Annotated in this window: 53 protein-coding genes (2 of these 53 only partly in view); 28 read left to right on the top strand and 25 right to left on the bottom strand. The window is 28.2% G+C overall.

Annotated features, from left to right (window positions below; translation table 11 throughout):
• The 4 genes from fabV to BTO18_RS02045 all read right to left on the bottom strand — a co-directional run.
• Positions 1–646, bottom strand: partial view of an enoyl-ACP reductase FabV gene (fabV, locus tag BTO18_RS02060; protein ID WP_105014630.1) — the 5' portion only. The gene continues 542 nt to the left of window position 1, outside the view; 646 of the gene's 1,188 nt are visible here — the first part of the coding sequence; the start codon lies at positions 644–646; its stop codon lies beyond the left edge, outside the window.
• Between the two features lie 155 nt (positions 647–801).
• Positions 802–1,749: a phosphoribosylaminoimidazolesuccinocarboxamide synthase gene (locus BTO18_RS02055; RefSeq protein ID WP_105014629.1), complete on the bottom strand. Its 948-nt coding sequence runs from the start codon at positions 1,747–1,749 to the stop codon at positions 802–804.
• Positions 1,750–1,790: 41 nt separating this feature from the next.
• The gene (locus tag BTO18_RS02050; RefSeq protein WP_105014628.1) at positions 1,791–2,411 is read right to left on the bottom strand and encodes a hypothetical protein; all 621 of its coding nucleotides are present in this window, start codon (positions 2,409–2,411) and stop codon (positions 1,791–1,793) included.
• Entirely contained in the window at positions 2,408–3,361 is a 954-nt protein-coding gene (locus tag BTO18_RS02045; protein ID WP_105014627.1) for a PhoH family protein, read from the bottom strand. Before BTO18_RS02045 ends, BTO18_RS02050 begins: the two co-directional genes overlap by 4 nt.
• A gap of 127 nt (positions 3,362–3,488) precedes the next feature.
• Between BTO18_RS02045 and BTO18_RS02040 the strand changes: the two genes are divergently transcribed.
• The 6 genes from BTO18_RS02040 to gldG are packed head-to-tail and all read left to right on the top strand — an operon-like array spanning position 3,489 to position 8,215.
• On the top strand, positions 3,489–4,349 hold the full coding sequence (locus tag BTO18_RS02040) for an SAM hydrolase/SAM-dependent halogenase family protein (protein ID WP_105014626.1): 861 nt from the start codon (positions 3,489–3,491) through the stop codon (positions 4,347–4,349).
• Positions 4,350–4,355: 6 nt separating this feature from the next.
• Positions 4,356–4,652, top strand: coding sequence for a putative quinol monooxygenase (locus BTO18_RS02035; RefSeq protein ID WP_105014625.1), 297 nt, complete (start codon positions 4,356–4,358; stop codon positions 4,650–4,652).
• Positions 4,653–4,665: 13 nt separating this feature from the next.
• Positions 4,666–5,274 (top strand): outer membrane protein, encoded by a 609-nt coding sequence (locus BTO18_RS02030; protein ID WP_105014624.1) that lies wholly within the window; start codon positions 4,666–4,668, stop codon positions 5,272–5,274.
• A 4-nt stretch (positions 5,275–5,278) separates the two neighbouring features.
• Complete coding sequence (locus BTO18_RS02025; RefSeq protein ID WP_105014623.1) at positions 5,279–5,806, top strand: GNAT family N-acetyltransferase; 528 nt, start codon at positions 5,279–5,281, stop codon at positions 5,804–5,806.
• A 53-nt stretch (positions 5,807–5,859) separates the two neighbouring features.
• A complete protein-coding gene (gene gldF / locus BTO18_RS02020) occupies positions 5,860–6,579 on the top strand; it encodes a gliding motility-associated ABC transporter permease subunit GldF (protein ID WP_105014622.1) in 720 nt (239 codons plus the stop codon).
• Complete coding sequence (gene gldG, locus BTO18_RS02015) at positions 6,572–8,215, top strand: gliding motility-associated ABC transporter substrate-binding protein GldG (protein ID WP_105014621.1); 1,644 nt, start codon at positions 6,572–6,574, stop codon at positions 8,213–8,215. The genes gldF and gldG overlap by 8 nt, the downstream gene beginning before the upstream one ends.
• 69 nt (positions 8,216–8,284) lie before the next feature.
• On the opposite strand, the gene BTO18_RS02010 is transcribed toward gldG, so the two are convergent.
• Positions 8,285–9,049 carry an NAD(P)-binding domain-containing protein gene (locus tag BTO18_RS02010; RefSeq protein WP_105014620.1) on the bottom strand — a complete coding sequence of 255 codons (765 nt, stop codon included), beginning with the start codon at positions 9,047–9,049 and terminating at the stop codon, positions 8,285–8,287.
• Positions 9,036–9,698: an MIP/aquaporin family protein gene (locus tag BTO18_RS02005; RefSeq protein WP_105014619.1), complete on the bottom strand. Its 663-nt coding sequence runs from the start codon at positions 9,696–9,698 to the stop codon at positions 9,036–9,038. The genes BTO18_RS02010 and BTO18_RS02005 overlap by 14 nt, the downstream gene beginning before the upstream one ends.
• A gap of 104 nt (positions 9,699–9,802) precedes the next feature.
• On the opposite strand from BTO18_RS02005, the gene BTO18_RS02000 reads away from it, so the two are divergent.
• Complete coding sequence (locus tag BTO18_RS02000) at positions 9,803–10,651, top strand: DUF2911 domain-containing protein (RefSeq protein ID WP_105014618.1); 849 nt, start codon at positions 9,803–9,805, stop codon at positions 10,649–10,651.
• Between the two features lie 48 nt (positions 10,652–10,699).
• Here the strand turns inward: BTO18_RS02000 and lon are convergent, their stop codons facing one another.
• Entirely contained in the window at positions 10,700–13,153 is a 2,454-nt protein-coding gene (lon, locus tag BTO18_RS01995) for an endopeptidase La (protein WP_105014617.1), read from the bottom strand.
• Positions 13,154–13,393: 240 nt separating this feature from the next.
• Between lon and BTO18_RS01990 the strand changes: the two genes are divergently transcribed.
• The 5 genes from BTO18_RS01990 to BTO18_RS01970 all read left to right on the top strand — a co-directional run bounded on the left by BTO18_RS01990 (position 13,394) and on the right by BTO18_RS01970 (position 17,070).
• Positions 13,394–14,098: a hypothetical protein gene (locus BTO18_RS01990; protein ID WP_105014616.1), complete on the top strand. Its 705-nt coding sequence runs from the start codon at positions 13,394–13,396 to the stop codon at positions 14,096–14,098.
• Between the two features lie 61 nt (positions 14,099–14,159).
• Positions 14,160–14,726, top strand: coding sequence for an RNA polymerase sigma factor (locus tag BTO18_RS01985; protein ID WP_105014615.1), 567 nt, complete (start codon positions 14,160–14,162; stop codon positions 14,724–14,726).
• Complete coding sequence (locus BTO18_RS01980; RefSeq protein ID WP_105014614.1) at positions 14,716–15,243, top strand: hypothetical protein; 528 nt, start codon at positions 14,716–14,718, stop codon at positions 15,241–15,243. The genes BTO18_RS01985 and BTO18_RS01980 overlap by 11 nt, the downstream gene beginning before the upstream one ends.
• The gene (locus BTO18_RS01975) at positions 15,227–16,309 is read left to right on the top strand and encodes a DUF4097 family beta strand repeat-containing protein (protein WP_105014613.1); all 1,083 of its coding nucleotides are present in this window, start codon (positions 15,227–15,229) and stop codon (positions 16,307–16,309) included. Before BTO18_RS01980 ends, BTO18_RS01975 begins: the two co-directional genes overlap by 17 nt.
• Before the next feature lie 26 nt (positions 16,310–16,335).
• On the top strand, positions 16,336–17,070 hold the full coding sequence (locus BTO18_RS01970; protein WP_105014612.1) for a head GIN domain-containing protein: 735 nt from the start codon (positions 16,336–16,338) through the stop codon (positions 17,068–17,070).
• 151 nt (positions 17,071–17,221) lie between these two features.
• Here BTO18_RS01970 and BTO18_RS01965 read toward each other — a convergent pair whose 3' ends face one another.
• Together BTO18_RS01965 and BTO18_RS01960 are read right to left on the bottom strand one after the other, a co-directional pair.
• The gene (locus BTO18_RS01965; RefSeq protein ID WP_105014611.1) at positions 17,222–18,397 is read right to left on the bottom strand and encodes a GlmU family protein; all 1,176 of its coding nucleotides are present in this window, start codon (positions 18,395–18,397) and stop codon (positions 17,222–17,224) included.
• 98 nt (positions 18,398–18,495) lie between these two features.
• Positions 18,496–19,278: a choice-of-anchor V domain-containing protein gene (locus tag BTO18_RS01960; RefSeq protein WP_105014610.1), complete on the bottom strand. Its 783-nt coding sequence runs from the start codon at positions 19,276–19,278 to the stop codon at positions 18,496–18,498.
• A gap of 232 nt (positions 19,279–19,510) precedes the next feature.
• Here BTO18_RS01960 and BTO18_RS01955 point away from each other — a divergent pair, with 232 nt between their 5' ends.
• Complete coding sequence (locus BTO18_RS01955) at positions 19,511–20,068, top strand: acyl-CoA thioesterase (protein ID WP_105014609.1); 558 nt, start codon at positions 19,511–19,513, stop codon at positions 20,066–20,068.
• Positions 20,069–20,077: 9 nt separating this feature from the next.
• On the opposite strand, the gene BTO18_RS01950 is transcribed toward BTO18_RS01955, so the two are convergent.
• From BTO18_RS01950 to BTO18_RS01930, 5 genes are all read right to left on the bottom strand, one after another.
• Entirely contained in the window at positions 20,078–21,358 is a 1,281-nt protein-coding gene (locus BTO18_RS01950; RefSeq protein WP_105014608.1) for a YaiO family outer membrane beta-barrel protein, read from the bottom strand.
• Entirely contained in the window at positions 21,355–23,703 is a 2,349-nt protein-coding gene (locus BTO18_RS01945) for an LTA synthase family protein (RefSeq protein WP_226789137.1), read from the bottom strand. Before BTO18_RS01945 ends, BTO18_RS01950 begins: the two co-directional genes overlap by 4 nt.
• Before the next feature lie 100 nt (positions 23,704–23,803).
• Entirely contained in the window at positions 23,804–25,237 is a 1,434-nt protein-coding gene (locus tag BTO18_RS01940; RefSeq protein WP_105014606.1) for a glycosyltransferase family 2 protein, read from the bottom strand.
• Entirely contained in the window at positions 25,227–26,216 is a 990-nt protein-coding gene (locus BTO18_RS01935) for a hypothetical protein (protein ID WP_105014605.1), read from the bottom strand. The genes BTO18_RS01940 and BTO18_RS01935 overlap by 11 nt, the downstream gene beginning before the upstream one ends.
• Before the next feature lie 125 nt (positions 26,217–26,341).
• On the bottom strand, positions 26,342–26,710 hold the full coding sequence (locus BTO18_RS01930; RefSeq protein WP_105014604.1) for a response regulator transcription factor: 369 nt from the start codon (positions 26,708–26,710) through the stop codon (positions 26,342–26,344).
• Between the two features lie 120 nt (positions 26,711–26,830).
• Here BTO18_RS01930 and BTO18_RS01925 point away from each other — a divergent pair, with 120 nt between their 5' ends.
• From BTO18_RS01925 to BTO18_RS01870, 12 genes are all read left to right on the top strand, one after another.
• Positions 26,831–27,205 (top strand): Hpt domain-containing protein, encoded by a 375-nt coding sequence (locus tag BTO18_RS01925; RefSeq protein WP_105014603.1) that lies wholly within the window; start codon positions 26,831–26,833, stop codon positions 27,203–27,205.
• Between the two features lie 383 nt (positions 27,206–27,588).
• On the top strand, positions 27,589–28,269 hold the full coding sequence (gene trmD / locus BTO18_RS01920; RefSeq protein WP_105014602.1) for a tRNA (guanosine(37)-N1)-methyltransferase TrmD: 681 nt from the start codon (positions 27,589–27,591) through the stop codon (positions 28,267–28,269).
• 153 nt (positions 28,270–28,422) lie between these two features.
• Positions 28,423–28,773 (top strand): 50S ribosomal protein L19, encoded by a 351-nt coding sequence (gene rplS / locus BTO18_RS01915; RefSeq protein WP_105014601.1) that lies wholly within the window; start codon positions 28,423–28,425, stop codon positions 28,771–28,773.
• Between the two features lie 705 nt (positions 28,774–29,478).
• Positions 29,479–31,689: an NADP-dependent isocitrate dehydrogenase gene (locus BTO18_RS01910; protein WP_105014600.1), complete on the top strand. Its 2,211-nt coding sequence runs from the start codon at positions 29,479–29,481 to the stop codon at positions 31,687–31,689.
• 101 nt (positions 31,690–31,790) lie between these two features.
• Positions 31,791–33,038, top strand: a complete 1,248-nt coding sequence (locus tag BTO18_RS01905) for an efflux RND transporter periplasmic adaptor subunit (protein ID WP_105014599.1) — start codon at positions 31,791–31,793, stop codon at positions 33,036–33,038.
• A gap of 7 nt (positions 33,039–33,045) precedes the next feature.
• Positions 33,046–34,416, top strand: a complete 1,371-nt coding sequence (locus BTO18_RS01900; protein WP_105014598.1) for an ABC transporter permease — start codon at positions 33,046–33,048, stop codon at positions 34,414–34,416.
• A 3-nt stretch (positions 34,417–34,419) separates the two neighbouring features.
• Positions 34,420–35,877 (top strand): TolC family protein, encoded by a 1,458-nt coding sequence (locus tag BTO18_RS01895; RefSeq protein ID WP_105014597.1) that lies wholly within the window; start codon positions 34,420–34,422, stop codon positions 35,875–35,877.
• 76 nt (positions 35,878–35,953) lie between these two features.
• Positions 35,954–38,332, top strand: a complete 2,379-nt coding sequence (locus tag BTO18_RS01890; RefSeq protein ID WP_105014596.1) for a TonB-dependent receptor — start codon at positions 35,954–35,956, stop codon at positions 38,330–38,332.
• 4 nt (positions 38,333–38,336) lie between these two features.
• A complete protein-coding gene (locus BTO18_RS01885) occupies positions 38,337–39,167 on the top strand; it encodes a DUF4249 family protein (RefSeq protein WP_105014595.1) in 831 nt (276 codons plus the stop codon).
• 54 nt (positions 39,168–39,221) lie between these two features.
• The gene (gene murQ, locus BTO18_RS01880) at positions 39,222–40,031 is read left to right on the top strand and encodes an N-acetylmuramic acid 6-phosphate etherase (protein WP_105014594.1); all 810 of its coding nucleotides are present in this window, start codon (positions 39,222–39,224) and stop codon (positions 40,029–40,031) included.
• On the top strand, positions 40,031–40,276 hold the full coding sequence (locus tag BTO18_RS01875) for a DUF6095 family protein (RefSeq protein ID WP_105014593.1): 246 nt from the start codon (positions 40,031–40,033) through the stop codon (positions 40,274–40,276). Before murQ ends, BTO18_RS01875 begins: the two co-directional genes overlap by 1 nt.
• Positions 40,277–40,282: 6 nt before the next feature.
• Entirely contained in the window at positions 40,283–41,296 is a 1,014-nt protein-coding gene (locus BTO18_RS01870; RefSeq protein ID WP_105014592.1) for a DUF6695 family protein, read from the top strand.
• On the opposite strand, the gene BTO18_RS01865 is transcribed toward BTO18_RS01870, so the two are convergent.
• From BTO18_RS01865 to BTO18_RS01850, 4 genes are all read right to left on the bottom strand, one after another.
• Positions 41,293–42,957 carry a serine hydrolase domain-containing protein gene (locus tag BTO18_RS01865; RefSeq protein WP_105014591.1) on the bottom strand — a complete coding sequence of 555 codons (1,665 nt, stop codon included), beginning with the start codon at positions 42,955–42,957 and terminating at the stop codon, positions 41,293–41,295. The two genes, BTO18_RS01870 and BTO18_RS01865, sit on opposite strands and share 4 nt — an antisense overlap.
• Positions 42,954–43,370, bottom strand: coding sequence for a nuclear transport factor 2 family protein (locus BTO18_RS01860; RefSeq protein WP_105014590.1), 417 nt, complete (start codon positions 43,368–43,370; stop codon positions 42,954–42,956). The genes BTO18_RS01865 and BTO18_RS01860 overlap by 4 nt, the downstream gene beginning before the upstream one ends.
• 7 nt (positions 43,371–43,377) lie before the next feature.
• Positions 43,378–44,133, bottom strand: a complete 756-nt coding sequence (locus BTO18_RS01855) for a type 1 glutamine amidotransferase domain-containing protein (RefSeq protein WP_105014589.1) — start codon at positions 44,131–44,133, stop codon at positions 43,378–43,380.
• Between the two features lie 76 nt (positions 44,134–44,209).
• A complete protein-coding gene (locus BTO18_RS01850) occupies positions 44,210–45,253 on the bottom strand; it encodes an AraC family transcriptional regulator (protein WP_105014588.1) in 1,044 nt (347 codons plus the stop codon).
• Positions 45,254–45,509: 256 nt separating this feature from the next.
• On the opposite strand from BTO18_RS01850, the gene BTO18_RS01845 reads away from it, so the two are divergent.
• Both BTO18_RS01845 and BTO18_RS01840 read left to right on the top strand, forming a co-directional pair.
• Positions 45,510–48,419: a PEP/pyruvate-binding domain-containing protein gene (locus BTO18_RS01845; RefSeq protein ID WP_170063220.1), complete on the top strand. Its 2,910-nt coding sequence runs from the start codon at positions 45,510–45,512 to the stop codon at positions 48,417–48,419.
• Between the two features lie 2 nt (positions 48,420–48,421).
• On the top strand, positions 48,422–49,735 hold the full coding sequence (locus BTO18_RS01840) for a serine hydrolase (RefSeq protein WP_105014587.1): 1,314 nt from the start codon (positions 48,422–48,424) through the stop codon (positions 49,733–49,735).
• Here BTO18_RS01840 and BTO18_RS01835 read toward each other — a convergent pair.
• From BTO18_RS01835 to BTO18_RS01825, 3 genes are all read right to left on the bottom strand, one after another.
• The gene (locus tag BTO18_RS01835; protein ID WP_105014586.1) at positions 49,732–52,560 is read right to left on the bottom strand and encodes an NTP/NDP exchange transporter; all 2,829 of its coding nucleotides are present in this window, start codon (positions 52,558–52,560) and stop codon (positions 49,732–49,734) included. The genes BTO18_RS01840 and BTO18_RS01835 overlap by 4 nt on opposite strands.
• 20 nt (positions 52,561–52,580) lie before the next feature.
• Positions 52,581–53,513, bottom strand: coding sequence for a serine hydrolase (locus tag BTO18_RS01830; protein WP_105014585.1), 933 nt, complete (start codon positions 53,511–53,513; stop codon positions 52,581–52,583).
• An 89-nt stretch (positions 53,514–53,602) separates the two neighbouring features.
• Positions 53,603–54,097, bottom strand: a complete 495-nt coding sequence (locus BTO18_RS01825; protein WP_105014584.1) for a DinB family protein — start codon at positions 54,095–54,097, stop codon at positions 53,603–53,605.
• Positions 54,098–54,331: 234 nt separating this feature from the next.
• Here BTO18_RS01825 and BTO18_RS01820 point away from each other — a divergent pair, with 234 nt between their 5' ends.
• Positions 54,332–55,186, top strand: a complete 855-nt coding sequence (locus tag BTO18_RS01820; protein ID WP_105014583.1) for a hypothetical protein — start codon at positions 54,332–54,334, stop codon at positions 55,184–55,186.
• Positions 55,187–55,327: 141 nt separating this feature from the next.
• Here BTO18_RS01820 and BTO18_RS01815 read toward each other — a convergent pair whose 3' ends face one another.
• The 4 genes from BTO18_RS01815 to BTO18_RS01800 form a co-directional block, all read right to left on the bottom strand.
• Positions 55,328–55,561 carry a hypothetical protein gene (locus BTO18_RS01815; protein ID WP_105014582.1) on the bottom strand — a complete coding sequence of 78 codons (234 nt, stop codon included), beginning with the start codon at positions 55,559–55,561 and terminating at the stop codon, positions 55,328–55,330.
• A 21-nt stretch (positions 55,562–55,582) separates the two neighbouring features.
• The gene (locus BTO18_RS01810; RefSeq protein ID WP_211295557.1) at positions 55,583–56,044 is read right to left on the bottom strand and encodes a hypothetical protein; all 462 of its coding nucleotides are present in this window, start codon (positions 56,042–56,044) and stop codon (positions 55,583–55,585) included.
• A 97-nt stretch (positions 56,045–56,141) separates the two neighbouring features.
• Positions 56,142–57,200 carry a type I restriction endonuclease gene (locus BTO18_RS01805; RefSeq protein WP_105014580.1) on the bottom strand — a complete coding sequence of 353 codons (1,059 nt, stop codon included), beginning with the start codon at positions 57,198–57,200 and terminating at the stop codon, positions 56,142–56,144.
• 44 nt (positions 57,201–57,244) lie between these two features.
• Positions 57,245–57,671, bottom strand: the 3' end of a protein-coding gene (locus BTO18_RS01800) for a hypothetical protein (protein ID WP_146106872.1). It continues 485 nt past the right edge of the window; only the last 427 of its 912 coding nucleotides appear in the window; its start codon lies beyond the right edge, outside the window; its stop codon occupies positions 57,245–57,247.

Genomic DNA, 57,671 nt, shown 5'->3' with positions numbered 1-57,671 from the left:
CTTCAGAAAGTAGGTTTTCAGCTTGTAAAGCATCCATCCACATTTTCCAATCTTCACCACCCATTACTGTTACAGTATTTGCAATATCGTCTCCTTCTGCAGGATTTATAGATATTTCTGATACATTTCCTGTATGAAAATCAACAGTTTTATTGCTAAAAACTTCTCCAATCGGTTTTAAAACGGATTTGTAACGTTTTCCAGTTTCTGGATGTTTTCTTACTGGTGATGCCAAACTGTAGATTACTAAATCAATTTGCCCTAAATCTTCTTTGATCAAATTGACAACTTGTTCTTTAATTTCATTTGAAAATGCATCTCCATTAATACTTTTTGCATACAAACCTGCTTGATGAGCGTGTTTTTCAAAAGCGGCTGTGTTGTAATAACCTGGAGAACCTGGTCTGCCTTCAGTTGCTGGCTTGTCGAAGAAAACTCCAATGGTTGCAGCATCAGAACCAAAAGCGCTTGTAATTCTTGATGCCAAGCCAAAACCTGTTGATGCACCAATTACTAATACTTTTTTTGCACCGTCAATTTTTCCTTTCAATTTTACATATTCTATTTGATCTATTACATTTTGCTCACAACCTGTTGGATGTGATGTTAAGCAAATAAAGCCTCTTGTTCTTGGTTCTATAATCATTTTTAGTTGTTTGTTAATTGATTGTTTTGATTAAAAATAAAAACTTCAAAAAAATTCGTCATTACTAGGAAGAATGTCGAAGTAATCTGTTAGATGATTGCTATTTATTATTGAGATTGTCACGTCGTTCCTCCTTGCAATGACAAAATCGTGTTTTAGTTTATTAAAAAAGAATTCACATTTTCTTCAATTCTTTCTAGTACATTTTCTGTAGATGCTTTTACAAAATTTTCTCCAGTAATTTGTTCGTATAACTCTATATATCTATTCGAAATCTCGATGATTTTTTCATCTGACATTTCTGGTATTTGTTGCCCTTCTTTTCCTTGAAAACCGTTTTCTATCAACCATTGTCTTACAAATTCTTTAGACAATTGTTTTTGTGCTTCGTTATTATCTTGTCTTTCTTCATAACCATCAGCATAAAAATAACGAGAAGAATCTGGAGTGTGAATCTCATCAATCAAAACAATTTTGCCATCTTTAGTTTTTCCAAATTCGTATTTGGTATCTACTAAAATTAAACCTCTTTTAACAGCTATTTCTGTTCCTCTGTTAAATAAAGCTCTTGTATATTTTTCTAAAATGATATAATCTTCTTCGGAAACAATTCCTTTTGCTAAAATGTCTTCTCGAGAAATATCTTCATCATGTTCGCCATTATCAGCTTTTGTTGATGGTGTTATTATTGGAGTAGGAAATTTATCATTTTCTTTTAAACCTTCTGCCATTTCAACTCCACACAACATTCTTTTACCTAATTTATATTCACGAGCTGCATGACCAGAAAGATAACCTCTTATGACCATTTCTACTTTAAAAGGCTCACATAGATGACCAATAGCAACATTTTCATCAGGATTTGCTAGTAACCAATTAGGAACAACATCTGCTGTATCATTCATCATTTTTGTAGCAATCTGATTTAAAATTTGACCTTTAAATGGAATTTGACGTGGTAAAATCACATCAAAAGCAGATAATCTATCTGTGGCAATCATTACTAAAAGTTCATCATTAATATTGTAAACTTCTCTTACCTTACCTTTATAAACAGATTTTTGATTTGGAAACTGGAAATTCGTTTCATTAATTGTATTCATTATTATAATTATGTTGTGGCTGCAAAAATAAACTATCCAGTTTATTTCTTTTTCTTTTCTAAAACTTTTATTTGCTTTAAATTATCTGTAATTGGTGTGGCAGTAATTACTTTTTCACCAGGGATAAAATAAAAGAAATAAGCAGAATTTTGTCCTATTTTACGTACATCAAGTTGGGTATTATCTTTAAAAACTAAAGTGTAATTGGGTATAATTTCTTTTTTAGCATATTTCTGTTTCATACCAATTCCCATTCCTGTTCTCATAGAAATAAATAGTAAGAAGAAAATAGACATCATTCCAGGAATAATATTCTTCTTTTTGCCTAACTCTTCATATTTCTTATCCCACTTTTCAATATTATATATTTTTCGATACCATTTTTTCTCTCTCAAATACGCATATAATTTGAACATCCATTTTGTAAAATACAAATACATCAACCAAAACATTAACGCTAAAAAAAGAGAAATTTTCCAATTATTGGTTAACAAACTTATTGGGGAAATTAGAGCATCTAAAATTGTAGTGTAATTGAGGTAAGAAACTCCGAAAATTCCATAGAAAATGGCATCACTCACAATTCCTAAAATAATTAAGTACAAATACCCAATGTAAAAATAATCTTGCAAGCCTAATTTACTATCCTCAATATTTATCATTCTGATTCTATACTTTTATATGCTGTAATAATTTTCTTAACTAATCTGTGTCTTACTACATCTTTATCATCCAGATGCACTTGTGCTATGCCATCGATATCTTTTAATGCTAATAAAGATTCTTTTAAACCTGAAACTTGTTTTCTTGGCAAATCTATTTGACCTGGATCACCTGTAATAATAAATTTAGCATTTTTACCCATTCTCGTTAAAAACATTTTCATCTGGTTATGTGTCGTGTTTTGGGCTTCATCTAAAATTACAAATGCATTATCTAAAGTTCTACCACGCATAAATGCCAAAGGTGCAATTTGTATCACTCCTTTTTCGATATTAGATTCTAATCTTTCGTGTGGAATCATATCTCGTAAAGCATCATATAGAGGTTGCATGTAAGGATCTAATTTTTCTTTTAAATCGCCAGGTAAAAACCCTAAATTTTCTCCTGATTCTACAGCAGGCCTTGTTAAAATAATTCTACGAACTTCTTTTTCTTTTAAGGCTTTAACTGCCAAAGCTACAGCTGTGTAGGTTTTTCCTGTTCCTGCTGGTCCTACAGCAAACAACATATCGTTCTTTGCCATTAAAGTAACCATTTTACGTTGATTTTCTGTTTGGGCTTTGATTAACTTTCCACTTACTCCATGTACTAAAACATCTTTTGTATTTCTTGCGGAAGTTGTTTTTTCCTCCTTTCCTGTAGATGTTAAAATACGCTCAATGCTATTTTCATCCAATTTATTATATCGATTAAAATACTTTATTAAGCGTTCTAAACGAATTTCAAATTCATCCAGAAGATCTGATTCTCCGTAAATTTTTAATTTAGATCCTCGAGCGACAATTTTTATTTTCGGGAAATATCTTTTTAACTGCTCAATAGTACTGTTGTGAGCTCCAAAAAAATCTTTAGGACTGATTTCTGTAAGCTCTATAATGCGTTCGTTCAAATGATAATATTTTGTATAAAATTAGCGTTAATTAATCAACTAAAAATAGTAATTTAAAAACCTAAAATGTTTAGATTTGCGTAAAATAGTTAACAACTTTTACACAACTAATCAACAATAAAACTACATGTCTTTTATAACACTAACTACAGATTTTGGAACAAAAGACCATTTTGTTGGGGCTGTAAAAGGTGCTATTTTTTCTGAATTGGCTGATGCTAAAATTGTTGATATTACTCACGAAATTTCTCCATTTAGCATTACAGAAACTGCATATATTCTTAAAAACTCTTATAAAAGTTTCCCAAAAGGCACAACACATATAGTAGGTGTTGATTCAGAATTAAGTATTGACAATAAGCATATTGCTCTAGAGCTAGATGGTCATTTTTTTGTGTGTCCAGACAATGGAATTATTTCTATGATAGCTTCTGAAATTGTACCTACAAAAATTGTAGAAATTAATATTCATGATAGAATTGAAAGTAGTTTCCCTGTATTAGATGTGTTTGTAAAAGTAGCTTGTTTTATTGCTAGAGGAGGAAACTTAACTGTAATTGGTAGAGAAATTAAAGAGTTTAAAAAACTTGTTGAAATTCAGCCAAAAGTAAATCAGAGTCAAAATCAAATTATTGGTGGCGTTTTATATATTGACAATTATGGAAATATTATTACTAACATAAGTAAAAAGATGTTTAATGATGTTGGAAAAGGACGTGCTTTTAAAGTAACTGCTTCTCGTTATTCTTTTACCAAAATATTTAATAAATACAATGAAATTAAAGGCACATCTTCTAGCGATTACAATCAATTTGATGGTAATAAACTAGCATTATTCAATTCTGCTGGTTATTTAGAAATTGCCATTTACAGAAGTAATTTAAAAACTGTTGGTGGTGCATCAACTTTATTAGGTTTAGAATATAGAGACCCAATTATTATTGATTTTTTTACAGAATCAAAACCAGAATACACACCTTTAACTTAATGTTTTATGTTTGTTAGAATTGTAAAAATGAGTTTTCATTCAAATCATATTCAAGAATTTGAGCAAATGTTTGATGAGAAAAAGGAGCAAATTAGAAATACTGAAGGTTGCCAATTATTAGAACTATATCAAGATAAAATTAATCCTGAAATCTTTTTCACGTATTCTTTTTGGAATACTGAACAAGATTTAGAAAACTATCGAAATTCTGATTTCTTTAAAACAACTTGGCAACAAACAAAAGGTTATTTTAATAATAAACCTGAAGCTTGGAGTGTGGATAAAAAAGAATCTTTAACTTAAACAAATATAAATTATGAAATTAAAAAAAATTGCCTTATTTCTTGTTACACTTTTTGCAATAAACACTTATAGCCAAACTGAAAAAGGGAAAATATACCTTGGTGCAAGTAGTAATTTAAATGCTAATTTTATTAATAATAGTATTAAAGATGACAATAATGGTAGCCAAAATACAGGAAAAAATAGTGGATTTTCAATATCTCCAGAAATTGGTTTTCTAGTTATTGATAATTTAGTTTTGGGCGCAAACATAACACTTGCTTTTAATAAATCTGAAAATAATGGTGGTAGCGAATTTAAATCAAGTAGTATATCTGCTGCACCATTTATCAAATACTATTTTTCTGAAAATAAATTTAAACCCTTTGTTTCAGGAAGATTTGCTTTTGGAAGTTTTAAAAGTGAATCTACATTTAATAACAATTCAAATGAAAGTAAAGGCTCTTTTACCAATTTACAAGTTGGTGGTGGAATTGCATACTTTATCAATGATATGATTAGTTTAGAGTTGGGCATTAATTATGTAAGAAGTTCAAATAAACAAAGCGATAATAATCCAAATAATTTAAAATCAATTTCTTCAGGTGTTAGTTCATCAGTTGGTTTCGCTATATTTTTATAAATTAATGAACTTCAATTTTACAAATTTTCCAATTCTAAAAACAGAAAGATTACTTTTAAGAGAAGCTACTTTAAAAGATACAAATGCTGTTTTTGATTTACGCTCAAGCAAAGAAATAAATAAATTTGTAGGTACAAAATTGATTGAAAGTTTTGAAGAGGCAAAAGATTTTATTACAGTTTGTAAATCATTGTATAATGATAAAAAATGTGTTTTTTGGTTAATTGAATTTCAACAAGAAATTATTGGAAGCATCATTTTACATAAAGTTAACATTCATAAAAAATACGCAGAAATCGGCTATAAACTAAAACCTGAATTTCAAAATAAAGGTTTTATGTCTGAAGCTTTACAAACCGTATTAGAATTCGGAAAAAAAGAACTCAATCTAAAAACAATTGAAGCATTTACTCATAAAAATAATATGTCTTCAATTGCGTTGTTAGAGAAACATAATTTTATTTTTCAACCTCAAAGAAAGTGTAAAGTGTATGATTTTAATAGAATCTGGAAGTTAGAAGTTAGAAGTTAGAAGTTAGAAGTTAGAAGTTAGAAGTTAGAAGTTAGAAGTTAGAAGAAAATTAAATGTTATCCATTTTAAAAAAAGAATTTAACTCGTTTTTTGCAAGCCCAATTGCATATCTGGTCATTGGAGTTTTCTTGTTGATTACTAGTTTATTCTTATTTGTTTTTAATGACGATTTTAACATCTTAAATGCTGGTTTTGCAGATGTTACTCCATTCTTCTATTTAGTTCCCTGGGTTTTTCTCTTTTTGATTCCTGCAATTACTATGAAAAGTTTTGCTGATGAATTTAACACGGGAACCATTGAACTTTTAAAAACAAAACCTATTTCTGATTGGCAAATTGTCTTAGGCAAATTTTGGGCTGCACTCCTATTGGTTTGTATTGCTATCATTCCTACTTTTATTTATGTTTATACAATTTATCAATTGGGAAATCCAGTTGGGAATATCGATTTTGGAAGTACTATTGGTTCTTATTTAGGTTTACTGTTTTTAGCATCAACCTATACTGCTATTGGTTTATTTACTTCAACACTATCTAAAAATCAAATTATTGCGTTTATTTTAGGAGTATTTATTACCTTCTTTTTATTCTATGGTTTTGATGCAATTGCATCTTCTTTTGGCAGTAATAGTTTTACGATCAAACAATTAGGCATTAACGAACACTTTAAAAGTATTTCTAGAGGTGTTATTGACACAAGAGATATAATCTATTTTTTAAGTGTTACTTTTTTCTTTTTATTCATCACTAAAACTCGTTTAGAAAATGAATAAAAGCTTAAAAAACATATCGATTTTAGTCGTAATCTTGATTGCATTAAATTTTATAAATCAATCATTTTATAAACGTTTCGATTTAACTGCGGATAAAAGGTACACACTTTCAGAAACTACAAATACGATTCTTTCTAAAGTTGATAAACCACTTTTTATTACGGTTTATTTAGAAGGTGATTTTCCATCAGAATTTAAACGTTTACAGGTTGAAACTCTTCAATATTTAGAGGAATTAGTTGCAGAAAATAGCAACATTAAAATTCATTTTGAAAACCCAGATGATCAACGTGAAGAACTGATTACAAAAGGAATGATGCCTAGTCAATTGACAGTTGAAGAAGATGGAAAACTATCTGAAGCGATAATTTTTCCTTGGGCAGAAATTAATTTTGAAGAAAAAACTGAAGTTGTTTCTTTACTTCCTACAGCGATTGTATCAAGCCAAGAAGAGCAACTACAAAAAGCGGTTGAAAATATAGAATATAGTTTTAGCAATGCCATTAATTCTATCACTCAAAAAAATAAAAAAAGAGTTGCTGTTTTATACGGAAATGGAGAATTAGCTGACATATATCAGTATAGTTTTTTAAATGAAGTCGCAAAAAAATACAAACTAGCAAAATTTACGTTAGATTCAGTAGCTAAAAAGTCACAACAAACGTTGCAAGATTTAACAAGTTTAGATTTAGCAATCATCACAAAACCTACCCAACAATTTACTGAAAAAGAAAAATTTACGCTCGATCAATTCATTACAAATGGAGGTAAAACGCTTTGGATACTTGATAATGTACAAGCAGACCAAGATAGTTTATTGGCTTCTGGAAAAATGTTAGCTTATCCTAGAGATTTAAAATTGACAGATTTGTTATTTTCTTATGGAATAAGAATCAATACAACTTTAGTAAAAGATTTATACGCTGCTAAAATTGCTTTGGCAACTGGAAAAATTGGTAATCAAACGCAGTTTCAAAATTTAGATTGGTTTTATCATCCTTTGGTTGGTGGTAACCCAAATCATCCTATTACTAAAAATGTGGCTCCAATTCGTTTGCAGTTTGTAAATCAGATTGATACGTTACAAAATAATATAAAAAAAACACCGCTATTAATGAGTTCTCCATTAACTCAAAAAGTGGGGACTCCTACCATTATTGAATTACAATCTATTGCTGAAGAACCTCAAGAAAATCAATATAAAAGTGGCAACCAATTGTTTGGTATTTTATTAGAAGGTGATTTTAAATCTGCCTATAAAAATCGAGTAAAACCATTTGAAACATCATTATTTAAAGAAAATGCAACCAATAATAAAATGATTGTTATCGCTGATGGTGATGTTGGGAAAAATCAAATTTTAAAAGGAAAACCTACAGATTTAAATCGCGACAAATGGACAAATCAAACCTTTGGAAATAAAGATTTTTTAATAAATGCTGTAGATTATTTGTTGGATGATTCTGGCTTAATCAATTTAAGAAACAAGACTTTAGAAATTAATATTTTAGATAAACAAAAAGCCTACAAAGAACGTACTTTTTGGCAGTTCGTAAATGTGGTTTTACCACTTGTTTTACTGTTTGGGTTTGGGTTTATTTTTAATTATTTAAGGAAAAAGAAGTACTCCAAATAAAATGGACACAAATTTCATAGATTTCCACTAATAACTTGTTAGAGCCTATGATTTTATGATCAAAAGAAATTAAAGAGCTTTTAACAAATCATTATAAATAAATTTATAATTCAGTTTTTTTTGAATTTTTTCAGAAGAAATTATTTTCCAAACTAACTCTTCTTCTTTTTTAAAAACAGGTAACTCAAAACCTTTACTTTGCCTAGCTTTAATATAGAAATCTTTTCTCTTTGGATGATGATTTGCAGATGCATTAAACGTTTCTCCAAAATAATCTTGTTGTAGAATAGCTTCTATAATCGCAATACAATCCTCTCTGTGAATCATATTTACAAAACCATTGGGTTGTGGAATTTCTTTTCCGTTTTTAAACCAGTTTGCTGGGTGCCTTTTTCCACCAAATAAACCAGCAAAACGAATGACTGTTGTTTTAAAATTAATGTTATTTCGAAATAATTCTTCAATTTTAAAATGAGGAGTTTCTTTCGTTTCACTATCTTCTGTCATCACTTTATTTAAAGAAGGATACACAGAAGTTGTACTAATAAAAATAACTTTTTTTACAGGCGATTTTTCAATTTTAGCAATCAATTGTTTAAAATCATCTGTGCTTTTATTTGTAATAGCTATAATTAAAACATCCGTTTTCAAAAATTCTACGATATTAATATCCATTGAAATATCAACCAAAAAAGGTGAAATTCCAAGCTCTTTTAAATCATTGAGTTTATCTGTAGAAGTAGTAGAACCTTTTACCTGAAATCCTTTTTTAAATAAAGTAGTTGCTAACGGTTTTCCTAACCAACCACAACCTAAAATACTAACAACTTTCATCACAACAATTATCCTCTTTAATTAATTTACATGAAATAACTGCAAGTAAAGCACCTAAAACTGGTGCTACCATATACAACCAAAGTCCGTTTAAATTTCCAGAAATTATATTTGGAGCTAGAGAACGTGCTGGGTTCATACTTGCATTTGTTATTGGCCCTGCAAATAACGCTTCTAACAATACTACAGAACCCACTGCAATCCCTGCAATAATGCCCATTTCTTTGCTACCAGTTGAAACATTAATAATAACTACCATTAAGAAAAAAGTTAGTAAGATCTCTAATACAAAAGCTCGCCAAACATCTATTTTAGGAATTGTGGAACCTAAAAACTCACTATCAGGAAATAGAAATAATAAAATAAAACTAGCTACAAAAGCTCCTATTATTTGAGCTGTAATATATTTTGGTACTTCTTTCCAAGCAAATTTTTTGGCATAAGCAAAAGCAATAGTCACTGCTGGGTTAAAATGTGCTCCAGAAGTTTCACCAAATGCATAAATCATAGCCATAACGATTAAACCCCAAGTAATACCAATTCCTACATGAGTTACTTCACCTCCTGTCACTTCATTAATAGTCATAGCTCCTGTACCACAAAAAACCATCGAAAATGTGCCAATAAGTTCTGATATATATCTTTTCATTATTTAAATAAGCACAAAGATACAAACCCTTATTTTAAGGTTTTGTTAACATTTGTCGTTTTTTGAAATTGTAATTTTGAAAGAATTCAAAACAATATTTAATAATGAAAAAAATTATATTAAGTTTATTTGTAGTAGCTATCGCTTACACTACAAATGCTCAAATCGAGACTCCTAAACCTAGTCCATTTCAAAAAATACAACAAACTGTAGGTCTAACAAATGTAACTTTAGAATATTCTAGACCTAGTATGAAAGGAAGAAAAATCTTTGGTGGTTTAGAAGATTATGGTAAAGTATGGAGAACAGGAGCAAATGAAAATACGAAAATCACTTTCTCTACTGATTTTATGATTGATGGAAAAAAATTAAAAAAAGGTACGTATGCATTATATACCATTCCTGGAGAAAAAACTTGGGATATTATGTTATATTCTGATGCAACCAATTGGGGTAATCCAAGAAAATGGGATGATGCAAAAGTGGCTGCAAAAGTTACTGTACCTGTTTATCAACTACCAATGGCTATAGAAACGTTTACTATTTCTTTTGATGATCTTACAAATAATTCTGCAGTTATTGGATTAATGTGGGAAAAAATATACGTTGGTTTAAAGTTTGAAACTCCAACAGATGCAATGGTTTCAAAAAATATTGCAAAAGTAATGAATGGACCAACTGCTAATGATATGTATGGAGCTGCTGTATATTATTTACAAGCTGGCAAAGACATTAAAAAAGCACAAACTTGGATTGATAAGGCTGTTGAAATGACTTCAGATAAACCACGTTTTTGGTACTTACGTCAGCAATCTTTAATTCATGCAAAAGCAGGAAATAAAAAAGGTGCAATAGCAGCTGCAAAAAAATCATTAAAATATGCTACAGAAGCTAAAAATACTGGTTATATAAAGATGAATAAAGCTTCTTTAAAAGAATGGGGAGCAATGTAACAAAATTTAATTTATAATAAAAAAGCCACCTTTTTGGTGGCTTTTTTATTAAGCTAACTTTTTAGCATTTTTTACTTTTTGTTTTGTTAATGCAATGTCTACAACCTGCTTCATGTCAGATACGTAATGAAAAGTAAGCCCTTTTAGATAGCTTTCTTTTATTTCTAAAATATCTTTTCTATTCTGTTCACACAAAATAATTTCTTTGATATTCGCTCTTTTAGCAGCTAATATTTTCTCTTTAATTCCGCCAACAGGTAGCACTTTTCCACGCAGAGTTATTTCGCCTGTCATCGCTAATTTATTTTTTACTTTACGTTGTGTAAATGATGAAATCAAAGAAGTCAACATCGTAATCCCTGCACTTGGCCCATCTTTTGGAGTAGCACCTTCTGGCACGTGAATGTGAACATTGTATTTTTCTAAAACTTCAGGTTTTATATCAAATTCCTCTGCATTTGCCTTTATATATTCTAGTGCAATTGTAGCAGATTCTTTCATGACTTTACCTAAATTACCAGTAATAGAAAGTACTCCTTTTCCTTTAGATAAAATAGATTCAATAAATAAAATATCACCTCCAACACTTGTCCACGCTAAACCTGTTACAACACCTGCAACATCATTTGTTTCGTATTTATCTCTATTTCTAGGAGTTCCTAAAATTTCTTCTATTTTTTCTGAAGATAAAGTAATCTCATACTCTTCTTCTAAAGCAATAGATTTAGCTGCAAAACGCACTACTTTTGCCACTTGTTTTTCTAAACCACGCACACCAGATTCTCGAGTATAACCTTCTACAATCTGCTCTATTTGCTTTTTACCTAGCTTTAAGTTTTTGTTTGTTAAACCATGTTCTTCTAGTTGTTTAGGTAATAAATGTCTTTTAGCAATTTCTACTTTTTCTTCTATGGTATAACCTGTAACATTTATTATTTCCATTCTATCACGTAAAGCCCAAGGAATCTGCCCTAAATTATTTGCGGTAGCAATAAATAACACTTTAGATAAATCATAACCTACTTCTAAATAATTATCATAAAAAGCTGTATTCTGTTCTGGATCTAGTACTTCTAACATTGCAGATGATGGATCTCCTTGATGACTTTGACCAAGTTTATCTATTTCATCCAAAACAAAAACTGGGTTTGAAGTACCAGCTTTTTTAAGATTTTGAATTAATCTACCTGGCATTGCACCAATATAGGTTTTTCTGTGCCCTCTAATTTCTGCTTCATCACGTAAACCTCCTAAAGACATTCTCACATATTTACGTCCAAGAGATTCTGCAACTGATTTTCCTAAAGAAGTTTTACCTACTCCTGGAGGGCCATATAGACAGATGATTGGCGATTTCATATCATTTCTCAACTTTAAAACAGCCAAATGTTCTATAATTCTTTCTTTTACTTTTTCTAGCCCAAAATGATCTCTATCTAAAATTTTTGTAGCCCTTTTTAAATCAAATTTATCTTCAGAAAATTCTCCCCAAGGTAATTCTAGTAAGAGCTCTAAATAACTTCTTTGCACTCCATATTCAGCCATTTGTGGATTCATTCTACGTAAACGCCCCAACTCCTTATCAAAAGTTTCACTAACTTCTTTTGTCCATTTTTTAGTTTTGGCTTTTTTACGCATTTCTTCTAACTCTTGGTCATTAGAAACACCACCTAATTCTTCTTGAATGGTTTTAAGTTGTTGATTTAAATAATATTCTCGCTGTTGCTGATCTAAATCTTCGCGAGTTTTAGATTGTATATCATTACGTAATTGTAATTTTTGTAGCTCCTTGTTAAGGTTTTTAAGCGTTAATAATGCACGTTCTTTTAGACTATCTTTTTCTAAAATTACTTGTTTTTGCATCACACTTAAATCCATATTTGAGGCAATAAAATTGACTAAAAATGAATTCGATTGAATATTTTTGATAGCAAATGAAGCTTCTGATGGCAAAACAGGGTTTTCTTTAATAATCTCTAAAGCCAATTCTTTTATAGAATCGATTATGGCTTCAAATTCTTTTTTATCATCTATATTTCTATCTTCTTCTGCCTCTTTTACAGTTGCTTTTAAATAAGGTTTTTCTTGAATAATGGTATCAATTTCAAACCTTTTTTTTCCTTGAATGATGACAGTGGTATTACCATCTGGCATTTTTAATACTCGTAAAATTTGAGCAACAACACCAGTTGTATGAATATCCTTTAAATTTGGCTCTTCTACCTCTTCATTTCGTTGTGCAACAACTCCAATTATTTTATCACCTTTATTGGCGTCTTTAATTAACTGAATAGATTTATCTCTACCTGCTGTAATCGGAATTACAACGCCTGGAAATAATACTGTATTTCTTAAAGGTAAAATTGGTAAGGTTTCTGGAACGCTTTCTTTATTGATGATCTCTTCATCTTCGGGCGTCATTAAAGGGATTAATTCAGAATCTTCATTCATCATATTTTGAAAAGACAAACTGTCTAATTTTATTATTTTTGATTTGCTCATTTGCTATATATCTGTCATTCTGACATTGATTTTTGTTTGACGTATAAACCAATATCGTTCTTATCATTATAAAATACTGATAATCAAAAAAATAAAAAACACTTTTAATTATCTTATGTATTTAAGACAATTGTTGTGCCAAAGGAAAATTTAGTTTAATCATTCATAAATTATGTATAAAAATAAACTTCTATATATTTAGTACTATATTAATATATTTGAGAAAATCAATATTATACTATGAAAAAAATTGAATATATTCTTAAAATGATACCTTTATTCTCATTTTTCCTAATAATAGCTAGCTCTATTAAATTAGCTGTGTATTATAAGGTCTTTAAAATTAATATTGTTGATTATTTAAGTATAAGTGAATATGTACCTCTTTTTTTAGATGACCTTCACAACTTATTATATTTCTCTATTATTTCTTTAAGTGGATTCTTTTTTGGTAGAAGTCACAAAAAAAAGAAAAATGAAAAAGAATATGAAAAGAAAACTATAAAAGTCTTATCCATTATTGGTATAGTTTCTTCTGTTGTAATTTATCCAACAATAGTATACTACACCAATGATTCAATTTACAATAGATTAGAACATTTTGGTTCAATTTTTCTTATTTTTATGTGTTCAACTGCTATGCTATATTTATCGATAAATAAAAAAATATCTTTAAACCATTTTTTAGGTTGGTTATTATTCCTTTTACTTTTACCTGTTATTATTAGTGGATACAGAGACGCTCATCAAATTATTGAAAATAAAAGAGAAGTCAAATATGAAGTTTCAATAAAAGAAAAAAAATTAGATAAAGGCAACTTGTTTTTAGGAAAATCTGATAAATATGTATTTTTCTTCAATACTGATAAAAAAAAATCAATAATATATCCTATGAGTGATGTAGATAAAATTGACATTATAATATTAAATAAAACTGAAAATTGATTTTTTTCCCAAAACTGTCACAACTCAAAAACAATATTGTCTTTAGTATAGAAACGTTTCATTGGAAGCTAATCAACCACATATAACCAACCTTTTAGAACGCTGTAAAAAGTCAGATAAAAATGCACAGCTTCAACTATACAAAGCTTATTACAAAGCAATGTATAATGCTGCTGTCCGTATTTTAAAAGACTCTTTTGAAGCAGAAGATATTATGCAAGAAGCGTTTTTAACAGCATTTACAAAAATGCATACGTATAAAGGTGAAGTTACTTTTGGAGCATGGTTAAAGCGGATTGTAATTAATAAAAGTTTAACACAGTTAAAAAAGAACAATCGTTATGAAACAATAAAACTAGAATTAGTTACCAATAATGAAGTTGAAGATGACACTATTAGTTATTCAGATTTACAACCAAATAAAGTGTTACAAACCTTACAAGTTTTAAAAGATAATTACAGAATTGTACTCACTTTAAACTTGATAGAAGGTTATGATTATGAAGAAATTGCACAAATATTAAATTATACAAATGAGAATGTGAGAACCACAGTTTCTAGAGCAAAGAAAAAATTAAAACAAGTTTTACTTGCAAATACTATAAAAAAACAAGCGTATGGAAGATAAATTACATCAATTTTTTTCTGAAAATGATTTCGATTTTCAAGAACCCAATCTTAAACACGAAAAACGATTTGAACAAAAACTTAATAAAACCAAAACAAGACAGCGTAAAGATTCATGGAAATTACTTTCAGTTGCAGCTTCTATCTTATTAATTTTTGGTTTTTATTTGGGTAAAAACAGCCAAAATCAGCAATTAGATTTAGCAGATGTTTCACCTAAAATGGAAGAAGTACAAAACTACTTTGTTACAGCCATTAGTCAAGAAATAAAATCTTTAGAAACAAATAGAAGTTTAGATACAGAAACTGTTATTGAAGAAGCGCTTCATCAAATAGAAGAGTTAGAAGATAATTATAGACTTTTTGTATTAGAACTCAATAATACTGGTAGTAAAACAAAAATCATAAACTCAATGATAAAAAACTATCAACAGCGTTTAGAAATTTTAGAAAACGTACTCGAGCAAATAGAACAAATTAAAAATCCTAATTTATTAAATAATGAAATCTATATATAAAATTACATTCCTATTTCTTTGTATTCCTTTTTTAACAAATGCAAATATTGATAAAAAAAAGCATGAAAAGAGCAAAAAAATCAATAAAGAATTTACTGTAAATAGTGATGCCAAAGTTGCCATTAACAACAGGTATGGTGATCTTAAAATTACTACTTGGGATAAAAATAAAGTAGAAATTGAAGTAATCATAACTGTAAAAAGTGATGATTTAGATAGAGTAGAAAATATGCTAGAAAATATTGATGTAGAATTTGAATCGTCTAGTAACTATGTTTCTGCAAAAACAATTTTAGAAAAAGAACAACGTGGATGGTCTTTTTGGAAAAGAAACAAAAATGTTAGTTATAAAATCAACTATACTATAAAAATGCCAAAAAGTAATAGTGTGGATTTAGATAATGATTATGGTAGCATCTTTTTAGATAATATAAACGGCCAAGCCTCTATAAATTGTGATTATGGAAAAATTTCTGTTGGGCAATTAAACGCTAAAAATAATGACATCAATTTAGATTATTGTTCATCTTCTAATATAGGTTTTATGAAATCTGGGAATCTAAATGCAGATTATTCTAAAATAACTATTGAAGAAGCTGAATACATAAAATCTAATACAGATTACTCAACTGCTAAATTTGAAAAAATAGGCTCATTAGATTTTAATGCTGATTATGGTTCTATTTCTGTGGATGAAGCTACAAATGTTACTGGAAATTCAGATTATGCAAGTATGCGTTTTGGCACCATCTTCAAAAACTTAAAAATAGATACAGATTATGGAGGTATTTCTGTAAAAAGATTAGTAGCAGGTTTTGAATCTGTAGATATTGATGGTCAATATGCAGGTATAAAAATTGGGGTAGATGAAGATGCGGTTTTTGAATTCGAAATGGACTTACAATATGCAGGTTTACGAAGTTCTAGCGACAAAATGGAATTCTTTAAGAAAATTTCTAAAACTACTAAAAAACATTATGAAGGTAAATTTGGTAATGGTAACTCAAACTCAAAACTAAAGATTAGGTCTCAATATGGAGGCGTATCTATCAAGGAAATTAACTAATAAAATCAACTTAAAAAATAAAAATCATGTTTAAAAAAATTACATTTACGCTACTTATTTTAACAATAAGTATATCAGCAAATGCCCAAAATTGGTGGGGAAATGGTAAAAAAATTAAAGGAAATGGTAATGTTGTTACTGTTAATAGAACAACATCAGATTATGATGGAATAGGAATTGGTGGTTCTTTTGACGTAATTCTTGTAAAAGGAAAAGAGGGTAAAATTACTATTGAGGGTGAAGAAAACATTATCCCTTACATAGAAACCGAAGTAAAAGGTGGTACTTTAAAAATTAAATATGAAAAAAATGTTAATATAAGAACCACAAAAAGGTTAACTGTTACAGTAACTTATAACGATATTGATAAAGTTTCTTTAGGAGGTTCTGGTAATGTAAAAAACGAGGGCACCATTAAAAGTGAAAATTTTTCAGTTTCTTTAGGGGGTTCAGGTAATATTACATTAAATGTAGATGCAGATGAAATCAATTCTAATATTGGTGGTTCTGGAAACATAAAATTATCTGGAAACTCAACTGAATTTACTTGTTCTATTGCTGGTTCTGGAAGTATTAAAGCCTACGATTTAACTACTGATAGTTTAAAAGCTACTATTGCTGGTTCTGGAAATATAAAAACAACAGTAAATAAAAAGATAAAAGCAAAAGTTGTAGGCTCTGGTAGCATTTATTATAAAGGAGATCCAAAGCATGTTGATACTAAATCAGTTGGTTCTGGTGATGTGATTAATAGAAGTTAAAAGAGTATTATCTAAATTTTCTCAAAAAAACTTGAGTTAGTAACTTACAACAAACAAATACTAAAAAGCCTGAAAGTGAAGATTCATTTTCAGGCTTTTTTGTGTTATTTTATTGGCTTTTTAATCTCTTGAGCCTGTAAAACATAAAAGATTAATAGTTACGATACTGTTTTGTTTCTTCGTAAACACTTTCTAAAATACGTTGCTCAACTTCATCAAAAATAATATTTCTACGTTTCATTACTATTTCTGCAACCTCAAAAACTTTATTTGTTTTATACTCTGTAAAACCAGATGCACCTCCCCAACTAAAAGAAGGTACAAAATTTCTTGGAAATCCGCTACCAAAAATATTGGCTGAAACCCCAATTACAGTTCCTGTATTAAACATTGTATTTATTCCACATTTTGAGTGATCTCCCATCATTAAACCACAAAACTGCAAACCTGTTTTGGCAAAACGACCTGTGTTATAATTCCATAATTTTACTTCTGCATAATTATTTTTAAGGTTAGAATTATTTGTGTCTGCTCCTAAATTACACCATTCACCTAAAACTGAATTCCCTAAATACCCATCATGACCTTTACTTGAATATCCCATTAAAACTGAATTACTCACTTCTCCCCCAACTTTACAATAAGGCCCTAAAGTTGTACCATCAGATATTCTTGCAGCCATTTTTACCTCTGCATTGTTACACATTCCAAAGGGTCCTTTTATCACACTACTTTCCATTACTTTAGCATCTTTACCAATGTAAATTGGCCCAGTTTTTGCGTTCAAAATAGAAAAAGTAATTGTTGCTCCTTCTTCAATAAAAATATTTTCTTTGTTGATGTACCTTGTTCCTTCTGGAATAGGTTGCGATTTTCTACCTTCTGTTAATAAATTAAAATCTTGTTGAATTGCTTTACTATTTAAAGAAAAAATATCCCACGTATTTTTAATTTGAATGATATCTTCATCAAACTCAATTTGAGTATAGTTATCAAAATTTACCTCTTCTTGAGTATTAGTTGTAAAAAAAGCGATTACATCTTCTCCTTTAAAAATAGCTTCATTTTCAGATAAGTTTTTCACTTTATCAACCAAGTTTTTTGTTGGGCAAAAAGATGCATTTATTAGAATATTTTTATCAAGCTCAACCATTGGATATTTTTCTTCTAAATATTCTTCTGTAATGGTTGTTGTGGTTAAGCTCAAGTATTTTTCCCATTTTTCTCTAATGGTTAAAATACCAACTCGTATATCTGCAACAGGTTTTGTATAGGTAAATGGTAATAAAGATTTTCTTACATCACCATCAAATAAAATATAGTTCATTTTCAGATTTTTTGATACACAAATTTACTTTAAATACTGCATATAAAAAACCGATTGTAAATATACAATCGGTTTTAAACATCAAAAACTAAAATTAACTATCTTTTTATAAACTTTTGAGTTCCTATTTTGTTGTCAGAAATTACTTTCAAAATATAAATTCCTGAAGATAAGTTATTTACATCAACTTTATTATTGGTAGATGTAATTTTTTGTGCAAGTGCTAATTTGCCTAAATTATCGTAAAACTCAACCCTAGTCTCATCACTTTCAGATGATAACTGTATGGTAATTCTATCACGTGCAGGATTTGGAAATGATTTAAAATCTAAACGATTTGCTTCTGCAATGCTTAAAGATGGTGTTGATGTAGATTTACCTAAATATACTTGATCGCCAGAACTACCAGAACCGTTACCAGAAACTGAAGCTCCATAAAATGTAATTTTACCAACATCAGACGAAGGAGATGTCCATTTAAAACTCCAAGAACTTTGCCCATTTCCATTGCTAGTATGAGTTATTCTTTGACTGCTATTTACTGCTTGTGTTTCATTAGTTGTAGCTATAAATGTACCAACCCTACTATTATCACTATCTTTTTCTGCAGTTACTTGAAAACCGTTTCTAACTCTACCATCAGAATTGGTAATGGTAACGTCATATTGTTTATTAAAGGCATACCCAGTAACTGGTATATTGGTTGTTATTGTCATATTACTATTACTAGCTGTTCCTGTATGACAAGCTGTACAGTTATTTCCTCCATCTCCTGGTGATCCTGAAAAACCATTATTTCTTCCTGATGAAAAAGATAATAATATAAATGCTGATGCTGGAATTAAAAATAAGGCAAATTTAAAAATGTAGTTTTTTTTCATTATGATGTATGTATTAAGTATTAAATTAGATTTATCTGTTTTGTATTAGTTTAATTATAGTCGTTAATTCTTTTTTATAATTTCTATACAAATGACATAAAAACTATAAGTTTTAGCAATAAAATACTAGTAAAAGGGAAAAATAAAACTTAAAAAGGAAAAAAAATCGTTGAAAAATTTAGTTTTTTGATGAAACCAATCATTGAGAAAAAAAGATTTGTACTTTTGAGTTATGAAAAATCATCAAAAAAAATTCAAACTTGTTAAAGATTCTCAATTAACAATAACAGAGTTAATGTTACCTTCTCACTCTAATTTTAGCGGCAAAATTCATGGTGGACATATTTTAAATTTGATGGATCAAATTGCATTTGCTTGTGCTTCTAAACATTCTGAAAATTACTGTGTAACTGCTTCTGTGAATAAAGTTGATTTTTTAAACCCAATTGAGGTTGGTGAATTAGTTACACTTAAAGCATCTATTAATTATACTGGTAGAACTTCTATGGTTGTAGGTTTACGAGTAGTTTCTGAAAACATAAGAACTGGAGAAACTAAACATTGTAACTCCTCTTACTTTACTATGGTAGCTAAAGATGAAAATGGAGAAAGTACACCTATACCTGGTATCATTTTAACAACAGAAGAAGAAATAAGACGTTTTACAAGGAGTATTGTAAGACAAAAAGAAGGTAGAAATAGGTCTTCTAGATTTAATTCTGAAACCTTTAAAGTTGATGATTATGTAGATTTACTTAAAAATAGTAATTCAAAAATTGAGTTAAAATAATCACCAAACTTACTTAAATCGTATTGAATATGAAACTCCTAAAGAGGTATATAAAAAATAATCTCCTTTAGAAAATGGTTTTTCTTCTCTAAACATACTTGCTGTAAAACCCCATAGATTTTTCTTATTTTTAGTAGAAAAGAAATAGCCTAAAACTAGTGCTTGAGAATCTAATTGAAAGATTTCATTACCAGTAAAACCTGGGGCAAAACGATCCAAAGCTGGTGAGGCTCCAAAACCTACTTCAATATTAAAATAATTATCAGCATCCTCTCTAAATTTTCTATAAATTACCCTTCCTGAACCACTTGTTCCTGGATCACCAGGAGTCATATAACCCCTTAAACCCAAATAACTATTTCCTGTATACCATCCTAAAGAGCCTGTATAAATAGTAGTTTCAGTTGAAAATTTCAACCATCTAAATCCTAAAGAAACTTCTAAACTTTTGGGTAAAGATTTATACAGCTCAAATCCATAACGTTGAGTAGGATTTAATGGACTGTTGGAATACCCAGCATTAAGGTATGCATACAAACCATTTATTATTCTTGGATACATATCTATTTCAAACTGGTAATTATCTGTTTCAAAACGATTTGTATAGTTAAATCTCGAAATAATACTTCCATATTTTGTTTGCCTAGAATATGTTACTGAAGTGTAATACATATTTGCTCTTCCATTGTCTTTATCTAAATCATAATAATCAGTAGAAACACTAACACCTATTGTATTAAATCTTAATTCTGCTTCTAACGAGTTTTTATAGTTAAGTAATTCTTGATTTTTAGGGTGAATTTTAACTGCTTTTTGAACAATTCCATAAGCTTCTTCTCTATTTCTTCTATTAAATTCTGATTTTGCTTTAAGTAATAATAAGTCAGCATCGTTAGGAAAAAGCTTTAGTGCCTTTTCAACTAATAGTAAAGATTTATAATACTTTTCTGCATATTGTTCATTTTTAATATATGCAATCCAGTCTGTTTTTCGTTTATCATCTTTATTTAATACGTATTTAAATTCATTTCTAGCTTTGTTATAATTACCATCCCAAGAATAGGTACTAGCTAAAAAAGCACGGATATCTAAATAATCTGGATATTTAGTTAATATGAATTTTAATGAATCTTGAGCTTGTTTACGTTTACCATTAAAAGCCAAGTCTCTTGCTATTTTAAATGCTGTATCTGGATTGCCATTAAATACTTTTTTTTGTGCAGATGCTATATTTACTGAAATAACCATTAATATAAATAGCAAAAACGGAATTAATTCTTTTTTTATCATTGTAATGATTTTTTAAATTTTATATATACCTTATTTTTTGGTTGTTTCTTTAAAATGCTATCAATAATTTTTTCTGCTTTTTCAGTGTTATTCATAGTAGCAAAAGCCCTTGCCATTTTAAAAGCAACATCATCATTTTTAATTTGATTTTTTATTGCTTTTTCTACAATTATTTTTGATTTTTCATTTTGTGAAGACCACCAATACATATCTAGTAATGCTAGGTAAACATCATCATAATAAGGAGATCTTTTTAATGCATTTAATAACTCTTCTTCTGCTGCTTTATATTTACCATCCCAAGCCAGTGTTCTCCCTTTTAAAATTCTTACATCTACATAATTGGGTACTTTTTTAAGAATGTAATTACAGATTAATCTTGCTGTTTCTCTTTGATTATTAAAGGCTTTTTGTCTAGCAGCCATAAACATATCATCTATAGTTAAATCTTTGGTTATTTCTTCAACTTTTGCTAATTCTTCTGGCGTAAACTGATAAATTTCAGCAACTACTGCATCTGCGTTTTTAGGATAAATTTTATCATTCTGTGTAGCGTAAGCATTTAAACTTTTAAAGGTTTTAAAATGGTTTGTAATTTCGTTTAATACTTTTTTATCAGAAATTTTATAGGTATTAAAGTCTTCTTTTATTTTGAATAAATTACCATCAGAATACATATAGTCTTTATAAATAAAATCATTAATACTACCTTTATAACGCATTAGTGGAATTTTATGAATATTTCTAAATATTTTGGAAGTATCAATTCCCTCACCTACCCAAGCAGTTTCTTTTGGTAAGGTAACATCATAATTTTTAGATAAAAATGATAAAATTGTGGGTACAAAATCATAATGAGAGTTTATAGCTTTCATTTTAGCAGCTTTTTTTAACATTGGGCTGTAAATAAAGAAAGGTACATTAAATCTACATAATTTATCTTTTTGTGCTATTGGAATAAGCCTGTGATCACCAGAAATAATAAAAATAGTATTCTTAAATTCTGATCTTTTTTTATAAGCTTCAAAAAACATTTTTATACTTGCATCTGCATACAAAATACTAGCAAAAATATCTTTATTGCTACTAATTTGCTTTTTGGTAGCTTTTAACTTTGTACCTGAATTCAATATACTATCAATCTTAACAAGGTATTTTTCTTTTACTGGAAATGTAAAAGGTTCATGTATGGTTTGCGTGGTAATTAAATCTAATCTTGGAGTTTGTATATCATCTAAAACACTTAATGTTTTTTTAAAAATCTCATAATCTGAATACCCCCAAGTAAAACCATTTGAACCATTAACAGATTTAGGGTAAGAGTCGTCGTATTTATTTTCATCAATAATATTTTCTACTCCATTGTATTCTAAAAAATTAATTTTTTTATCAAAACTAGATTGATCTCCAGAAAAGAAAGAAGTTGTGTATCCGTTTTTCTTTAAAATACTAAATAATGATATATGAGTTGGTGTATTTTCAATCTCTAAAAAGCCTTTTTCACCAAAAGGTAATGAAGCCATTAAAGATGGTAAAGCTCCAAAAGTTCTACCTGTATTACTTAAAAAATTATCCCAAAATAGTGATTTTGGAATTAAGGAATTCAAATAAGGTGTAAATCCACTAAACTGTCTGTCTCCTACAAATTCAGATCCCAAACCTTCTACCAATAATATTACAATATTCGGTTTTTCTACTCCTATATTAAAAAATGGAGATAATACATCTTTTGTAGCTTCAGATGGCTTTAAGAATGGGTATTCATTATTACCTTCTAACTGAATGGCATTTACTTCTCTTTTTTCAAGTTGATATTTTATTACATCAGCAATAAAAAAATAGGTTTTATTTTCATAATTGGATTCAGAAAAACTTGGTAATGCAAATTTTAAAATTAAAACTACGAGTGTAATTGTAATAAAAATTCTACCAGAATATTTAAAAAATTCTGCTTTTTTAAGAAAGAAACAACTTGCTAAAAATAATATTGGAAATATTAAAAAAGAGATAAAATAAAATATTGATGTACTTTCTGATGACGTTACTGTCAAGTAAATATCATCCAAGGAATATCCTAATAAATCTGCTCCTAAATTTAATAATGTAGTAAGACTGTATTTTGTAAGTGAAAACTCAACGATTATGAGAATTATAAAAATTATTTTAATAAATAAAAGCCCTTTTTTAGACTTTTTCTTTGCCAACAAATAATAAAAAGGCAAAAAAATGATAAAAACAAAAAGTATGGTTAAAAAATGATTTAAAAATTTGAAGCAGATATACTTTAAAAAATTATCTGTTTCCTTACCACTTAAAAAAGTTGCACTGTATTCGTACAAACTCATTAACCAAAAGGTTAACAATAATGAAAAGCATAGTAAAATGTATTTTCTTATCTTTTTATTTATTTTTTTAATTGCCATTATTGGGGGAATTAATTGTTAGTTATGTTTTAGAAAGCCCTTTTCTTATCATTACTCCCCATTTCTTCTTCTTATTAAAATAATAATCATAATTACCTCTCATTGCTGCGTACAAAACTATTGGATGCAATAAAAATGGTTCTAAAATAATGGTAAGTACTAATTTTAAACCAATACCTTTCTTTTTATATTGGTGGTATGTAAACTCTTCTGTAAAAATAGCTACAAAAGAAAATAATAGCGAAAACAAATAAGCTAATAGAAATAAACCTAGAACAAAACTCCAATTCAATGGCTGATAAAAAACTAAAAACAAGAAGTATAACATACCAACCACTTCTACTATTGGTGCCATTCTTTCAAAAATAAACCAGTAAGGAAAACTCAATAACCCCAATACTCTATATTTATAATTAAAATTGATTTTCTTATGAATTTTTAAAGTTTCTATAGTTCCTCTAGTCCATCTATTTCTTTGAGATATTAAAATTTTTCTATCATCAGGTGCTTCTGTCCAACATAAAGGGTCAGGAATGTAAGCCACTTTGTATTTTATGTTTTGCTCTTCCATATAAGCTCTCATTCGCACAATAATCTCCATATCTTCACCAACGGTTTTAGTATCATAGCCTCCTACTTTTATGGCTATTTCTTTGTCAAAAATCCCAAAAGCACCAGAAATTACCAATAACCCATTTAATCTTGCCCAAGCCATTCTTCCTAATAAGAAAGCTCTTAAATATTCTAATATTTGTACTCTTTCTATCCATTTATCAGGGAAGTTAATATCTATCAATTTTCCATCTTCAATTTTACAAGAATTTGCAATTCTAATCACTCCTCCAGAAGCAATAACCTTTCTATCTGTATGTTCTAAAAATGGCTTAATCATTCTTTGTAAAGAATCCTCTAACAATAAACAATCAACATCTATACAAGCTAAATATTTACTTTCGCTAATATTTATCCCACAATTTAAAGCATCAGCTTTTCCTCCATTTTGCTTATCAACTACAATTAATTTATCGAAAGCTGGGTTTTTAGATTTAAAAACTCCATCTCGTAAAGGCTTTGTTGGCACTTTATAATTAATGAGATATTCTACTTTCTCTAAATCGTAAGCTTTAATTAACTTTTCTAAACTATCATCTTTGCTACCATCATTTACAATAATTACATCATAATTTACATAATGTGTAGATAAAAGTGAACGTACATTCTCCACAATATTTAAGCTTTCATTATAAGCAGGTGCAATAATTGATATTGATGGTGCTAATGGTGATTTTATTAAATCTTTAAAATTTATAAAACTATTTTTCTTTAAATAATCAACAGTTTCTTTAGATGAGAAAACTGCCAAAATTATATAACCACCCACAATTGCAATCGTAAAGAATAAAAAGAAATAGTGAAACGTTAGAATTATAGAACGTATTATTTCGTTAAATTCCATAACTATAATCTAAAAAGTTAATAATTCTATTGTAATCTTCATCTTCAGATTTTTTTTCTAAAGCATCATACATATTTTTATCAATTCTTTTTAAAATTGATAGAGCTTTGTGTTTTATTTCAAAATTTTCATGATTAGTGTAGTTTATTATAAAAATATTATCTTCATCTGATGCAACTTTTTCTAATAATAAAAAAGAAGCAATTTTTTCTTTTAAGCTCATATTAGTAAACTTACTTTTAAGAATATATTTTGCTTCTAAAACTTCAAAATGAGTTACAGTTTCTATTGCTTTTAGTCTAACATCTTTAGATTTATGATGTAGTAATGTTAATAGAATTTCTTTAGTTTCCATTCTATTGAACATTTTTACAATATTCAAAATAAAAATGATAACATAATCATTATCAGACACTAACCATTTTGAAACATCTAAAATCAAATGATTTTCAATTTTTTCAATTTCACCTAATAATTGAATTTGATCCCATTCTGAAAGTGGCACTTTCAAATCATCTAAAAACTCCATTCCTTCATAACCAAATAGTTCTAAAAAATATAGATGTGCTTCTCTCCTAACCTCTTCCCTTGGATGATTAATAAAATTACTAATTAAGTTTTTTACCTTATCAATCTCAAAACGTCTAGCATCTCTAATACCAATAGCTATTATGTTCCATTTTTTACTACGTAATTTTTTTATTGTGTACCTCAACAAGCCAATTTCTTCATATAATTTGTGCATAGTAACAATCATACTTCCAGATATTTCTTGGCTCAAATTAAAAAAAGTATCACTAATAATTTTTCTTTTTCTTCTGCTAGAAACTCCTTTTTTAAATTTTTTAATAATTTTCTTTTGGGTATCTGTAAGTAAAATACTTTCTTTCTCTGAATATAAAAATTTAATTAAATTTTCTTCAACAAGTGTTGTGTATTTTTTATTTTTCTTGTCTGTAAGCCTAATGTTATTCCTCAATATTTTAAGATAAATAACTAAGATTATTATTATAACGACGAGTATTATAACTATAGTCCAAATTATGCTTTCTACAAGAGGGAATCTCATTTAAATTAGTATTGTATTAACTGTAAAAATTAAATTTACATTAACATTCTTTTTACTCTGATTGACAATTCATTTGGACTTAATGGTTTACTCATAAAATCGTTTGCACCAAGATTAAATGCTTTTAATACCATTTCTTCTTGACCTGAAGATGAAAACACCAAAATAGGAGTTTTACTTTCAAGTTGATTTCTAACATGACTTATTACCTCTAAACCACTAACGTAGTCCATCATAACATCAGTTAAAATAAGATCTGGATCTTCAGTTTCAATAAAATCTATTGCTTCTTTACCATTAACAGCTATAAACAATTGGTAACCGTCTTTTTCTAAACGGAATTTTAATAGGAGAGATAAAACAGAATTGTCTTCTGCAAGAACAATTTTTTTCTTGTTGCTCATTTGTGGGGGATTAAGATTTAAAAATCAAAACAAAGCTAATGTAAATCTAAACAAAATACTTAATTGTTTTTATTTATCTTTACTGCAACTTATTAATATTCCCCTAAAATAAACAAAATTATGGAAATTGAAAAGATTTTAGTCAGCGATGTTGTTGACTTGTCCTCTATTAAATCGTTTTTTGCTTCAGATAAAGATTCTTTAATACAACTTATCGAAGTGTATTTGTCTGATACAACTCCAAGAATAAATACTTTAGAAGAAAGCCTAGATAAAGTAGATTATAAGTCTGTAAAAAGTATTACACACTTCTTAAAATCTTCTTTTGGTTTAATGGGTATTTCTTGTCTTGATGAAATAGCATCATTAGAAAAAGATGCAGATAACAATGAAAATGAAGAAGTTATAAAGCAAAAATTAAACATTGCTATACCAATTTGTAAAGATAGTATTACTGAATATTCTATTATTCTAGAAAAACTAAAAGCTCTTTAAAACTTACACCTATAAACCAAAGCTGATATTGACTAGTTTTCTGATTAAAAATTATTGATGAGACTATTACTCTATTAAATCTTGATGAATTACAACATCATATCAATGCTGTGTATTCAAATAAAACTATGGATTCTATTTTGGTGAGAAATATTCGCTTAAACATATATCTTTAAAGTAATATCGCTTTAAGAGCAGTTGAAAATTTAGACAAACATCCTATTAGTAAGTTATTTGACCTAGGGATAATAAAGGTTTGTGTAAATACAGATGATTTAATTTGTTATTTTCAGGATACTAAATGTAATAATATACTCTTCTACATAAAAATTAATAATAAATTAAAATTGTGAAATTAAAATCAAAAACTTTAATTTTACAATATGAGAATTGATATCATTTCTGTTGCTCCTAATTTATTAGACAGCCCCTTTAATCATTCTATTATAAAACGTGCTCAAAATAAAAATTTGGTTCAAATTTTTTTGCACGATTTAAGAGACTATGGTTTAGGTAATTACAAACAAATAGATGACACTCAATTTGGTGGAGGAGCAGGAATGGTTTTAATGATAGCACCTATTGCCAATTGTATAGATAAATTAAAATCAGAAAGAAAGTATGATGAAATTATTTATATGACTCCAGATGCTAAAACACTGAATCAATCTACTGCAAATAATTTATCTTTAAAAGAAAATATCTTAATCTTAACTGGGCATTACAAAGGTATAGACCAAAGAATTAGAGATAAATATATTACTAAAGAAATCTCAATTGGCGATTATGTTTTAACAGGTGGTGAGTTAGCTGCAGCTGTTTTAGTTGATGCTGTTATACGTTTAATACCAGGTGTTATTGGTGATGAACAATCTGCTTTAACAGACTCTTATCAAGACAATTTATTATCACCTCCTGTTTACACAAGACCTGCAGAATTTGAAGGCATGAAAGTACCCGAAATTTTGCTAACAGGTAATTTTCCAAAAATTGAAGATTGGAGACAAGAGCAAGCCTACAAAAGAACAAAAGAGATAAGACCAGATTTACTTGAAAATGAGTAGTTTAGATTAGTACTATCATTTAACAATTACAATTATAAAAAATAATGTTTATTAATTTTTATAAACAAATTTTATTACTAAATTTGCACTCGCTAAATTAACCGCTGACGAAAATCGTGAATGTTGATTAAGAAAAACCATAAAAATTAAAAAATGGAATCTTTAGTAAAATTTGTTCAAGACGAATTTGTAACAAAAAAAGAATTTGCAGAATTTGCTGCAGGTGATACAATAACAGTGTATTACGAAATTAAAGAAGGTAATAAAACACGTACCCAGTTTTTTAGAGGCGTTGTAATACAAAGAAGAGGAACTGGCACATCTGAAACATTTACTATCAGAAAAATGTCAGGTACAGTTGGTGTAGAAAGAATTTTTCCTGTAAACTTACCATCAATCCAAAAAATTGAAGTTAACAAAAGAGGTAAAGTACGTAGAGCTCGTATCTTTTATTTTAGAGGTCTTACTGGTAAAAAAGCAAGAATTACTGAAAAAAGAAGGTAATCTTTCAAAAAAATATAAATCAGAAAAGCGTTGTAAATTTTTTACAACGCTTTTTTAATTAACAAATGTTAATAAGTATAGTTAGTAACGTGTTCATTTTTAAATAGATAAAAAGTTTGTTTATTCTAAAATCACTTATATATTTGAGTAATTATTTACTTAAAAATTTTCTAATTTTAATTAGTTAAGTATAAAAAAGTAAATAAGCTAAAGTAACGTTCTTTATATTTTGTTTATAAACTTACACATTAAACCAATATAAAAATTGATTTAAAATTTTAAATTTATTCATTGTAATAATTCTAAAAGTAATTAAGTTTATCAAACAAAGTTGAAACATCAGTATCAACTTTAAAAGTAGAATGCTTTTTCAGTTAAAGATGTTTCAAAAAAAGAAATAGTAAATTATAACTTTAAAAAAGTAATAAGATTAAAAACTTATTTGTTTAGTAGTTATACAAACAATGTAAAGTACTATTTCTAAAGAAGCCATATCATTATAAGCAATTATAAGATATGGCTTTTATTTTTTTTATGTAATAAACCTCCACATCTTTTGTTGAATTCTCATAAAAAACATACAATTAATAAATAAAAGACAACAAAAATTTCATCTTATATACTTAAATTTGCTCCGCTCTTTTTTTGAGTAATTTTCAATCGATTTTAAACAAAAATATTCTTGTTCTTTAAAATTATAAATTAATGGCTAAAATTATATATACTAAAACTGATGAAGCTCCTGCTTTAGCAACTCGTTCTTTCTTACCAATTGTAAAAGCATTTACAAAATCTTCAGGAATTGAAATAGAAACAAAAGATATCTCATTAGCTGCTAGAATTTTAGCTAATTTTTCAGAATATTTAACCGAAGATCAAAAAGTTGAAGATGCTTTAGCAGTTCTAGGGGATTTAGCGAAAAAACCAGAAGCTAATATTATAAAATTACCAAATATTAGTGCATCTGTTCCACAATTGAGAGCAGCAATAAAAGAATTACAGACACTAGGTTACGCTTTACCTAACTACCCTGAAGAAGTAGAAACTGCAGAAGATAAAAAAGTTTTAGCCTTGTATAATAAAGTAAAAGGTTCTGCTGTAAATCCTGTTTTACGTGAAGGTAATTCTGACAGAAGAGCACCAAAAGCCATTAAAAATTACGCACGTAAAAACCCACATTCTATGGGTTCTTGGAGTTCAGACTCTAAAACACATGTAGCAACAATGACAGAAGGTGATTTTGCACACAATGAAAAATCTGTAACAATAGAAAATGCTACAAATGTTAGCATTCAACATGTAACAAATAATGGTACAAAAACCACTTTAAAAGAAACTGTTTCTTTGTTAGATGGAGAAATTATTGATGCTACTGTAATGAGTAAAAAAGCTTTACTCGCTTTTTTAGATAAAGAATTTAAAGATGCCAAAGAAAGTGGTGTGTTACTTTCTTTACACATGAAAGCAACAATGATGAAAGTTTCAGACCCAATCATTTTTGGTCATGCTGTAAAAACTTATTTTAAAGAACTATTTAATAAACATGCCACAACCTTTAAAGAAATTGGAGTTGATGTAAATAACGGATTTGGAAATTTGTTAAGTAATTTAGATGAAGTTTCTGCTGAAAAAAAAGCAGAGATTTTAGCTGATATCGATGCTATATTTACAAAAAATGCTGATATAGCAATGGTAAATTCTGATAAAGGAATTACCAATTTACATGTTCCTTCTGATGTTATTATTGATGCATCTATGCCAGCAATGATTAGAACTTCTGGGCAAATGTGGAATAAGGAAGGTAAATTACAAGACACAAAAGCTGTAATTCCTGATAGCTCTTATGCAGGTATTTATACTGCAACTATAGATTTTTGTAAAAAAAATGGTGCTTTTGATCCTACAACAATGGGTACTGTACCAAATGTGGGTTTAATGGCTCAAAAAGCTGAAGAATATGGTTCTCATGACAAAACTTTTGAAATTGCAACAGATGGTAAAGTACAAGTTGTAGATGCAAATGGAACTTTATTAATTGAGCATAATGTAGAAGAAGGTGATATTTGGAGAATGTGCCAAACTAAAGATTTACCAGTTCAAGACTGGGTAAAATTAGCAGTTACAAGAGCCAGAGCTTCAGAAACTCCTACAGTTTTTTGGTTAGATGAAAATAGAGCTCACGATGCAGAAATTATTAAAAAAGTAAATACATACTTACTTAATCATGATACTGCTGGATTAGATATTAGAATATTATCACCAATAAAAGCAACAGAATTCACTTTAGAAAGAATTGTAAAAGGAAAAGATACAATCTCTGTTTCTGGGAATGTATTGCGTGATTATCTTACAGATTTGTTCCCAATTTTAGAAGTTGGTACTTCTGCTAAAATGCTATCAATTGTACCTTTAATGAATGGTGGTGGTTTATTTGAGACAGGTGCAGGTGGTTCTGCTCCAAAACACGTTCAACAATTTTTAGAAGAAAACCATTTACGTTGGGATTCTTTAGGAGAATTTTTAGCATTAGCTGTCTCTTTAGAACATTTAGGTACTACCAACAATAATTCTAAAGCATTAATTTTATCAGAAACATTAGATGATGCTACTGATAAATTTTTAGATAATAAAAAATCACCATCAAGAAAAGTTGGAGAATTAGATAATAGAGGTAGTCATTTTTATTTGGCTTTGTATTGGGCAGAAGCTCTTACAAATCAAAACAAAGACAGCGATTTAAAAAATGAGTTTTCAAAAATTTATACTAATTTAAAAGAAAATGAAAATTCAATTATTTCTGAATTAAATAAAATTCAAGGAATTCCTCAAGATATTGGTGGCTATTATAATCCAAATTCGATAAAAGCTAACAATGCTATGAGACCAAATACTACATTAAATTCACTGTTAAATTAACATAATTGGTAATTAATTTTGATAAAACATTAACAAAAAGAGTGCTTTAAAGCACTCTTTTTTTATTTAGATTTGGGAAGCTTAACTCAACTATATAAAAGATGAATAAAAAAAGAATTGCTATTATATCTGTAATAGCTTTAATAGCTATCTATTTCATTTACAATTACTTTTCAGCGTCTTCAGATGATGAAATATACTTAACTTCTAAAGTAAAAAAAGGAGATTTTATAAGTGAAGTAATTACTTCTGGTGAAGCACAATCTACCAGTTTAAAGAAGATAAACGGACCTAGAAACTTAAGAAAATTTAAGTTAAGAGATATTAAAATTCAAGATCTAGTTTCTGAAGGTACCATTGTAAAAGTTGGTGATTATGTGGGTAGATTAGACCCTACAGGTGTTAATGAACAGATTATAGATGCCCGTTTAAATTTAGAAACTGCAGAATCTAAATATACACAACAACAATTAGACACTACTCTTTCTTTAAAACAAGAAAGAAATACGATAAAAGATTTAACTTTTAGTATGGAAGAAACCAAATTAGAGTTAAAACAATCTACTTACGAACCACCTGCTACCGTTAAAAAACTAGAAATTAATCTTGAAAAATTAGAGAGAGATTTAAGAGAAAAGAAAGAAAACTACAAGATAAAAAAGAGACAGGCGAATGCTAAAATGGTAGAAGTTGGCACTGAAGTTTCTAAAATAAGAAAGAAACTAAATGATTTATTAGAACTTTTAAAATCATTTACAATTTATTCTGATGGAAGTGGAATGATTACTTATGATAAAAATTGGGATGGTTCTAAAAAGAAAGTAGGTTCATCTATTAGTCCATGGAACCCAACAATTGCTCGTTTACCAGATTTAACAAAAATGGAATCTAAAACGTATGCAAACGAAGTTGATATTAGAAAAATTAAAAAAGATTTACCTGTTAAAGTTGGTTTTGATGCTTTTCCTGATGTAGTTCTTGAAGGTATAGTAACTAATGTTGCAAATGTTGGAGAGAAAAAAAGAGGTTCAGATATTAAGGTTTTTCAAGTGATGATAAAATTGAACGAATCTAATGATAATATTAGACCAGGGATGACAACATCAAACAAAATATTAACTTTTGAGAAAAAAGATGTTTTAAGTATTCCTTTAGAAGCTATTTTCTCTAAAGATTCTATTACTTATGTGTATAAGAAATCTGGTTTTTCAATAACAAAAAAACAAGTAAAAATTGGTGATTCTAATAATGATGCTGTAATAATTACCCAAGGTTTAAACGAAAATGATGTAGTTTATTTAAATAAACCAGAAGGCTATGAATCTTCACAAATAGCAAAGCTTAATTAGCCTTTTTATGTTTGATAAAATATATATTGAAAAGCTAAAGTCTAATTTTAGCGAAGCTGTACGTGTTATACTTACCAATAAAGTAAGAACCTTGCTTACTTCTTTAGGTATTATTTTTGGTGTTGCAGCAGTAATAACGATGCTAGCCATTGGTAATGGTGCTGAAAAAGAAATATTAGCACAACTTGAATTAGTTGGAGTTAATAATATAGTTGTTACTCCTATTCCTGATGAAAAAGATGATCCAAATCAAGAAGAAGATGAAGATGGGGCAAGCGAATCTAAACGATTTTCTAAAGGTTTAGACATGTTAGATGTAAATAGCATTGCTAAAAATCTACCCTCTGTAAAAACGGTTAGCCCAGAAATAATTCTAGAAACTTATGTAATAAAAAAAGGAAGACAGAACCCAGTTAAACTAATTGGTATATCTCCTGATTATTTTGCAACATCAAATATATTTATAGAAAGTGGCAAAAATTTCTCTAAAGCACAAGTTAACAATGCTTTACCTGTATGTATTATTGGTGAAAAAATAGAAAAAAAACTATTTACTGGTGAAAGTGCAATTGGTAAGCAGATAAAAGTTAAAGATGTTTGGCTACAGGTAATTGGTGTAATTGAAGAAAAATTTATCTCTGATAATGCTCAAGAAAATCTAGGAATAAGAGATATGAATTTAGACATCTATATCCCTATTAAAACTTTTTTAGTACGTTATAAGGATCGAAAAATTATAAGTGACAAACCAATAGATACAAGTGGAGGAGTTATATTTTTTGGTGGAAATCAACAAGGACCAAAAAAGAGAATTCCTAGAGGTAATTATCATCAAATTGATAAGTTAGTTGTTCAAGTAGAAAATTCATCCGAATTAAATGCTACAGCAGATGTTTTAAGCAGAATGCTAAAAAGAAGACATAATGATGTATTAGATTTCGAAATTTCAATCCCCATTCAATTATTAAAACAGCAACAAAAAACAAAGCAAATCTTTAATATTGTATTAAGCATAATTGCAGGTATTTCTCTTTTAATTGGTGGAATTGGTATTATGAATATTATGTTAGCATCAGTTTTAGAAAGAACTAAAGAAATTGGTATTATTAGAGCAATTGGTGCTACTCAAGAAGATGTAATTCTTCAGTTTCTAACAGAATCTGTTTTAGTAAGTATTGGTGGTGGTATTATTGGTATTTTACTCGGAGTTTTTGCCTCCTACATTCTTGAAATTACCACTGGTATAGAAACCATTTTATCTTTAAGTTCTATTCTTCTCTCTTTCTTTGTAGCCACACTAATAGGTTTAATTTTTGGAATTGCACCTGCAAGATCGGCTGCAAATAAAAGTCCTATTGAAGCCATAAGACACGAATAAACTATGAAAAAAATTATTACAATTATTTGTTCTGTACTTTGCTTAAGTGCATTTAGTCAAAAACAAATTACATTAGAAGAAGCAATATCTATTGCTCAAAAAAACTCTCCTGATTATAAAGCTCTATTAAATCAAAATCAAGCAAGTTATTGGCGGTTTAGAAACTTTAAAGCTGGATTGCTTCCCCAGTTAAGATTAGACGCAACTATACCTCAATATAGAAATTCTGTGAATAGAATTACACTTGATGATGGTTCTGATGGCTTTAGAAGAACAAATCAGACTAGATTTGACGGAACATTATCATTAAATCAAAACGTACCCTTAACTGGAGGAACAATATCTGTAAGTTCTCAATTTGAAAGAGTAGATTTATCTGAACCTTTTGTAGCGACAAATTTTGCTGTAATACCTTTTTCTATAAATTATTTTCAAAATTCACTTTTTTATAACCCTTTTAAATGGCAAAAGAAGATTGAACCACTAATTTATGAAGAAGCAAAAAGAGAGTTTATAGAACGTATGGAGCAAATTTCTTTAAATACTGCAAGGAGATATTTTGCGTTATTAAAATCTCAAGTGCAAACAAGAATTGCTAAATCTAATTTTTCGAATCAAGATACATTATTTCAAATTTCAAAAGGAAGATTTAAAATGGGTAAAATTGCAGAAAATGATTTACTGCAAATTGAACTTTCTGTATTAAATTCTGAAAATGACGTAATAACAAATCAAATAAACTTTAAAAGATCTTCTCAAAACTTATCAAGATATTTAGTTCTTGATACCGAAAACATACTATTATCGGTGCCTAAAGAACTTACTTCTTTTACAGTAAGTGTTGATAAAGCTCTTAAAGAGGCAAAATCTAACAGAAAAGCTGTTATTGAGTTTAGAAGAAGAAGACTACAAGCTGAACAAGATGTAGCTGAAGTTAAGGGGAATAATAGATTACAAATGAGTTTAAGAGCTAATTTTGGAATCTCACAACAAGGCACTGTATTCAATGATTTATTTCAAGATTTTAATCAACAACAAAGTGTAACTCTTTCTATTGGAATACCTATTTTAGATTGGGGAGTTTCTAAATCTAGAAGAAAACTAGTTGAAGCAAATAAAGATTTAGTAAACACCAATATAGAAATTGAAGAACAAGAATTTGAACAAGAAATATATTTGCATGTACTAAACTGGCAAAATCAGAGAAATTTTTTAAAAACTGCTAAAAAAGCTCAAGAAATTGCTTTAAAAAGATATATAATTGCTAAAAAGAGATTTGTACTTGGTAAGATTAATATTACTGATTTAAATATAGCACTTCAAGAACAAGACAGGTCTGTTCTACAATATTTAAATTCTCTAGAAAAATTCTGGACTGATTATTATACTTTAAGAAGACTCACCTTATATGATTTTATAGAAAATAAAAAGATAGAAGTTAAAGATATCATCTACGATTAATAACTTTTTAACGTTTTCTTATCACTTTATAATTGTACTTTTGTTCATGTAATTTTTAAAATAATTAAACAAAAAAATGCTTCAATCAAAAAAATTACTATTTATACTCTTATTCATAACATCAATTGCATTCGGACAAGAAAAAGTTACTTTAAGTGGCTCTGTTTACGATGATGCAAGTAATGAAACTTTAATTGGAGTCTCTATTTATTTTCCTGAATTAAATTCTGGTACAACCACTAACGAATATGGTTTTTACTCTATAACAATACCAAAAGGTAACTATAAAATTCAAGTTAGTTATTTAGGTTTTACTAGTATTGTAGAAACAGTGAATCTTACTAAAAAAACAACTAAAAACTTTAAGCTTAAAGAAGAAGCAGAAAGTTTAGATGAAATAATTATTGAAACTGATATTGAAAAGTTGAATGTTAGAACTCCGCAAATGAGTGTGAATAAACTATCTGCTGCAACCATAAAACAGATTCCTGTTGTTTTGGGTGAAGCAGATATTATTAAATCTCTGATACTTTTACCTGGTGTTACAAGTGCAGGTGAAGGAGCATCTGGTTTTAATGTTAGAGGAGGTGCAGCTGATCAAAATTTAATATTGTTAGATGAATCTATTGTTTTTAATTCATCACATGTTTTTGGTTTTTTCTCGGTGTTTAATCCTGATGTAATAAAAGATGTAAAACTATATAAAGGTGGTATTCCTGCACGTTTTGGAGGTCGCCTTTCTTCAGTATTAGATATCTATCAAAAAGAAGGAAATAGTAAAGAATTTAAAGTAATTGGTGGTATTGGTTTAGTATCCTCGAGATTATTAGTTGAAGGTCCAATAGAAAAAGAAAAAAGTTCTTTTGTTGTTGCTGGGCGTTCTTCTTATGCTCATTTATTTTTACCCTTGTTTGATAATGAAAATACTGCATATTTTTATGATTTAAACAGTAAAGTCAATTACAGATTCAATGAAAAAAATAACCTATTCTTATCTACCTATTTTGGAAAAGATATATTTGGTATTAGTGATAGTTTTGTAAATACCTATGGAAATACAGTTGTTAATTTACGCTGGAATCACCTTTTCTCTGATAAACTTTTCTCTAATTTATCATTAATTTATTCAGATTATTTCTATGGATTAACATTAGACTTTGTAGGTTTTGAATGGGATTCTGGAATTACAAACTTTAACTTAAAATACGACTTTAAACATTATCTCAACGAAAAATTGAAATTGAGTTATGGAATCAACAATATTTATATAAAATTTAATCCTGGTGAGATCATTCCAAATAGAGATGATTCAGGAATTCAACCCGAAAAATTAATTGACAAATATGCAAATGAATTTGCTGCTTATATTGAAGCAGAACATAAATTGAGTGATAAGTTGACCTTACAATATGGTGTACGTTTTAGTAATTTTACAAGGCTAGGTCAAGATGAGTTAAATATCTATGCTAACAATCAACCTGTAATTTACAACCAACAATTTAAAAAGTACGAAGAAGCAGAACCTGTAGGAACTGAAAATTTTAGTAGAAGCGATGTACTTGCAAGTTTTAATAATTTTGAACCTAGAGTTTCTATGTCTTACTTATTAAGCGATGATGCTTCAATTAAATTGAGCTATAATAGAATGGCTCAATATTTACACTTACTTTCTAATACTGCCTCTCCTACTCCACTAGATGTTTGGACACCAAGTGGTAGGTATATTAAACCACAACTTTTAGATCAATTTGCTGCTGGGTATTTTAAATCTATTAAAGGTGGAGATTATTCTCTAGAAACAGAAGTTTTTTATAAAGATATTCAAAATAGAATCGATTATATAAATGGTGCAAACCTTATAGCTAATAACGAAATTGAAACTGTAATTTTAAATGGGCAAGCAAGAGCTTATGGTTTAGAAGTTTTATTCAAAAAAAATGAAGGAGATTTTAAAGGATGGATTGCTTACACACTATCAAGATCAGAACAACAAACATTAGGCAGAACACCCAATGAACCTGGCATAAATCAAGGAAGATGGTATAATACTCCTTTTGATAAAACACATGATTTATCTATAAATACTAGCTATGAATTATCTAAAAAATGGAAATTTAACGCCAACTTTTTATTTCAAACTGGGCAACCTACAAATTATCCTGTAGGTCAATATGAAATTCAAGGGCTTAACGTACCGATTTTTGATGATAATAGAAGAAATGCTGATAGATTACCTGCATATCACAGACTTGATATTTCTGCAACATTAACTCCAGAGAAAAATAAAAACAGAAAATGGCAGGGAGAATGGGTATTTGGTATTTATAATTTATATGGCAGGCAAAATGCAGCATCCATTAATTTTAGTCAGAATAGAGAAACGTTGAGAAACGAAGCGATACAAACTTCAATCTTTGGAATTGTACCTTCAGTAACCTATAATTTTAAGTTTTAAGAAAATGAAAAAGATACTATTTTTACCAGTTTTATTATTTTTCTTTTTCTCAAGTTGTGAAAAAGTCGTAGAGATTGATGTACCTTCAATTCCACCAAAATTAATCATAGATGCCTCTTTTGAAGTTCATTTTGATGAAAATCCTATTACAGCAAATACAGTTGTAAAATTAAGATTATCAGCAGATTATTTTGAAGAAACGATACCAACAGTTATTAATGCAACAGTATTTTTAACAGATAAAACAAATAACAATGTTATTAATTTTACTGATAACAATGCAGATGGAGATTACGAACCTGTAAACGCTTTTATTCCTGCTGATAATACTGATTATGAATTAACTGTAATTTATGATAATGAAACCTATAAAGGCACAGCTACTAAAATAAAATCAACGCCTTTTACGTCTGTTACCCAAGGAGACAAAACATTATTTTCGGGTAACGAAACTGAATTAGAAATTGCCTTTAAAGATGATATTTCAGTAGATAACTATTACCTTTTTGATTTGACAAACAATATATTTCTAGCAATTGAAGATCGATTTTTTAATGGTGCAGACTACAATTTCTCATATTTTTATGACGAAGAAGATCTTAAAGTACCAACTGCTGTAAAAATTAAAATGTCTGGTATTACCAAAGAATACTTCACCTATTTTAGAGTTTTAATAGACCAAAGTGGTCAAAATGCTGGTGGTCCTTTTGAAACTGTACCATCATCTCTTTTAGGTAATATGATTAACACTACAAATGAAGCTAATTTCCCTTTAGGATACTTTCACATATCAGAAACCGATACATTTACTATTTTTTTAGAGGATAAAAATTAGATAAGTTTTTATCAATTTTATTTAAAAATATCATAAATACTGTATTTTTGAATAATGACCTTTACAAAAACTACAGAACAAGATTCAAAGTACAACCATCTAGAAAATATGTCTATTTCTGAATTATTAATTAATATTAATAATGAAGATAAAACTGTTCCTTTTGCTGTTGAAAAAGCATTACCACAAATTGAAAAATTAACCCAAAAAATTGTTGAAAAACTAAAAAAAGGTGGAAGACTTTTTTACATTGGTGCAGGTACTTCTGGTAGATTAGGTATTGTAGATGCCTCTGAATGCCCACCAACTTTTGGTGTTCCTCATGAATTAGTTGTGGGTTTAATTGCTGGTGGAGACACAGCCATAAGAAAAGCAGTAGAATTTGCTGAAGATTCAAAAGAACAAGGTTGGTTAGATTTACAAGAAAACAATATTTCTGATAAAGACATAGTTATTGGTATTGCAGCTTCTGGCACAACACCTTATGTAATTGCTGCTTTAGAAAAATGTAATGAAAAAAATATTATTACTGGTTGTATTTCTTGTAATAAAAACAGTCCACTTTCTAATACTGCACAATTACCAATTGAAGTAATTGTTGGGCCTGAATTTATAACTGGAAGTTCTCGAATGAAAGCTGGGACTGCTCAAAAGTTAGTCTTAAATATGTTATCTACAGCTACTATGATTCAATTAGGAAAAATTAAAGGTAATAAAATGGTTGATATGCAGCTTTCTAACAACAAATTAGTAGAAAGAGGAGAAAAAATGTTAGCACAAGAACTTAATATCGACTTAAAAAAAGCAAGCAAAATGCTAGAAGAATTTGGTAGTGTGAGAAATGCAATACAAAACTATAAATAATGAGTACAGATACAGATTTATTAAGAAAAGGATTATTTCGTTTAGGAATTTTAATTCTCTTGTTTATAGCATCTCCTATTATAATAACAATGAGTTTTAAAGCACTAGATAAATTTACTGAAGCTCCAAAAATATACTTTGCATATGCTTTTATAGGTATAGGTTGTTTACTTTTAATCTTTACAGTGTATTTTGCTTTTAAAACCTTTGGAGTTATTCAAAAAGCAATTTTTAATAAAGATTAATAATCCTTGAGTAGCAAACAAAATAAAAAAAATGACGGTATCATTGTCATTTTATCTTATCCTGATACAGTAGTAAGACCTGCTTACAGAGAATTTTCTAGTAAAATTTGGCCAAAAATTGGTATTGGTAGCAAACACGCAGTGCAAGCAGGACATGCAGCATTATTATTGATTAAAAAAAATGCTCCAAAAATTAATTATTTTGATTTTGGAAGATATATTACCACACATGGAAATGGTAGAGTTAGATCTGCTGAAACTGATCCAGAATTGTTAATTCCTTTAACAGCAAAGTTTGAAAATAATAAACTTACAAATCTTAAAGAAATTTTACTTTGGATAGAAAATCATCCAGAAAAAACTCATGGATCAGGAAGACTAATTGCTGGCATTAATGAGCAAATTGATTATAATAAAGCTCTAAAATTCATCAATAATTTAATTGACAAAAAAGAATTGCCTTATGGTGCATTTATAAAAAAAGGGACTAATTGTGCACGTTTTGTAACAGATACAATTATAGCATCAACATCAAATAATAAAATAAAATTACATCTTAAAAACTCCAATCTTTTTACACCAAGCCCTATTGGTAATGTCATTAAAGCTACGACTTCGAAAGTGATTTATAAAATTGATAGTCAAGAAATTACATCTTATAAAAATAGATCAATTTTAAAAGAATACAAAGCTTCTTTTTTCAATAAATTTGATACGGAACCAAATTTAATTGGTACTGAACTTGCTGATACTGATAAATTTGAATTAGAAAATGGAACTTGGCTGGGAGGAATTGGAAGTGGTGCTTGGTTTAGTGTTGAAAAGCAAATCAGCAATCAAAAATTCCTTATTGCAAGGTATGATGTTCTTGGTAATAAGGAATATGAGCGTGAATTTATTGTTGATAATACTTCATTCAATATCAACGAAAATTTTGAATTTATGCATCCCTCTAACTTTACAGAGATGCATATTATTCAAAATAAGGAAAAATATATTTTTAAACGATTTCAAGGTTAAATTAACTTCTCAAAATACAGGTTTTTAACTCCATCAGTATTGATATTGAATCCTTCAACTAAATTGTCTTTTCTTGTAAACTGAACTCCAGAATATATATAAGTGTTACTCCTAAAAGCATCTTTTACAATTGGAAAAAACTTAATTGGATTCGTCTTAAAATTAGAAAGTGATAGTAAGTTTTCTTTTACTCCAAAATGTAAAATCACATCAAATTCTTTATTATAATAAGTTCCAACATACTCTGATTTTTTTACTTCTGATTCATCAATCAAATTAATTTTATCATAATTGCTAACATCACTATTTAAAGATGAAAACTCTAAACTGTTGTCTTTAAACGTTAAAATTATTTCTGTATCTCCTCTTAAGTAAAACTGAAATTTGTTTTCACCTAAAGCCAATAAAGATGTTTCTCTATTATTTGACAATAGTTTGCAGCGTAATGTATCGTTTTTCAAATAAATTTCTCTTACCAAACTATTGGTTTTATCCCAATATATTCCTTCATGTTTTTTAAGTTGTTTAGCAGAAAGTTGTTTAAAAGCTATTTTAGAGTAATCAATTTCTATTGGCTCTGTATATTCTTTTTCCATTAATACATTGCCTAAATTACCAGCTGGCATTCCATTGTATCTATTGTTATTTCCAAAAACAAAAGTGACCAAATTATGAGATTGATACCTGAAAAAATTAGCTCCATAACCCCCAATTAAACCATACTGCCAAGACATTTTTGGCAAACCTCTTTCTGGATGATCAAAATACCTACCCAATGCTAATTTTCCCCAAGTAGAATTATATTCTTTACCTGAATCAAGTGTAACATAAGCATCTAACTTTTTAACTAAACTTGATAGTGTTTTATCAGCATAAAACATTTGAAACCATTTTGCAAAATCTTCTGCTGTAGTGTATAAATTACTAACTCCCAATGTTAAATCATTTACTGGATTAAAAGTAGTTTTTTCTCTAATTGTATATGATTTAGCTAAATTATTTAGCATCTTTCTTGAAGAATTAAAACTAGTATTATTCATTTCTAAAGGCTCAAAAACACGCTTTTTAGTAAATTCTTCAAAAGAGGTATTTGATATGGATTTTACTATTTCTACCATCAAAATAACTTCTGTATCTGAAGTATGATAAGAAAATTCTGTGCCAGGTTTAAAGTTTAATTTTTGTTGAGCACTTATAATTTTAACAGCATCTTGTTGCGTAAACACATCATTTTGTCTAATATTTAAAAGCTCTTTAAGTGGAATTAAACAATGTAACCCACTTGTATGGTTTAACAGATGTTTTACTTTTATAATATGCTGATATTTAGGTAAATTGGGTAAGTATTTTCTAATATCATCCTCAAAGGATAATTTACCTTCTTCTTCTAACAATAATATAGACAAAACTGTAAATTGTTTTGCAAGATGATCTACTTGAAATTTTGTTTGTGGTGTAATTAATTGTTTTGTTTCAATATTTTCAACTCCAAAACCTTTTAAATACAATAGTTTTCCATTCTCAATTACTCCAGCAACAATCCCTGGTTTATCATCACTTTTATAGTCAGACAAAACACTATCAAACTTTTTTTCTAGAAGTTTGTTTTGAGAGAATGCTGATATAGAAATCGATAAAAATAAAATTAACAATTGTCTCATTCTGGATAGTTTTTAAATGTAAATGACTTGTGAATAATTTTCCATTGATCTTTTATTTTTAGCAACATCAAATAATCTGTATAAATTCTTTTTCTAGCTGGCATTAGAATTTCAATTTTGGCAACTGCTGCATTACCTTCAAAATCTATAGAAAGTACCTTACCAATTCTGTTACTTTTTCTACCTTTTTTTACACCAGATACATATTGTTTTCCAGACCAAGTTCTTAACGTGTCATTTGCAACAAAATAGAGATTGAAGTTTTCATCAAATGCATTCTTAAGTCTTTCTGGTTCTCCGTTTGCTGTGCCTTCTATATAATCATATAGTACTCTATTAATTGCTGTAAATTCTGATTGTGCATTTACAGATACACTCATTAAAACGATTGCTAAAATTATTATTTTTCTCATACTTTATTTATTGAATTTGTTTTACAATTTCTTTTGCTACAGCAGCTGCAGCTGTTGGGTCTTGACCTGTAATGATTCTTCCATCTACTTTAAAATAATTATCCCATCCATTTTCTGAATAACTGAACTTCCCTCCTCTTTCTTTGATAATCTCTTCAATAGAAAAAGGAAATGTTTCATAATATTTTGCTTTTTTATTTTCGAATTTATCAGGAAAACCATTTACGTTTTTTCCTTGATAAATAAATTTTCCGTTTGCATTTTTGATATTGACAATTCCTGCAGTTCCATGACAAACTGCTGATAAAATTCCATTGTTCTTATAAATATCTGATGCAATTTTTTGAATTGCTATATTTTCTGGAACTCCAAACATGGCAGCTCCTCCACCAACATAATAAATCGCTTTGTAGTTTTTAGGTTGAATCTGATTTGGAGCTTTTGTGGTTTTTAATTTATCCATCAATTGCGCATCATAAATGTATTTTTTTTGAATACTATCTGAAGTACTTAAATAACCTATAGGAATTGCTCCTCCATTTGGACTTACAAAATCTACTTCAAATTTATTTTTGATAAAAACATCATAAGCAAACACGATTTCTCCAAAATGATTTGCTGCATTGATATTGGTATTTCCATAAGTATGTTGATTTGAAACTACAAAAAGTACTTTACCTTCTTTAATTATATCAACTTTTTCACTTTGCTGATTACAACTAGTTAGTACAAAAAAACAAAAACATAAAAATAAAAATCTCATCGTTAAAAATTGTTTTAACAAATATGATTTTTAAAATCTAAAAAGAAGTTTTGAATTGTAAAATCGAAGTTTTAATTTATAAATTAGAACTTCTATACTGTGCAGGTGTTTTTCCTTCAATCTTTTTAAAATAGTTATAAAATGTTGATTTTGAATTGAATCCACATTCATAAGCTACAGCTTCTAAAGTAAAGTTGTCATTTTTAAGTAACAGTTCTTTTGCTGCTTCAATTCTGTATTCATTAATAAAAAGAGCAAAATTCTTCTTTAAATTATCATTCAACAATTGAGAAAATTGATGTGTAGTTATACTTATTTTTTTGGCTACTTGTGATGATTTTAAATTTGCATTAGCATATATTTTTTCTTCAAGCATTAATATTTTAAGCTTATCAATTAATTGTAAAGCAATTTTATCATCAATCTTTTTATCACCATATTTAGTATTCTTATTAAATATAACTGAACGTTTTTGCTTGTTGAAGAAAAGAAATAATATCACTAAATAAAAAAGAAATGTAAAGGTTAATGCACCAACTATGTAACTTGTAAATCTAGAATAGTTATAAGCAAACCATACAGTCAAATTGCCAAAATAAATGCTTATTAACCAAATCTCTATACTTGATAGTTTAGAAGTATTTTTAAAACCTTTTCTTAAAATTGGCATTAATTGAAAACCAGCCAACAAAGAATAGACTAACCAAGTATAATAAATGGTTCTTATAAAATAAGGTCGCCATAAATCTACATTTGTTTTAAAAGGGTAAATAAAACCCGTAATTAATGCTATAAGTACTAAACTTATGAAATGATATTTCCATTCTTTAGTGATGCTACTTTGAGGTTGGGTCATGGATTTTATGTAGAAATATAAAAAAGGACCAATAAAAAAACAGGCAGTTAAACCAAACTGTAAAAAATGAAGAGATAAATCAGGGTTAAAATAAAAAAACACAGATTTACCAGTTCTAATGCTCATCATCAATAAAAATGCTCCTAAAAATTTACTAGAAATATGTTTTGGTTTTGCAAAAAAGAGAAAATACAGACTTAAAACAATTCCGTTAAAAGCACCTAATGCACTAAAAAAAAATAAAAGTTCTCTGCTGATTTCCACCTAAAATAAAGTTTGAAACAAATATAGAAGAACAAAACTTAAAATATTCATAATTTTTAAGGATGCTTCATTTTTGCTCATTTTATAACTGAAGGCACAGCTGTACTAATAACCCCTTTTTCGATTATTTTTCTCTAAATTTTATCAAAAAGCAAAAAAGTTTTAACCCAATCCAAATTTATGTGAACTCCATAGCTTTTTAGAGTTTCAAAATAGAAATTAATCTCATAGTTTTGTAAGAACCAACATTTAAAATATGCAAAAATCTATATTTATATTAATTCTTTTCTCTATAATTTTCATTTCAGAAATCAATAGTCAAAAAAAATCTCCAGCAGAAGTAAAACAACTTGTAAATCTTTATAAAGACGATATTAGAGGTCCCTATTACAGAATAAAATGGTTTTGTAAAGATGGAAGTATTAGAGATTCTAAAGATCCTTGTCCAGATGATATTGGTGGAGGCATTCAACATGCAAGTTTCAAAACATCTGCATTAGAATTGCGTAAAACGAATCACTTGTTTTTCGGAGAAATTTTAGCCAACACAAAAACAAATGAGTTTTTAGACGAATTGAACAATTATAGTCGCTTAAAACAATATCAAATTAATAATTATTTAAAAAGTATTGATGATGGTTGGGTATTAAGAAAAGGACAATATTATAGAGGTGCTGTACAATCTGAAGATGAAGAAGCTTGGGGAAAAGATTTTTTTGAAACCATATTAAAAAATGAAACTTTTTTAAAGCAAAACTATTACTTATTGAGACAAGCATTAAAGGATATTCCTCATAATGGAGATACAAATTTGGGGCAATTGATGCGAAGTGAATCTAAAACTTTGGCAGAAGAAATTCCGAGTTTTATGGACATTAGAATTAAAATCCATGGAAATCCACAAGAAACTGATATTTTTTTAGTAAAAAACTTTATCAATAAAAAGGATGCAGAACTTACGCTTAAAGAAAAGAAAAACCTGCAAAATCTAATTGTTACTATGGAGCAGTTTTATGCGCCTTTAGATTTCAAAAAAATAGACAAAGAAGTTGCTAGTTTACAAGGCAACAATATGGTTATAGAACAATTAAAGAATTTTTCTAAATATTTTAATCAAAATAAATCGCCAAAAAAAATTGTTGAAAATGCTGCTAGTATTCTAGCCAACATCAGAACAAATATTTTAGATTTTAAATCTACAAAAGACAGACTAAAACTTCTTGATATTAGCAATCAACTTGAAAATGTTTTGCTGATTGAAACTCAAAATTGGGAAACACAAACCCTACAAGAAACTGCTAGTAAAATTGAAACACTCTCTTGTGCAGCTTTAGGTAGTGGCTTATTAGAATTTTGGGAATATGACCAAATTGAAAATAAATTTACCAAGTTTGTAAAAAATGACAATAGCACTGTAAAAGAAGTAAACGAATTGCTCAATACCTCTAGAAGTGTTGTGGAATGGAGTGCTTCATTCATTAAAGCCAATTATAATGAAGACGTACTTAAATATACCGAATTTGAGCCATTGGCTTATGGTTTTATAGATGATAGAGTACGTAATAGTATTGCTTTAAGTTTAGGAGAAACCATCAGCAAATTAGGTGCTTTTGTTTCTAAAATTTCTAACATTAAAAACGATGTAATGTCTATAGATAACCAAAGTACAATAAGAGGTTTAAACCCTGGTTATGCTTATGGAAACTTGGTTGTAGTAGATGGAAATCCTGATGACATTGATGTGAATACTGCCAATATTTATATTTTTCAAAATCCGCCTTCAGATTTAAAACCTGTTGCAGGAATTATGACAGTTTCTGAAGGAAATTTGGTTTCTCACGTTCAACTATTGGCAAGGAATTTAGGAATACCAAATGCAGCTTTATCGAGTAAAAATTTATCTGATTTAAAAAAATACGATGGTAAAAAAGTGTTTTTTGCAGTTTCTCACAAAGGTAATGTAATCTTAAAAGACGAGGATGATATGACTGATGAAGAGGAAAAGCTTTTTGAGAAGCAGGAGCGTAGCAAAAATATGATTGAAGTACCTATTAAAGATATACGTTTAGATGTTACAAAAGTGATAAATATGCGTGAGGTAAATGCAACAGATTCTGGAAAATTATGTGGCCCAAAAGCTGCAAATTTAGGAGAATTAAAAAATCTTTTTCCAGACCAAGTTGTAGAAGGTTTAATTATTCCTTTTGGGGTTTTTAGAAAACACATGAACTTACCAATGCCAAATGAAAACAAAACTTATTGGCAATATTTAAACGATACTTTTATTGAAGCCAAAAACAAGAAAAAATATGGTATTTCTGATGAAATGATAGAGCGTTATTTAGTACAATCTCTAAAAAAGTTACACACAGCTATTTTAGATATTCAACTAAATAAAGATTTTATTGTTGATTTGAAAGACAATTTCAAATCTATTTTTAAGGATGATATTGGAAGAGTACCTGTTTTTTTAAGAAGTGACACAAATATGGAAGATTTGAAAGAATTTACTGGAGCTGGATTAAATTTGACACTTTTTAACATTAAAAAAGAAAACGAAATTTTGGAAGGAGTAAAACGTGTTTGGGCTTCTGCATATACAGAACGTAGTTTTAAATGGAGACAAAAATACTTATTGAATCCAGAAAACGTATATCCATCAATTTTAATTATACCAAGTGTAGATGTAGATTACTCTGGAGTGATGATTACCAAAGGAATTAATGCTGGTACAGATGAAGATTTAACTGTTGCTTTTTCTAGAGGAGCAGGTGGTGCTGTTGATGGGCAATCTGCAGAAACTAGACTCATAACAAAAAATAACGATTACTTATTAGCACCAGCAAGACAAGCTGATTATATAAGATTACCAGATTATGGAGGTACAAAAAAATATTATACTTCTTTTGATAAAGAAATTTTAAACAAAAATAATATCAAAGATATTAGAGAATTGGCATCAACTGTTAGAAAAAAAATAGGTGCAAAAGCAGATGATAAAAATCAGGCATTTGATGTAGAATTTGGTTTTAAAGATGATAAACTTTGGCTATTTCAAATAAGACCTTTTGTAGAAAACAAACAAGCCAAAAGTTCTGATTATTTGAATGCCATTACTCCAAAAGTAGAAAGTAACAAACAAATAAATATTACCGAAAAAATTTAAACATGAAAAAAACATACATTGTATTAATTGCCTGTATTACAATTTCATTAGGCTTTATGAGATATCCTATTGATGGTTATGAATATTCTGGCATCAAAAGATTGTATCAAATACGACAGTTTCAAAAAGATAGTGTAAAATACAACAGAATTCCTGCTGGTGCTTATAAAAAATGGAGCGATATCAAACTAAATTTGTTAAGTAAAAAAACAGACAGTGTAAACGATTTGTTAATTACTGATGCAAATTTTGATCGAAAAATAAAGCGAATTACTCCTGGAGGAAATTATTCTTTAGCAGTAATGGATATGAGTAATCCTGATAATTTACGTTATGCAGAACACAGAGAAAATGTAGGCTATCAACCAGGAAGTGTTGGTAAAATAGCAGTTCTTCTAGCCGTTTTTGATCAGCTTGCAAAGCTTTGTCCAGATTCTTATGAAGAACGAGTGAGGTATTTAAAAAATATAAAAGTAAGCAGTAGGTATTGGGGTTTAGGAGATCATCATACTATACCTATTTACGATATTGAAAAAGACAATCTTATCAAAAGACAGGTAATTGCTAGTGATGAATTTTCACTTTTTGAATGGTTAGATCACATGGTTTCTGTGAGTAACAATGGTGCTGCAAGTATTATGTACAGAGAAGCAATGCTTATGGCTGCTTTTGGTCAAGAATATTTCTTTTTAGATGAAGAAAAAGCAGAAACCTACTTTAAAGAAACTCCAAAAGATTCTTTAACAAATTTAGCACACACAGTTGTAAATCAACCTTTAAGAGATTTAGGTATTAAAGAAAATGAATGGAAATTGGGTGGCTTATTTACAAGACCTCCAGGAAAATATGTAGGTAGAAAAGGTGGTAGTATTGGAACTCCAAAAGGATTAATGAAATTTTTGGTAAAACTAGAACAAGGTAAAGTTGTTGATGAAAAATCGAGTTTAGAAATGAAGCGTTTGCTATACATCACAGACAGGCGAATTCGTTATGCAAAATCGCCAAGATTAGATGATGCTGCTGTGTATTTTAAATCTGGTAGTTACTATAAATGTGATAGAAATAAAGATCCAAATTGTGCAAGTTATGCAGGTAATGTATTCAATTATATGAATTCTGTTATTATAGTTGAACACGATGATGGTATAAAATATATTGCATGTTTAATGAGTAATGTGTTAAATAAAAACTCTGCAGGTGCACATATGTATTTGGCTAGTAAAATTGATGATGTAGTAAACGAAACAGCAAATTTAAACAAGCCAGAAATTAAAGAAGAAAAATATATAAATGACAAAGACGAATCAGACAATTAGTCTCTAATTTTTAAAAGTTGAATATAAGTATCGTATGCAAGTTGTTTTACATTTTTGTTACGATACTTTTTTAATGGTAATAATGCTGGTATAAAAGCTCTATCTTTTACAATACTTATGTAAGTTACTGCCAGAAATCTTAAATTACTTCCACTTATAGACATCAATCTAACTAAATATTCTATCTCTGATAAGAGTGTTAATTTTATAACTGAAGAACTAAAATGATTTTCATCTACAATTACATGTTCCAAAATTGGTAATACACTTCCTTTTACAGAAGTATCTATTAGATTTTCTAAAAGCTCTAAAGCATTTATTTTTGCTTCTTTAATATCACTTTTTATAGCTTTATAAGCAATTTGAATATCTTCTTCATTATACAACAAGCCCAACAAATTGAATAAAATTATAAAAGATTTATTGAGTTCTTTTTCTAAAGCATCACTTAAATCTTTTCTAGCTTTGTATTTTAATTGATTTGGAGCATCTTTTTGATCTAACAAATCTTTGTTGATACTGTGCTGTAATGAACCTAAAATCTCTAAAATAGCCTTGTAATAAACACATTCTGCCAAAATTCGTTTTTTACTTACCCTATTAGAAATTGTTAAATCTAAATTTTTAAGCTTTAGTTTTCTTAAAGATTTAGAAGCCTCTAACCTACTTGTTGTGTTTTTACTTTTTAAAATTCTTGATAAAATTTTTAGTGCATTTTCATTTTGAAATTCAGCAACAATTTTTGGAATCTGTTTTTTAATGGTTGAGTTTAATTTGTCTTGCTGCTCTAATTCCAACAAAATATCAATAATTATTGGACCATAATTTCTTAATGCTTTAACAGCTCTTCTTATATGTTTTTTTATGGTTAAAAGACCTAACAAATCATCTATAAAAAGTTTATTGGAAGTAATCCCTGCAGCAATAGTTGCAAATTTGACAACATACGATTTTTGATGATGCAAGTGTTCTGAAATAAAACCATAGTGCGCTGTCATTCTGGAATAGGCAATACTTAATAATAAACCTGCAATGATTTCTTTTCTAATAGTGTAATTACTAGAGGTATAACGTTCTATTTTAGTTTCTAAACGATTCTTTAAATTATAATACCCAGCTAGCTTTTGATTGTTTTGACTATATTTTGCCAAAGCCAAAAGCGCACCATTTGCAATATAATTATCTGTATGATCTAAATATTGATTAAAAAATGATTTTTCATTTCTTGAAGAATGTTCTAAAATATATTCCAAAGCTACATAAACCAATATATCATCTTTTACGTACACCAATTTTTCTACTTTTTCAATAATAAAGTTATCATCAAAAGCATCTAAATAATCTAGAGCAGCCACTTTTATTTTATTGGAAGGATGATCTAAAAGTTGAATAATAGGCTGTTGAAGTATTTTTAAAGTATAACCTTTTAAACGATCAAATAAATTTAAAATAGCTTCCTCATCTCCATTTTCTAATATGTTTTTAAGGTCTAATAGATTATCCTCTTTTTTCTTTTCTTTTTTATCTTCTGATGCAAAAATGAGTGTTTTTTGAATATTTTTTTTAAAAGATTCAAAATATGCCTCTCTTAATTTGTAGATGAGAACAATCCAAATAAATACGAAAAAGATAACAATTACAGTTATATAGGCAGTATCTAAATTTAATTTTTTAATCAAAAATATCAACATAAAACCAGCCAAACCTGTTGCTATACTATCTACAGCAACATCAATATAAGATTTTGCCTGGTTTTTAATAAGTGCAGGAATTGGCATTATAGAAAGTTCTATTGCAGATTTGTTTAAACTCTGTTTAAAACTACCATCAATCCCTTTAATAATTATCAATACCCATAATTCTGGGAAGGTCAAAAATAGTAAACTGCCCAAACCAATAGTTAAGGGTAAAATTAATAATGTGGAAGAAACACCTAATCTACCAACAATTTTGTTGGTTAAAAAAAGTTGAATTACTAAAGCAATTACATTAAAGGTAGAAAACCAAAAACCAAAAAAAGCAACCAAGTCATCTGAATCTGGTATAGATTTATTAGCAAAATCACTAAACTGAAAATCAACCAATTTTGCAACAATAACACTAATACCAATGATTAAAGCTAAATAACTTAAATGTTTGGATTTAAAAATCATTTTTAAAGAAGAACTTTCTAATTTATCTTGATTGGCTATAACTTGTTTTCTTTTAAATCGATTTAAAAAACGGATTCTTAATTTATAAACTTTTCTTAAAATTGGGATACACAATAGTAGTAAAAATGATGCTATAAAGATGACGTATTCCTTACCAAAACTACCTGCAATAATACTGGTTAAATATCCTCCAAAAATACCACCTGCAATAGCTCCTGCACCTATAAAGCCAAATATTCTTTTGGCTTCTCTTGCATTGAAAACCATGTTTGCAAAAATCCAAAATTGTGATGTGGCTACTACTGCAAATAGCGAAACAAATACGTAATAAAAATATAAAATGTATTTATTTGAAATATGGTAATTTAATAATATTGCTAATACAAAAAACACAGCACTAAATACTATTAATGAAAGTACAGTGACTTTTACTAAAGAGAATTTACGTATAGCTTTACTGTAATAATAGGAAGTTATAACAGCTATTAAGGCAACCAATAAATAACCATAAGGTAATTTATCTGCTCCTAGTTTAGAAACAAATAAAGCATTTACAGACGGCTTTACAATTAATAAAACTGTAATTATAATAAAGATATATAACTGCATAAAAAAAGAGATGAAGATTTCTCCATCTCTTAATCCTAAAGTTTTATGTATTAACTTTCTCAATTTTTATAAGCCTTTTTAGACTACAAAGAACGTGATTTTTTCAATACCTTTTCAAGTGGTCTTACCAAATCTCTAATGGTTTGTTCTCCATAATCATAGTCTATTAAGGCTACAATAATATATTTCCTATCAGGTCCCCAAACCAAGGCAGAATCTGAATGATAGTTTCTCCAAGAACCAGATTTTCTATAAACATCTGCTTTTGGCGCAACTTTATCTAAAGTATTTACAAATTTGTGATGCAAGTCTGGCTTTTTCATAATGTCCAACATTTCTTTAGAACGTTCTGTACTAATAAGGTTACCTAAAGCTAGTTGATAGTAAAAACTACAAACCTGTCTTGTAGTAGCTGCGTGACTTAATCCTTTAATCGGATCTGGATACTTTTTACCTGCAGCTGCATAACGTTTTCCTACCCAAAGTCCACCACCAACTTCTTCATCATACAGTTTATGTTTAGGAGCTCTTAAAACTTCTTCAATTTTCTTGTAACCCACTCTATCTATCATTCTTGTTGATGCTCTGTTATTGGATTTACTAATCATTAAACGTAAATCTTTTTTAACCTTTTCTGTATATTCCAGTTGTCCTTTATCAATAGCATCCATTGCTGCCAATAAAATGGCTATTTTAGGTAAACTTGCAGCATACATCATAAAATTGTCATTCATCCCTGCATATCTAAATTTAGTGGTATCACTTAAATCTACAATCCCAATAGACATTTGTCTTCCTTTAATTAATCTTCTCCAAGTTTTGTTAGAGTTTATTTCTTTTTCTAATATACTTTGCAAATAAGGGTCTTCAATTTCTTTAATGGGCTGTATTTGCCTTTCTAAAGTTAATGGAAGTTTATCTTTTTGATATTGAATACTTGTTTGTCCTATTACAAATAACGCAACAAACGAGAGTATAAAGGTTAATAATATTTTCTTGTTTTTTATAAAATTCATAATTTTTTGTCTTAATTCGTAATTCTATATAAGATACAAAATAAATGCCAAAAAACAAAATTTGTTTGTTAAGAATATTTAAAAAAAACCTAGTAATTACTTACTTTTTTGGGTGTTGTTGGGTTAAAACCAAAATCAGCATTAGGAAGCTCAATATCTAGTTGCTGAATAATATATCCAATACTAGCATAGTGATGAATTGTGTGAGAATTTGTCTGCATTAAAATTGCTCCTAATGTAGTGGTTGCTGTTTCTTTTCCTAAACCCAAATCGTCCGTAATTAAAATTTGAGACGTTAAATCATCTGAAGATAATTCTCTCAATTTATCTAGAATGGATTCAAAATAAGCAATTCCTTCTTTACATTTTAATTCTACACATTCGTTTCTTTCTCTATTTGTAAAATCGATATTTCCATTTTCTAACCCCTTAAAAACACAAGAAAACATATCTAAAATATGTCTTGTATGGCAACCTATACTTGAAAAATAAGGAGGAATAGTTACGTCTGAATACTCTTTGTCTGCGATTGTATTTAATAACTTGATTCCTCTATGCAAATTTTTCTCAATGGCGTTAATCATCTATTCTATTTTATTTGAAAGTCGCATAAATATAAATAAAATTACTTGCTGGATTTACAAAATAAAAAAAAATTTATTCTTGATTTTAATCATTTAAAAATCAACAAAATAGAACATTTTTAAAAGGATTAAAAAGTAATAAAAATTTTTTGGCACGCTGTTTGAAATTATCCTAAACAAATGCGGAAGTCGAAAAGCAATTAGAGTAGACAAAAACCCTTAAAACCATATATTATGAAAAAAGGTGTACTTATTTTATTAGGAATGTTCATGATGGTTTCTACTGTTGAAGCCAAAAAAGGCGAAAAACGATTAAACAGATTTGGGGTTAATTATTACTCTTATAATAATGCTGTAAATTTCTTTGAACGCGGAATTGAATTCTTTGTTTTTACCAATGGTGATTTTGATTTTGATACAAGTTTTACCAATAGAGGAGTAAGAATAAATAGAGATTTTAGGGGAAGAATTAGAAGTGTAGGTAATGTTTTTATTAACTATGATAGAAGAGGAAATGTTACTAGAATTGGGAATATTTTTATAAGATATCGTAGAGGAGTACTTACTAATGTTGGAGATTTAAGAGTACGATATGACAGATGGGATAATCCTATTTTTTATGGTAATGTAAGAGATTTCTATTATCATAATGGTGTGCGTTTCAATATTAATTTCGGGGATGTTTGCGATTACAATGATGCTTACTTTTTCAGAAATGATTTTAGAAGAAATTATACTCAATTTAGAGAGGATAGAAACTTTTATTATTACAGAGCCAACCCAAATGCAAGAATTGGTAAACGTAGCACAATTATAAAAAGGAGAAAGGCTAATGTAGTAAGAAATAATGATAGAAATGTTAGAAATACAACTAGAAATACTTATAGAAAATCGAACAGTAATGGTGTAAACTCTAGAAGAAATGTTGATACAAATTCTAGAAGAAAAGTTGTGAGTAAAAAGTCAGATACTAAAACAAAAGAAAGAGTGTCTACAAAAAGAAATACAAGAAGTTCTTATAGAAAATCTGATGTAAATAAATCTAAAGATAAAAATGTAAAAAGAGGCTCTAGAACTAGAAGAAATTAAGTTATTCGTGTATATAACTTATGTTTAGGGGTAAACAAAACCTCACCTTTGGGTGAGGTTTTTCCTATTTAGAATTGAGTGTTAGCTATATATCTAATTATTTTATTTTAAGGCATCCCAACCAAATTTTTATTTAATTTTTCATTTTTTTATACTCTCTTCTTTTTCTAATTTACATTTGGTTCTACCTACATTTTCTGCTTTCTTTTTTGTAATCTTTTTGATTTTAGATTTGCATTTTTTTAAGCCTCTACATTCTTTTTTTAAGTGATAGGTTTTACTAGATTTGGTCATACAGATAAAGACTTCTTTTTCTTTTTTTTGAAATGCTGTTAGTAGAAAAATGATAAGTAATGTTGGTAGTAGTTTTTTCATAGTTTATAAATTTCAATAAATTTATTCTTTACTTTTTAATTCTTCAATTTTATTTTTAGCTTCATTAAAATTAGATTCAATTTTATTAAAATCTTTTATATACAATGTTTTATCAGAACCGTATTTTTCAAGCTTTAAATAACAAGTAGCTTTTCCTTTATTCACAAAATAACCTAACTGAAAACCATCTTCTGTAATAAATTTATTTTCTAAATAATCAGGATTTTTTTTAATATCAGTATCTACTTGACCTTTTAATATTTTAAAAGCTTTGATTACTTCTAGCAAATCTGAATATTCTATAGAAGCAGTTGAGCTTCCATATTTTCCAGGCTTTTCAATTTGATAAAAATAAGCTATTAATTCCCCACTACTTAATTTTCTTATTCTAGTTTTCGCATTAGAATAAGATGTTTTTAAATTATTCAATTTAGTATCAGTAAATTTAGTAATAACTCCTGTTTTTGAAGCAAAAGTTTCCATTTTAGTTTTAAATATCTGTAATTCACTTTTCTTATTTTGGGAAAAATTGGAAAATACTGATAGCATTAAAAATAGTTGTAGTACTTTTTTCGTACTTCTAAATATTTGGTTCATAATAATTTATTGTTTGTAAAAGTTGTTCTTCATATTTATAAATATCATCAATTGTATCAATGGCTATTTTGGTTTCATTCTTATTTTCATCAAAAACCGCTAAATATTTGTTGCTTGTATTTAAATACAATCTGCAAAGTGGTTTTCTATTATTATCATCTAGAAGAATTCCAAAATAAGACTGCGTATCTCTTTGTGATATTCTTTCAACTGATAAATTCCTTCTTAAAATAGCTACTACTATTCTAAAGCCATCTTTCTCTTCATCTGTAGTAATAATTTTATTTTCTTCGGGTTTTTCTTCAACAATTTCTTCTTGTTGTTTTTCTGACTCTTTATTTAATGCAGCATTTAATCTATCATTTACTTTTTCGCTAATAATTTGGTTTAATGCTTTATGAACAAGAACTATAAATTCGTCCATAACTTTTTCTGTTAATCTACCTGAATACACTTTGCTGGCAAATAATCTTGAAAATTCAAAAGAAGGTTTTGTAAGTTCTTCTGACAAACATTTTTTTATTTCCTTGGTATATTTTAGTGAACTTGCATTATCTACAATTTTATCTACATCAAAATTTGATTTATGAAATTTTAATATTTCGTGAATTGTATTATCCTTTACTTTAGTGATATCAAACTCTAAAAATGGTTTTTCGTCCATTTTATTTGGTTGTTCTAAATCTGTGTAAAATCGATATTGAATTCCGTTTGTTAGCAAAGAAAATCGAGTTTTAGTTACGTGAAAATATCTAAACAATTGCGAATTGTGTAGATTTAAATCTTGCTGCCAATGTTTACATTCTATGATTAAAATTGGCAAATCGTTTTGAAAAATTGCATAATCTACTTTCTCTCCTTTTTTTAAGCCCAAATCAGCAGTAAATTCAGGTACAACTTCTGTAGGATTAAAAGAATCATAGCCTAAAGCATTTATAAATGGAAGTACAAAAGCATGTTTTGTAGATTCTTCTGTGGTTATTTTATCTTTAAGTAAGTCAATTTTTTCTGCAATTGCTTTTAATTTATTTTGAAATTCCATTGATTTTAACTTTTTAAAACTTTTTATACATTTTTACATTTTATTTATTTCGCCAAAATAAAATCTTTAATAATTTTATCCATGTTGGAAGGCAAACCAGCACTTTTAATATTATATTTAATCACTTTCATAGACTTAAACCAATTACTCCAGTACTTAACTATTACATCTTGTTCATAAGAATTTTTCTTATCTGGATTAATTCCTAAAACCAGTATTTCTAAACTTTCTAAATGATCAGTAGCAGGAATAAAACCATATTTTTCTTTCTCAATTTTTTCTTCCCAGTTGCTACTATTCAATCTAAATTTTCTGATAATTTGAGGCGTTAAATAGCTTGTATAATTATCCTCTTTTATTTGGGTGTTTTTATGAAATATATAACCATCTGTTAAAATCACTAAAATATTTCTATGATCATCTTCAATACAAAAATCTTTAATTTTATTTTTGAAAAAACGCCAAGTATCT

It is taken from the genome of Polaribacter porphyrae, assembly GCF_002954685.1.
In the GTDB taxonomy this organism is placed as follows: domain Bacteria; phylum Bacteroidota; class Bacteroidia; order Flavobacteriales; family Flavobacteriaceae; genus Polaribacter; species Polaribacter porphyrae.
Note: the sequence above shows the minus strand (reverse complement) of the source record. Positions and strands in the feature narration are given on the sequence as shown.

Coding starts and splice junctions, on each gene's coding strand:
- BTO18_RS01925 (WP_105014603.1), top strand. CDS start 26,831: ATGGAAATTGAAAAGATTTTAGTCAGCGATGTTGTTGACTTGTCCTCT.
- BTO18_RS01840 (WP_105014587.1), top strand. CDS start 48,422: ATGAAAAAAACATACATTGTATTAATTGCCTGTATTACAATTTCATTA.
- BTO18_RS01945 (WP_226789137.1), bottom strand. CDS start 23,703: ATGAGTTTGTACGAATACAGTGCAACTTTTTTAAGTGGTAAGGAAACA.
- BTO18_RS02055 (WP_105014629.1), bottom strand. CDS start 1,749: ATGAATACAATTAATGAAACGAATTTCCAGTTTCCAAATCAAAAATCT.
- BTO18_RS02005 (WP_105014619.1), bottom strand. CDS start 9,698: ATGAAAAGATATATATCAGAACTTATTGGCACATTTTCGATGGTTTTT.
- BTO18_RS01960 (WP_105014610.1), bottom strand. CDS start 19,278: ATGAAAAAAAACTACATTTTTAAATTTGCCTTATTTTTAATTCCAGCA.
- murQ (WP_105014594.1), top strand. CDS start 39,222: ATGACCTTTACAAAAACTACAGAACAAGATTCAAAGTACAACCATCTA.
- BTO18_RS01950 (WP_105014608.1), bottom strand. CDS start 21,358: ATGATAAAAAAAGAATTAATTCCGTTTTTGCTATTTATATTAATGGTT.
- trmD (WP_105014602.1), top strand. CDS start 27,589: ATGAGAATTGATATCATTTCTGTTGCTCCTAATTTATTAGACAGCCCC.
- BTO18_RS01965 (WP_105014611.1), bottom strand. CDS start 18,397: ATGAACTATATTTTATTTGATGGTGATGTAAGAAAATCTTTATTACCA.
- BTO18_RS01980 (WP_105014614.1), top strand. CDS start 14,716: ATGGAAGATAAATTACATCAATTTTTTTCTGAAAATGATTTCGATTTT.
- rplS (WP_105014601.1), top strand. CDS start 28,423: ATGGAATCTTTAGTAAAATTTGTTCAAGACGAATTTGTAACAAAAAAA.
- BTO18_RS02030 (WP_105014624.1), top strand. CDS start 4,666: ATGAAATTAAAAAAAATTGCCTTATTTCTTGTTACACTTTTTGCAATA.
- BTO18_RS02010 (WP_105014620.1), bottom strand. CDS start 9,049: ATGAAAGTTGTTAGTATTTTAGGTTGTGGTTGGTTAGGAAAACCGTTA.
- BTO18_RS01865 (WP_105014591.1), bottom strand. CDS start 42,957: ATGAGACAATTGTTAATTTTATTTTTATCGATTTCTATATCAGCATTC.
- BTO18_RS01815 (WP_105014582.1), bottom strand. CDS start 55,561: ATGAAAAAACTACTACCAACATTACTTATCATTTTTCTACTAACAGCA.
- BTO18_RS01955 (WP_105014609.1), top strand. CDS start 19,511: ATGAAAAATCATCAAAAAAAATTCAAACTTGTTAAAGATTCTCAATTA.
- BTO18_RS01855 (WP_105014589.1), bottom strand. CDS start 44,133: ATGAGATTTTTATTTTTATGTTTTTGTTTTTTTGTACTAACTAGTTGT.
- BTO18_RS01975 (WP_105014613.1), top strand. CDS start 15,227: ATGAAATCTATATATAAAATTACATTCCTATTTCTTTGTATTCCTTTT.
- BTO18_RS01970 (WP_105014612.1), top strand. CDS start 16,336: ATGTTTAAAAAAATTACATTTACGCTACTTATTTTAACAATAAGTATA.
- gldF (WP_105014622.1), top strand. CDS start 5,860: ATGTTATCCATTTTAAAAAAAGAATTTAACTCGTTTTTTGCAAGCCCA.
- BTO18_RS01905 (WP_105014599.1), top strand. CDS start 31,791: ATGAATAAAAAAAGAATTGCTATTATATCTGTAATAGCTTTAATAGCT.
- BTO18_RS02050 (WP_105014628.1), bottom strand. CDS start 2,411: ATGATAAATATTGAGGATAGTAAATTAGGCTTGCAAGATTATTTTTAC.
- BTO18_RS01890 (WP_105014596.1), top strand. CDS start 35,954: ATGCTTCAATCAAAAAAATTACTATTTATACTCTTATTCATAACATCA.
- BTO18_RS01895 (WP_105014597.1), top strand. CDS start 34,420: ATGAAAAAAATTATTACAATTATTTGTTCTGTACTTTGCTTAAGTGCA.
- BTO18_RS01990 (WP_105014616.1), top strand. CDS start 13,394: ATGAAAAAAATTGAATATATTCTTAAAATGATACCTTTATTCTCATTT.
- gldG (WP_105014621.1), top strand. CDS start 6,572: ATGAATAAAAGCTTAAAAAACATATCGATTTTAGTCGTAATCTTGATT.
- BTO18_RS01860 (WP_105014590.1), bottom strand. CDS start 43,370: ATGAGAAAAATAATAATTTTAGCAATCGTTTTAATGAGTGTATCTGTA.
- BTO18_RS01875 (WP_105014593.1), top strand. CDS start 40,031: ATGAGTACAGATACAGATTTATTAAGAAAAGGATTATTTCGTTTAGGA.
- BTO18_RS01885 (WP_105014595.1), top strand. CDS start 38,337: ATGAAAAAGATACTATTTTTACCAGTTTTATTATTTTTCTTTTTCTCA.
- BTO18_RS02000 (WP_105014618.1), top strand. CDS start 9,803: ATGAAAAAAATTATATTAAGTTTATTTGTAGTAGCTATCGCTTACACT.
- BTO18_RS01910 (WP_105014600.1), top strand. CDS start 29,479: ATGGCTAAAATTATATATACTAAAACTGATGAAGCTCCTGCTTTAGCA.
- BTO18_RS01820 (WP_105014583.1), top strand. CDS start 54,332: ATGAAAAAAGGTGTACTTATTTTATTAGGAATGTTCATGATGGTTTCT.
- BTO18_RS02025 (WP_105014623.1), top strand. CDS start 5,279: ATGAACTTCAATTTTACAAATTTTCCAATTCTAAAAACAGAAAGATTA.
- BTO18_RS01825 (WP_105014584.1), bottom strand. CDS start 54,097: ATGATTAACGCCATTGAGAAAAATTTGCATAGAGGAATCAAGTTATTA.
- lon (WP_105014617.1), bottom strand. CDS start 13,153: ATGAGCAAATCAAAAATAATAAAATTAGACAGTTTGTCTTTTCAAAAT.
- BTO18_RS01845 (WP_170063220.1), top strand. CDS start 45,510: ATGCAAAAATCTATATTTATATTAATTCTTTTCTCTATAATTTTCATT.
- BTO18_RS01805 (WP_105014580.1), bottom strand. CDS start 57,200: ATGGAATTTCAAAATAAATTAAAAGCAATTGCAGAAAAAATTGACTTA.
- BTO18_RS02040 (WP_105014626.1), top strand. CDS start 3,489: ATGTCTTTTATAACACTAACTACAGATTTTGGAACAAAAGACCATTTT.
- BTO18_RS01810 (WP_211295557.1), bottom strand. CDS start 56,044: ATGGAAACTTTTGCTTCAAAAACAGGAGTTATTACTAAATTTACTGAT.
- BTO18_RS01940 (WP_105014606.1), bottom strand. CDS start 25,237: ATGGAATTTAACGAAATAATACGTTCTATAATTCTAACGTTTCACTAT.
- BTO18_RS02035 (WP_105014625.1), top strand. CDS start 4,356: ATGTTTGTTAGAATTGTAAAAATGAGTTTTCATTCAAATCATATTCAA.
- BTO18_RS01900 (WP_105014598.1), top strand. CDS start 33,046: ATGTTTGATAAAATATATATTGAAAAGCTAAAGTCTAATTTTAGCGAA.
- BTO18_RS01830 (WP_105014585.1), bottom strand. CDS start 53,513: ATGAATTTTATAAAAAACAAGAAAATATTATTAACCTTTATACTCTCG.
- BTO18_RS01930 (WP_105014604.1), bottom strand. CDS start 26,710: ATGAGCAACAAGAAAAAAATTGTTCTTGCAGAAGACAATTCTGTTTTA.